This is a genomic window from Lysinibacillus sp. UBA5990, assembly GCF_002429815.1.
Taxonomy (GTDB): Bacteria; Bacillota; Bacilli; order Bacillales_A; family Planococcaceae; genus Lysinibacillus; species Lysinibacillus fusiformis.
Map to the genome: position 1 here is coordinate 115,344 of NZ_DJAY01000001.1, position 57,671 is coordinate 173,014.

The 57,671-nt window shown below is 37.2% G+C and carries 56 protein-coding genes (1 of these 56 only partly in view); 36 read left to right on the forward strand and 20 right to left on the reverse strand.

Annotated elements, in window-relative coordinates; genetic code table 11:
* Positions 1 to 516, reverse strand: the beginning of a protein-coding gene (locus B3D94_RS00505) for an MFS transporter (protein ID WP_069480222.1). Its footprint begins 738 nt before the window's first position; the window shows 516 of its 1,254 coding nt (coding positions 1-516); it begins with the start codon at positions 514 to 516; the stop codon falls past the left edge of the window.
* Between the two features lie 571 nt (positions 517 to 1,087).
* Between B3D94_RS00505 and B3D94_RS00510 the strand changes: the two genes are divergently transcribed.
* Positions 1,088 to 2,656 (forward strand): glycoside hydrolase family 10 protein, encoded by a 1,569-nt coding sequence (locus tag B3D94_RS00510; RefSeq protein ID WP_069480223.1) that lies wholly within the window; start codon positions 1,088 to 1,090, stop codon positions 2,654 to 2,656.
* Between the two features lie 51 nt (positions 2,657 to 2,707).
* Here the strand turns inward: B3D94_RS00510 and B3D94_RS00515 are convergent, their stop codons facing one another.
* A complete protein-coding gene (locus B3D94_RS00515; RefSeq protein WP_069480224.1) occupies positions 2,708 to 5,797 on the reverse strand; it encodes an efflux RND transporter permease subunit in 3,090 nt (1,029 codons plus the stop codon).
* 99 nt (positions 5,798 to 5,896) lie between these two features.
* Here B3D94_RS00515 and B3D94_RS00520 point away from each other — a divergent pair, with 99 nt between their 5' ends.
* Entirely contained in the window at positions 5,897 to 6,730 is an 834-nt protein-coding gene (locus B3D94_RS00520) for a TetR/AcrR family transcriptional regulator (protein WP_258267884.1), read from the forward strand.
* Between the two features lie 46 nt (positions 6,731 to 6,776).
* Here B3D94_RS00520 and B3D94_RS00525 read toward each other — a convergent pair whose 3' ends face one another.
* The 3 genes from B3D94_RS00525 to B3D94_RS00535 form a co-directional block, all read right to left on the reverse strand.
* Positions 6,777 to 7,580: a serine/threonine protein kinase gene (locus B3D94_RS00525; RefSeq protein WP_291753422.1), complete on the reverse strand. Its 804-nt coding sequence runs from the start codon at positions 7,578 to 7,580 to the stop codon at positions 6,777 to 6,779.
* Between the two features lie 337 nt (positions 7,581 to 7,917).
* A complete protein-coding gene (gene rnjA / locus B3D94_RS00530) occupies positions 7,918 to 9,585 on the reverse strand; it encodes a ribonuclease J1 (protein ID WP_291753424.1) in 1,668 nt (555 codons plus the stop codon).
* A 5-nt stretch (positions 9,586 to 9,590) separates the two neighbouring features.
* Positions 9,591 to 9,800 carry a DNA-dependent RNA polymerase subunit epsilon gene (locus tag B3D94_RS00535; protein WP_008174035.1) on the reverse strand — a complete coding sequence of 70 codons (210 nt, stop codon included), beginning with the start codon at positions 9,798 to 9,800 and terminating at the stop codon, positions 9,591 to 9,593.
* A gap of 433 nt (positions 9,801 to 10,233) precedes the next feature.
* Between B3D94_RS00535 and B3D94_RS00540 the strand changes: the two genes are divergently transcribed.
* Positions 10,234 to 11,004: a Cof-type HAD-IIB family hydrolase gene (locus B3D94_RS00540; protein ID WP_291753427.1), complete on the forward strand. Its 771-nt coding sequence runs from the start codon at positions 10,234 to 10,236 to the stop codon at positions 11,002 to 11,004.
* A 52-nt stretch (positions 11,005 to 11,056) separates the two neighbouring features.
* Here the strand turns inward: B3D94_RS00540 and B3D94_RS00545 are convergent, their stop codons facing one another.
* A complete protein-coding gene (locus B3D94_RS00545) occupies positions 11,057 to 11,824 on the reverse strand; it encodes a DeoR/GlpR family DNA-binding transcription regulator (RefSeq protein WP_193833595.1) in 768 nt (255 codons plus the stop codon).
* Between the two features lie 151 nt (positions 11,825 to 11,975).
* Between B3D94_RS00545 and B3D94_RS00550 the strand changes: the two genes are divergently transcribed.
* The 5 genes from B3D94_RS00550 to phnX are packed head-to-tail and all read left to right on the forward strand — an operon-like array spanning position 11,976 to position 17,242.
* On the forward strand, positions 11,976 to 12,728 hold the full coding sequence (locus B3D94_RS00550) for an ABC transporter ATP-binding protein (RefSeq protein WP_193831085.1): 753 nt from the start codon (positions 11,976 to 11,978) through the stop codon (positions 12,726 to 12,728).
* Complete coding sequence (locus B3D94_RS00555; RefSeq protein ID WP_291753431.1) at positions 12,721 to 14,352, forward strand: ABC transporter permease subunit; 1,632 nt, start codon at positions 12,721 to 12,723, stop codon at positions 14,350 to 14,352. The genes B3D94_RS00550 and B3D94_RS00555 overlap by 8 nt, the downstream gene beginning before the upstream one ends.
* Positions 14,349 to 15,335 (forward strand): extracellular solute-binding protein, encoded by a 987-nt coding sequence (locus B3D94_RS00560; protein ID WP_193831087.1) that lies wholly within the window; start codon positions 14,349 to 14,351, stop codon positions 15,333 to 15,335. The genes B3D94_RS00555 and B3D94_RS00560 overlap by 4 nt, the downstream gene beginning before the upstream one ends.
* A 13-nt stretch (positions 15,336 to 15,348) precedes the next feature.
* A complete protein-coding gene (gene phnW / locus B3D94_RS00565) occupies positions 15,349 to 16,449 on the forward strand; it encodes a 2-aminoethylphosphonate--pyruvate transaminase (RefSeq protein ID WP_291753434.1) in 1,101 nt (366 codons plus the stop codon).
* Complete coding sequence (phnX, locus tag B3D94_RS00570; RefSeq protein ID WP_083244606.1) at positions 16,439 to 17,242, forward strand: phosphonoacetaldehyde hydrolase; 804 nt, start codon at positions 16,439 to 16,441, stop codon at positions 17,240 to 17,242. The genes phnW and phnX overlap by 11 nt, the downstream gene beginning before the upstream one ends.
* A 65-nt stretch (positions 17,243 to 17,307) precedes the next feature.
* Here the strand turns inward: phnX and def are convergent, their stop codons facing one another.
* Entirely contained in the window at positions 17,308 to 17,865 is a 558-nt protein-coding gene (gene def / locus B3D94_RS00575) for a peptide deformylase (RefSeq protein ID WP_193831090.1), read from the reverse strand.
* A gap of 394 nt (positions 17,866 to 18,259) precedes the next feature.
* On the opposite strand from def, the gene pdhA reads away from it, so the two are divergent.
* The 5 genes from pdhA to B3D94_RS00600 all read left to right on the forward strand — a co-directional run bounded on the left by pdhA (position 18,260) and on the right by B3D94_RS00600 (position 24,063).
* A complete protein-coding gene (gene pdhA, locus B3D94_RS00580) occupies positions 18,260 to 19,375 on the forward strand; it encodes a pyruvate dehydrogenase (acetyl-transferring) E1 component subunit alpha (protein WP_012293093.1) in 1,116 nt (371 codons plus the stop codon).
* 3 nt (positions 19,376 to 19,378) lie between these two features.
* Positions 19,379 to 20,356, forward strand: a complete 978-nt coding sequence (locus tag B3D94_RS00585; protein ID WP_012293094.1) for an alpha-ketoacid dehydrogenase subunit beta — start codon at positions 19,379 to 19,381, stop codon at positions 20,354 to 20,356.
* 47 nt (positions 20,357 to 20,403) lie between these two features.
* The gene (locus tag B3D94_RS00590; protein ID WP_069480235.1) at positions 20,404 to 21,738 is read left to right on the forward strand and encodes a dihydrolipoamide acetyltransferase family protein; all 1,335 of its coding nucleotides are present in this window, start codon (positions 20,404 to 20,406) and stop codon (positions 21,736 to 21,738) included.
* A gap of 5 nt (positions 21,739 to 21,743) precedes the next feature.
* Positions 21,744 to 23,159, forward strand: coding sequence for a dihydrolipoyl dehydrogenase (lpdA, locus tag B3D94_RS00595; RefSeq protein WP_008174014.1), 1,416 nt, complete (start codon positions 21,744 to 21,746; stop codon positions 23,157 to 23,159).
* Positions 23,160 to 23,280: 121 nt separating this feature from the next.
* Complete coding sequence (locus tag B3D94_RS00600) at positions 23,281 to 24,063, forward strand: SDR family NAD(P)-dependent oxidoreductase (protein ID WP_069480236.1); 783 nt, start codon at positions 23,281 to 23,283, stop codon at positions 24,061 to 24,063.
* A gap of 52 nt (positions 24,064 to 24,115) precedes the next feature.
* On the opposite strand, the gene B3D94_RS00605 is transcribed toward B3D94_RS00600, so the two are convergent.
* The 5 genes from B3D94_RS00605 to B3D94_RS00625 form a co-directional block, all read right to left on the reverse strand.
* Positions 24,116 to 25,642: a tripartite tricarboxylate transporter permease gene (locus B3D94_RS00605; RefSeq protein ID WP_258267893.1), complete on the reverse strand. Its 1,527-nt coding sequence runs from the start codon at positions 25,640 to 25,642 to the stop codon at positions 24,116 to 24,118.
* 17 nt (positions 25,643 to 25,659) lie between these two features.
* Positions 25,660 to 26,136 (reverse strand): tripartite tricarboxylate transporter TctB family protein, encoded by a 477-nt coding sequence (locus tag B3D94_RS00610; protein ID WP_069480238.1) that lies wholly within the window; start codon positions 26,134 to 26,136, stop codon positions 25,660 to 25,662.
* 94 nt (positions 26,137 to 26,230) lie between these two features.
* Entirely contained in the window at positions 26,231 to 27,250 is a 1,020-nt protein-coding gene (locus B3D94_RS00615) for a tripartite tricarboxylate transporter substrate binding protein (RefSeq protein WP_291753450.1), read from the reverse strand.
* Between the two features lie 125 nt (positions 27,251 to 27,375).
* On the reverse strand, positions 27,376 to 28,065 hold the full coding sequence (locus B3D94_RS00620; RefSeq protein ID WP_291753453.1) for a response regulator: 690 nt from the start codon (positions 28,063 to 28,065) through the stop codon (positions 27,376 to 27,378).
* Positions 28,058 to 29,692 carry an ATP-binding protein gene (locus B3D94_RS00625; protein WP_291753455.1) on the reverse strand — a complete coding sequence of 545 codons (1,635 nt, stop codon included), beginning with the start codon at positions 29,690 to 29,692 and terminating at the stop codon, positions 28,058 to 28,060. Before B3D94_RS00625 ends, B3D94_RS00620 begins: the two co-directional genes overlap by 8 nt.
* A gap of 319 nt (positions 29,693 to 30,011) precedes the next feature.
* Here B3D94_RS00625 and B3D94_RS00630 point away from each other — a divergent pair, with 319 nt between their 5' ends.
* Positions 30,012 to 30,458, forward strand: a complete 447-nt coding sequence (locus B3D94_RS00630) for a CidA/LrgA family protein (protein WP_083244607.1) — start codon at positions 30,012 to 30,014, stop codon at positions 30,456 to 30,458.
* Complete coding sequence (locus tag B3D94_RS00635) at positions 30,451 to 31,128, forward strand: LrgB family protein (RefSeq protein ID WP_193831099.1); 678 nt, start codon at positions 30,451 to 30,453, stop codon at positions 31,126 to 31,128. The genes B3D94_RS00630 and B3D94_RS00635 overlap by 8 nt, the downstream gene beginning before the upstream one ends.
* A gap of 47 nt (positions 31,129 to 31,175) precedes the next feature.
* On the opposite strand, the gene B3D94_RS00640 is transcribed toward B3D94_RS00635, so the two are convergent.
* On the reverse strand, positions 31,176 to 31,772 hold the full coding sequence (locus tag B3D94_RS00640) for a class I SAM-dependent methyltransferase (RefSeq protein WP_291753461.1): 597 nt from the start codon (positions 31,770 to 31,772) through the stop codon (positions 31,176 to 31,178).
* A 145-nt stretch (positions 31,773 to 31,917) separates the two neighbouring features.
* Between B3D94_RS00640 and B3D94_RS00645 the strand changes: the two genes are divergently transcribed.
* On the forward strand, positions 31,918 to 32,244 hold the full coding sequence (locus B3D94_RS00645; RefSeq protein ID WP_291753464.1) for a helix-turn-helix transcriptional regulator: 327 nt from the start codon (positions 31,918 to 31,920) through the stop codon (positions 32,242 to 32,244).
* A 39-nt stretch (positions 32,245 to 32,283) separates the two neighbouring features.
* Here B3D94_RS00645 and B3D94_RS00650 read toward each other — a convergent pair whose 3' ends face one another.
* Entirely contained in the window at positions 32,284 to 33,753 is a 1,470-nt protein-coding gene (locus B3D94_RS00650) for an aminotransferase class I/II-fold pyridoxal phosphate-dependent enzyme (RefSeq protein ID WP_069480242.1), read from the reverse strand.
* A 144-nt stretch (positions 33,754 to 33,897) separates the two neighbouring features.
* Here B3D94_RS00650 and B3D94_RS00655 point away from each other — a divergent pair, with 144 nt between their 5' ends.
* Positions 33,898 to 34,857: an NAD(P)H-dependent flavin oxidoreductase gene (locus B3D94_RS00655; protein WP_291753467.1), complete on the forward strand. Its 960-nt coding sequence runs from the start codon at positions 33,898 to 33,900 to the stop codon at positions 34,855 to 34,857.
* Positions 34,858 to 34,877: 20 nt separating this feature from the next.
* Entirely contained in the window at positions 34,878 to 35,165 is a 288-nt protein-coding gene (locus tag B3D94_RS00660; RefSeq protein WP_025113798.1) for a UPF0223 family protein, read from the forward strand.
* A 102-nt stretch (positions 35,166 to 35,267) separates the two neighbouring features.
* On the opposite strand, the gene B3D94_RS00665 is transcribed toward B3D94_RS00660, so the two are convergent.
* A complete protein-coding gene (locus B3D94_RS00665; protein ID WP_291753471.1) occupies positions 35,268 to 35,903 on the reverse strand; it encodes a YktB family protein in 636 nt (211 codons plus the stop codon).
* Positions 35,904 to 36,028: 125 nt separating this feature from the next.
* Between B3D94_RS00665 and B3D94_RS00670 the strand changes: the two genes are divergently transcribed.
* Positions 36,029 to 36,226: a hypothetical protein gene (locus B3D94_RS00670; protein WP_008173987.1), complete on the forward strand. Its 198-nt coding sequence runs from the start codon at positions 36,029 to 36,031 to the stop codon at positions 36,224 to 36,226.
* Between the two features lie 222 nt (positions 36,227 to 36,448).
* Positions 36,449 to 37,243 carry an inositol monophosphatase family protein gene (locus B3D94_RS00675; protein ID WP_069480245.1) on the forward strand — a complete coding sequence of 265 codons (795 nt, stop codon included), beginning with the start codon at positions 36,449 to 36,451 and terminating at the stop codon, positions 37,241 to 37,243.
* A 38-nt stretch (positions 37,244 to 37,281) separates the two neighbouring features.
* On the opposite strand, the gene B3D94_RS00680 is transcribed toward B3D94_RS00675, so the two are convergent.
* Positions 37,282 to 37,467: a DUF5325 family protein gene (locus B3D94_RS00680; protein ID WP_008173985.1), complete on the reverse strand. Its 186-nt coding sequence runs from the start codon at positions 37,465 to 37,467 to the stop codon at positions 37,282 to 37,284.
* Between the two features lie 138 nt (positions 37,468 to 37,605).
* Here B3D94_RS00680 and typA point away from each other — a divergent pair, with 138 nt between their 5' ends.
* Positions 37,606 to 39,450 (forward strand): translational GTPase TypA, encoded by a 1,845-nt coding sequence (typA, locus tag B3D94_RS00685; protein ID WP_008173982.1) that lies wholly within the window; start codon positions 37,606 to 37,608, stop codon positions 39,448 to 39,450.
* Between the two features lie 32 nt (positions 39,451 to 39,482).
* Entirely contained in the window at positions 39,483 to 39,848 is a 366-nt protein-coding gene (locus B3D94_RS00690; RefSeq protein WP_069480246.1) for a YlaH-like family protein, read from the forward strand.
* A 356-nt stretch (positions 39,849 to 40,204) separates the two neighbouring features.
* On the opposite strand, the gene B3D94_RS00695 is transcribed toward B3D94_RS00690, so the two are convergent.
* Positions 40,205 to 40,576 (reverse strand): hypothetical protein, encoded by a 372-nt coding sequence (locus B3D94_RS00695; protein ID WP_069480247.1) that lies wholly within the window; start codon positions 40,574 to 40,576, stop codon positions 40,205 to 40,207.
* A 259-nt stretch (positions 40,577 to 40,835) separates the two neighbouring features.
* Here B3D94_RS00695 and B3D94_RS00700 point away from each other — a divergent pair, with 259 nt between their 5' ends.
* The 3 genes from B3D94_RS00700 to B3D94_RS00710 are packed head-to-tail and all read left to right on the forward strand — an operon-like array spanning position 40,836 to position 43,384.
* Entirely contained in the window at positions 40,836 to 41,828 is a 993-nt protein-coding gene (locus B3D94_RS00700) for an ABC transporter substrate-binding protein (RefSeq protein WP_193831105.1), read from the forward strand.
* A 1-nt stretch (position 41,829) separates the two neighbouring features.
* The gene (locus B3D94_RS00705; RefSeq protein ID WP_193831106.1) at positions 41,830 to 42,597 is read left to right on the forward strand and encodes an ABC transporter ATP-binding protein; all 768 of its coding nucleotides are present in this window, start codon (positions 41,830 to 41,832) and stop codon (positions 42,595 to 42,597) included.
* Positions 42,590 to 43,384, forward strand: a complete 795-nt coding sequence (locus B3D94_RS00710) for an ABC transporter permease (protein WP_083244610.1) — start codon at positions 42,590 to 42,592, stop codon at positions 43,382 to 43,384. The genes B3D94_RS00705 and B3D94_RS00710 overlap by 8 nt, the downstream gene beginning before the upstream one ends.
* 54 nt (positions 43,385 to 43,438) lie before the next feature.
* Here the strand turns inward: B3D94_RS00710 and B3D94_RS00715 are convergent, their stop codons facing one another.
* Together B3D94_RS00715 and B3D94_RS00720 are read right to left on the reverse strand one after the other, a co-directional pair.
* A complete protein-coding gene (locus B3D94_RS00715; protein ID WP_012293117.1) occupies positions 43,439 to 43,642 on the reverse strand; it encodes a YlaI family protein in 204 nt (67 codons plus the stop codon).
* 11 nt (positions 43,643 to 43,653) lie between these two features.
* Entirely contained in the window at positions 43,654 to 44,154 is a 501-nt protein-coding gene (locus B3D94_RS00720; RefSeq protein WP_069480250.1) for a hypothetical protein, read from the reverse strand.
* Positions 44,155 to 44,336: 182 nt separating this feature from the next.
* Here B3D94_RS00720 and B3D94_RS00725 point away from each other — a divergent pair, with 182 nt between their 5' ends.
* The 5 genes from B3D94_RS00725 to B3D94_RS00745 all read left to right on the forward strand — a co-directional run bounded on the left by B3D94_RS00725 (position 44,337) and on the right by B3D94_RS00745 (position 50,241).
* Entirely contained in the window at positions 44,337 to 44,618 is a 282-nt protein-coding gene (locus B3D94_RS00725) for a YlaN family protein (RefSeq protein ID WP_004224778.1), read from the forward strand.
* Positions 44,619 to 44,679: 61 nt separating this feature from the next.
* Positions 44,680 to 45,861, forward strand: a complete 1,182-nt coding sequence (locus B3D94_RS00730) for an FtsW/RodA/SpoVE family cell cycle protein (RefSeq protein WP_069480251.1) — start codon at positions 44,680 to 44,682, stop codon at positions 45,859 to 45,861.
* A gap of 12 nt (positions 45,862 to 45,873) precedes the next feature.
* Positions 45,874 to 49,308 carry a pyruvate carboxylase gene (pyc, locus tag B3D94_RS00735; RefSeq protein WP_291753513.1) on the forward strand — a complete coding sequence of 1,145 codons (3,435 nt, stop codon included), beginning with the start codon at positions 45,874 to 45,876 and terminating at the stop codon, positions 49,306 to 49,308.
* 131 nt (positions 49,309 to 49,439) lie between these two features.
* Positions 49,440 to 50,060: a TetR/AcrR family transcriptional regulator gene (locus B3D94_RS00740; RefSeq protein WP_291753515.1), complete on the forward strand. Its 621-nt coding sequence runs from the start codon at positions 49,440 to 49,442 to the stop codon at positions 50,058 to 50,060.
* Positions 50,053 to 50,241, forward strand: a complete 189-nt coding sequence (locus B3D94_RS00745; protein WP_069480254.1) for a hypothetical protein — start codon at positions 50,053 to 50,055, stop codon at positions 50,239 to 50,241. Before B3D94_RS00740 ends, B3D94_RS00745 begins: the two co-directional genes overlap by 8 nt.
* A gap of 48 nt (positions 50,242 to 50,289) precedes the next feature.
* On the opposite strand, the gene B3D94_RS00750 is transcribed toward B3D94_RS00745, so the two are convergent.
* A complete protein-coding gene (locus B3D94_RS00750; RefSeq protein WP_069480255.1) occupies positions 50,290 to 51,213 on the reverse strand; it encodes a COX15/CtaA family protein in 924 nt (307 codons plus the stop codon).
* Between the two features lie 336 nt (positions 51,214 to 51,549).
* Between B3D94_RS00750 and cyoE the strand changes: the two genes are divergently transcribed.
* The 6 genes from cyoE to ctaG all read left to right on the forward strand — a co-directional run bounded on the left by cyoE (position 51,550) and on the right by ctaG (position 57,656).
* Positions 51,550 to 52,467 carry a heme o synthase gene (cyoE, locus tag B3D94_RS00755; RefSeq protein ID WP_069480256.1) on the forward strand — a complete coding sequence of 306 codons (918 nt, stop codon included), beginning with the start codon at positions 51,550 to 51,552 and terminating at the stop codon, positions 52,465 to 52,467.
* Between the two features lie 100 nt (positions 52,468 to 52,567).
* Positions 52,568 to 53,656: a cytochrome c oxidase subunit II gene (gene coxB, locus B3D94_RS00760; protein ID WP_069480257.1), complete on the forward strand. Its 1,089-nt coding sequence runs from the start codon at positions 52,568 to 52,570 to the stop codon at positions 53,654 to 53,656.
* A 41-nt stretch (positions 53,657 to 53,697) separates the two neighbouring features.
* Positions 53,698 to 55,581, forward strand: a complete 1,884-nt coding sequence (gene ctaD / locus B3D94_RS00765; RefSeq protein ID WP_069480258.1) for a cytochrome c oxidase subunit I — start codon at positions 53,698 to 53,700, stop codon at positions 55,579 to 55,581.
* Complete coding sequence (locus tag B3D94_RS00770) at positions 55,581 to 56,207, forward strand: cytochrome c oxidase subunit 3 (RefSeq protein ID WP_008173951.1); 627 nt, start codon at positions 55,581 to 55,583, stop codon at positions 56,205 to 56,207. Before ctaD ends, B3D94_RS00770 begins: the two co-directional genes overlap by 1 nt.
* Complete coding sequence (locus B3D94_RS00775) at positions 56,207 to 56,551, forward strand: cytochrome C oxidase subunit IV family protein (protein ID WP_012293127.1); 345 nt, start codon at positions 56,207 to 56,209, stop codon at positions 56,549 to 56,551. Before B3D94_RS00770 ends, B3D94_RS00775 begins: the two co-directional genes overlap by 1 nt.
* A gap of 181 nt (positions 56,552 to 56,732) precedes the next feature.
* On the forward strand, positions 56,733 to 57,656 hold the full coding sequence (ctaG, locus tag B3D94_RS00780; RefSeq protein WP_008173948.1) for a cytochrome c oxidase assembly factor CtaG: 924 nt from the start codon (positions 56,733 to 56,735) through the stop codon (positions 57,654 to 57,656).
* Positions 57,657 to 57,671 lie beyond the last annotated feature (15 nt).

Below are 57,671 nucleotides of genomic sequence, written 5' to 3' on the forward strand. Positions count from 1 at the left end.
AAAGAAAATAGACTCGATTGAAGCCATCGTTAATAATGCTCCACTTGCCATAGGTGCAAGAATCATGATAAAAGCTTGAATACTACTATTTGCACCATTAACTTTCATTAAATGCTCCTCAGGCACAAACTGCGGTAAAATAGCGCCAACAGCAGGTGTTTGAATACCTGCACCAACTGCGCGTACCGCTGATATGACAAATAGTAGCCAGAGCTCATCATAGCCGATTAAAAATAAAATAGCTAAAATGAGCGTGGATAAGGCGATCATGCCATCTGCCAAGATAATAAGCCATTTTCGGTTATAGCGATCTGCCCAGACACCAGCAATAGGTGCTAAGAAGAAGGTTGGTAAAAAGCCACAAATAATCGAAATGGTCATCATGCTACCTGATTGCGTTGTAAGCGTGATATACCATGTAATGGCATATTGCACAAGAGCAGAGCCAAAAAGCGAGATCGTTTGACTACTTAAAAAAAGTATTGTATTACGTTTCCAATGTTCCAAATTCGTCATCCCTTTCTAACAGTAGTGCCTGTGTGGAAAGTAAAAAGACAACAAAAAAAGAAGGGAGTAGAAGTCCCCTCTTTTCTAGTATTCCTAAAACAGACTAGACCTAATTCCATTTTCCTTGCACAGCAGGCAAAGTGTACACATATTTAATTAGTAATGTGAAATCGTAGTCTAATCGAAGCTGTCATTTGGAATACCCTCCGTTCATTATAAGCTGTGTTGATTGTAGCATACAGTTCATGACTGGGTAAAGAAAGAATCAAACAAAAATTAGGTTGAATTTAAAAATAAGGAAAATGTAACAACAAACTAATAGAATTGGAATAATAATGTATATAGGCCCTCTATGTTTTTTGAGGGGATTAAAATTATACATATTTTAGGATTATCTAGTTCGTTTATTAAACGAGTATCATGGAAAAGAATTATTTTGTTTCATGCTTCCTGTAAATCAGTGGGAGTAATTAAGATTACATGACTACTAGAACTATTTAGTGAAGAAGTTGCTTCGGGGACGTGCATATAGAGAGAACTTATCATATACTAAAATAGAAAAATAGCAAATGGAGGAAATATGAGAAAGAAAAATAGTAAATGGAAACTTATTGCTTTAGTCGCTATGATTTTGGTGTTAGGCCTATCGACAATCCCTGCTAATACAGTGAAGGCAAGCACGACACAGCCGAAAAGAGAAATGCGGGCTGTCTGGATTTCAACGGTTCTCAATCTTGATATGAAAGCAGGTATGAATAAAGAGCAGTACACGGCTTGGGCACGCCAAACATTGGATCAATTAAAAGCCAATAAATTCAATACTGTTATTTATCAAGTAAGACCAACAAATGATGCCATGTATGCGTCTGAGCTATCCCCATGGTCGTCCTACATAACAGGGAAAAAGCAAGGTACAAATCCCGGTTACGATCCTCTTGAGATAATAATAGAGGAATCACATAAACGAGGGATGGAATTGCATGCTTGGATGAATCCTTATCGTGTAACAATGACTGGGCAAAAGCTAACTGATCTTGCTGCCGATAACGTAGCTATAACACATCCAAACTGGGTTGTTAAATATGGCAAACAATATTATTTAAATCCTGGCTTACCGGAGGTCCAAGACTATTTAGTTCAAATAGTAAGTGAGCTAGTAGCCAATTATGATGTTGATGCCGTTCATATGGATGATTATTTTTATCCATATAAAATTGCTAATGAAGTTTTCCCGGATCAAGCAGCTTACAAAAAATATGGTGCTTCCTTTAAAAAAGTAGAGGATTGGCGAAGAGATAATGTGAACAAGCTTGTAGAAAATCTTTATACAGCCATTAAAGAAACAAAGCCATATGTACAATTTGGTATTTCACCATTTGGAGTATGGCGTAATAAATCATTGGATAACACAGGGAGTGACACACGTGCTGGTGTCAATAATTACGATGATTTATATGCAGACGTCAGAACATGGATTCAAAATGGCACGATTGATTACATTACCCCACAAATTTATTGGTCCAGAACATTATCTGTTGCGAAATATGGGACATTGCTAAATTGGTGGAGCCACGAAGTACAAACATATGCAAAAACGCACCCTGTTCATCTATACATTGGACTGGCTGATTACAAAGTTGGCAATGACAGTGATGCTGCATGGAAAAATAAAATGGAATTGCCAAGTCAGATACTAGAAAACCGTTCAGAAAAGGTAGCAGCCGATGGGCAAATGCACTTCTCGTTAAGAAGTTTTCAAAATAATAAATTAGGCTATGCATCAATTGTTAGTCAACAACTATATAATTATACGGCATTGACACCAGAAACAACTTGGAATGGTGACACAGTACCGAATAAGCCGACTTATGTAGAAGTGACAAAGGAAGCGGCAGGTCGTAAGATTGAAATTATTGACGATAATGAAACTCAGCCACGTAAGTATGTTATTTATCGTTTTAAAGGGAACAAAGAAGGTTCTTACCATGACCCTCAACATATAGTTGATGTTGTTTATAATAAGGATGGCATCACTCAATTTGTGGACAAGTCAGCTCTTGCTAAGCAAAACTATACATACGGCATTACGGCTGTATCTGCTACAGGTGTGGAAAGCAAGGAAGCTTTTGTAGTGAAAGAAGATCAATAAATAACAAAACAGCTACTCAAGCGATTGAACCGCATGAGTAGCTGTTTTTAATTAATTTTCTTCCGTATCTTTACGGTTTTTCTTTAACATTTTTGAAAGCATTTCATACACAATTGGTACAACAACCAATGTTAATAGAGTGGAAGATAATAAACCACCAATTACAGTAATGGCTAAGTCTTTTGATATTAATCCACTACCACCTGAACCAAGTGCCATAGGAACCATCGCACCAATTGTTGCAATTGCTGTCATAAGAATTGGACGTAAACGTGTAGCACCAGCTTCTAGAATAGCTTCACGCATGACAAGACCATCATGTTCCATATGAATAATACGGTCAACTAATACGATGGCGTTCGTCACGACGATACCGATTAACATCAGTAGACCCATCATAACAGAAACAGAAATCGTTTGACCTGTTACGAATAAACCAACAAATGCACCGATTACGGCGAATGGAAGTGAGAATAGGATAGCGAACGGAGCTAAACCTTCACCGAACGTAACAACTAAAATGAAGTATACAATCGCTATTGCCGCTAGCATAGCAACACCCAACTTCGTGAATGTTTCTTGCATATCTGCAGCAACACCAGCAACACCTGTTGTTACACCTTTTGGTAAATCTAATTTATCAATTTTTTTATCGGCAGCAGAGGTTGCTTTTGAAATATCATCGCCGATAATCGTACCGGATACAGTTGCGAAATATTCACCCTTTGAACGAGATAGTGAGTTAAGAGTCGTACCTTCTTCAACGTCTACTAGCTCACCAATAGTCATCGTTGTGCCTAATGCTGTTTTAATTTCAGTTGCTAAAACATCATCAAGCGAAGTCGCAGCTGCTTTGGCATCACGTTGAACAATGACATCAATATCTTTTCCATCATTTTTCACCGTTGTTAAAACTTCTTGTGATGTATTTGCATTTAAAGCCATCACGATTTGAGCAGTTGTTAAACCATATTGAAGGACATTTTTCTGTTCTACTTTTAGTACATTTTCTACATATGGATCTTCATTATCAGATTTAATATCTTCTAGACCATCCACATCTTTTAAAGCACCTTCAACTTGATTTACAGCATCTCGTAGTTTATCTAAGTCATCACTGTATAGTGTGTAGCTTACTTCGTTTGAAGACATAGACATCGAAGAGAAATTCTGAGATTTCCATTCTCCTGATTGACCGATATTAAATACATAGTCTTCCACTTCTTCACGAGCTTTAGGGAAGTCTTTCATATCTGGATCAAAGATCAGGTACATTAAAGCACCGCCAGCGCCTCCGCCCATCATCATTGCCGATGGATCGACATTGTTCGCATCTGTAATGGAAACTTGTAAAATATCAACATCTTTACGTTTCATTAATTCTTTTTCTACTTTTTCAACATTAGCCGCAGTTTCATCTGCAAGCTCACCAGTTGAAGGGGTATATGTTAGGTACATAACTTTTTCTTCCTGTGATCCCATAAAGCTAAATCCTATTAAAGGAGTTAACGCTAGTGAACCGACAAGTAAGAAAATAGCAATTAGAGACGTAATAATTTTATGATTTAAAGCTTTTTCTAACACACCTTTGTACCATGTTGCTAGTTTACCAACTTCTTTATGCTGGCTTTCTTTTTTCTCACCGTATAATTTCTTACGGAATAAGAAATGAGATAATGCAGGTACAATTGTAATTGCTACTAATAATGATGCACCTAATGCAAACGTCATTGTCAGTGCAAATGGCATGAATAATTCACCAACCATACCACCTACAAAAATAAGTGGAGCAAATACAGCCACTGTCACTAATGTTGACGAAAGAATCGGTTTAAACATTTCAATTGTTGCTTCACGAATTAATGCTCGACCAGTTAATTTTTCTTGTTTTAAATGGATACGGCGATATATATTTTCAACAACTACAATCGAGTCGTCGATAACACGTCCGATGGCAACGGTAATCGCACCAAGGGTCATAATGTTTAATGTAATATCCATCCAGTTTAGCAGTAGTAATGCCATGAAAACTGAAACTGGAATCGAAACAATTGAAATAATTGTTGATTTGAAATCTCGTAAGAATAACAAGATGATTAATACAGCAATTGCACCACCAAATACTGCTTTTTCAATCATAGTAAAGACAGAATCTTCAATTGGGGCACCTTGGTCAAGAGAGATATCTACGTTTAGGCCATCTAAACGTTTTTCTTCATCTTTCATAAGGTCTTTAACTGCATTGACAACAGTTACAGTGTTAGCATCTTGACCCTTAACGATTTGAATTGCAATAGCATCTTGACCGTTTGTACGGGACACAGATTGTACTTTACCTTCTACTTCAATCTTTGCAATATCACCTAGACGAACGAATGGTGAAGGATTTGTTGCTGAAGGTGTGACTGGAATTAATAAATCTTTTAATTCATCTACGGACTTTACTTTACCGTCTACGGAAACAGCTTGTTCGCCAACAGCAAATTGATATAAACCAAGTGACAATGACATATCACTTGCTTGAATCATTTGCTTGACTGATTCCTCTGTTAAACCTAATGCGGCCATTTTTTCTTCATCATATTTAAATGATACTTGTTCAATATGCTGACCTGTGATGGTTGCAGAGGCAACACCATCAATTTTTTCAATTTTAGGAAGTAAAACATCTTCTACTGTGGAAGTAAGATCGACAATGTCTTCCTTAGAACTACTTACGGATAAAGCTACTACTGGCATCATATTCATGCTGATGGCCATAATAGTTGGCTCCTGAGCACCTTCAGGTAATTTTAAATTATCTAAAGCTGCTTCTAACTGACGCTTTTTTTCATCCATATCAATGCCATAGTCGTATTCAACTTGCACTTGTGCTACGTTGGAAGAGGATGTTGAGTAAACTGCCTTCACATCTTCTAAACTTTCTATAGATTTCTCGAATGGGATGGAAAGCTCATTCATGACTTGTTCAGGCGTTGCACCAGGATATACGCCCATGACAATTAAGTATGGGATCGAGATATCAGGTATAGATTCCATTTTCATTCTTGTACCGGAATAAATACCAGAGACAGTGATGATAATTGTTAATAACCACACTGCCAATTTGTTTTTCAATACGAAATTAACTAAACCTTTCACCTTCACACCTACCCTTTATTGACTAACTAAATTCAATTATTTATACTAATGACTAATCGGTCATTTGTCAACGAAATGCATTAGGAGAGAGTTAAAAATATGTTAAAAAAGCAATTAATTATGGAGAAAGCATTAGAATTATTTTCTGAACAAGGTTTTGAGGCTACATCAGTACAGCAAATAACAGAACGTTGTGGGATTTCTAAGGGTGCGTTTTACTTATCCTTCAAAACAAAAGATGAGCTTGTTATCTCAATGGTTGACTACTATTTACAACACTTCATTACAGATGTTGACCGTGTAGTCAGAGGGACGTATAACAAAGAAACGATGTTGGTTGAATTTTATAAAAGTATCTTCAAGGCATTCAAAGAACATTCTGCGTCTGCTAGGGTATTTTTTAACGAAAAGGTCTTTCTAACAAAAAAAGAGCTTTTTTATAAAATAACAGCGTATGAAGCAGAGATGTCTAAATCTATCATTTATATGCTGGAGCAACTGTATCAGGATAAATTACAAAAAACAAAATACGATGTTATGTATTGTATAAAAGGTTTTATGAAGAGCTATGCGGAACTGTTTATCTTTTCAGATATGCCTCTTGATTTAGAACAACTTGCGAAATCTTTAGCAGAGAAAACAGATATTATTGCACGTCATACGACGATACCATTTATTACAGAGGAACTTGTTACTTTTATTGCGAAGCCTTGCGAACAAGACATTTCACAGGAAATGTTACTGCAATTAATTGAACAAAATATTAATAATATAGAGGTTTCTATAGAAAAAGAATCATTGGAGCTGTTAAAACTCGAAATAGAAAAGCCAACATACAGTAAAGCCATCGTAAAGGGACTAATAGAAAATTTACGACTTAACCCAGCGTATCATTGGATTGCTTATGTATGTGCAAAATACTTAAATATTTAAAGTAAGATAGAATTGTTCACTTTAGAGTGGTGAACAATTCTATTTTTTATTTTTCTTTCGAATGCATGGAAGATGTTAGTAAATGGGGCATTGATCGCCACGCATCTAATGCACTACTAAAAGGGTCTTGAATCCATAATAATCGTTCGAGAAAATCCTTCGTTTCAATTGGTAAATTCAATTCTTGTTGCCAAGCGTCCTCTTTCTTTTTACTTGGTTTGAAGTCTGAATAAAGTAAGAACAATAGGAAATGGCCAACGAAATATAGATCGCTAATATGATTTTCAGCTCGCTTCGGGTTTTGTATGGAAGAAACATCGACTGCCTTTTGTAATGTTGTTGCGAGTCCAAAATCAATAATGTGTAATTGTTGATCGACTAATAAGATATTAGGTATACGCAAATCCCGATGGACAATTCCATGATTGTGTAGCAGGATAATTTGTTCTAAAAGCTGTTTTGTTATTTCAAGTGACTGAGCGACGGTAAATTTAATACCTTCTTGAAAAATAAGCTGTTCAAAGGTTTGACCGTTTATATAGTCCATTATAAAATAAGGCACATCTTGAATAGTTCCAGTCGAATGGATTTTAGGTATATTCGGCAATGATAATTGTTGTAGAATTTGAATTTCCTGCCTGAATTTATGTATCGTTTTTTGGTGATGACGATGCTTAGGACGTAGGCATTTTAAGACGAACAGACCTTTTGATGAGCAATTTTCAATTAAGTACGCACGACCATATGAGCCAAAGCCCAGAAATTTTTTAAACGTGAAATCGGGATGCTCAGCTATGAAAAGCTCTACGGCATGATCAAAGTTGTTTTCTGAAAGTCGTTTCCACCACATTAGCTACTGAAAAAACTTAAAGAGCTGAAAAAACTACGTGAGCTTTTACGAGAACTACGTTTATAATGCTTATGACCATAATAGTTATGGCGTTTAGAATATTTGCGACGACTGCTTGATGAAGAATAATGACGTTTGGATTTACCATTGAGTAAGGAATGAAGAATTTTATCTAGCATAAAAACGCTCCTTTTTGATGTTGTTATTACTATATACGCAAAAATAAAAAAAGAGGTTTCAAAAAAAGATGAAAAATAAGTAAATTTACAATTCACCTTTTTATGTCCAGCAAAAAGAAAGAAGCTATGTACATAGTACATAGCTTCTTTCCATGAGGCTAAACCTCCATAATAATCGGTAGAATCATTGGACGACGTTTTGTTTTTTCGAAGAGGTAAGGACCTAAAACGTCTGTAATTTCGTTTTTAAGCTCTGTCCATTGAGGAGTTTTGCCTTGAATGGTTTCATTCAGATGACGATTAAGCATTTTTTGTGCTTCATTGATCATCGTACCTGACTCGCGCATGTAGACAAAGCCACGGGAAATGATATCAGGACCTGAAACAATTTTTTGATTTTCCATATCGACACTTACGACTACGATAACTAGGCCTTCTTCAGAAAGAATGCGACGATCACGTAACACAATATTGCCGATATCTCCAATACCATTACCATCGATATAAACATCACCAGAAGGGATGCGACCAGCCACATGTGCCTCATTGGCACTTAATGCTAATACATCACCATTTTCCATAACAAATGTATTTTCAAGTGGTACATCGCAATCTTCCGCTAAGTGCGTATGCATTTTTAACATACGGTATTCGCCATGGATAGGCATAAAAAATTTAGGTTTCATTAAACGTAGCATCAATTTTTGTTCTTCTTGTGAGCCGTGACCAGAAGTATGGATATTGTTTAAAGCACCATGAATAACTTCTGCACCTGCACGGAACAATAAATTGATGATTTTATTGACACTCACAGTATTACCTGGAACCGGTGAAGAAGAGAAAATAACTGTATCACCAGGTTGTATTTGGATTTGACGATGCGTACCATTGGCAATACGTGATAATGCAGCCATTGGTTCACCCTGTGAGCCTGTACATAAAATCATTACTTCATTTGCTGGAAGTCGATTAATGCTTTGAGCATCAATAAATGTATCTTTTGGCGCGTTAATATAACCAAGCTCACGCCCAATTGTAATCGCATTATCCATTGAGCGACCAAAGACAGCAATTTTTCTTCCATATTTTATAGCAGCGTCTGTTGCTTGTTGTAAACGGTGAATATTTGACGCAAAAGTAGCAAAAATAATTCGGCTATCCACTTTACGGAAAATTTCATCGATACTTTTGCCGACTGTTCGCTCTGACATTGTAAAATTAGGCTTTTCAGCGTTTGTGCTATCTGATAGTAAGCAAAGTACGCCATCTCGTCCAATTTCGGCCATCTTTGTTAGATTGGCCGGTTCGCCAACAGGTGTAAAGTCGAATTTAAAGTCACCTGTGTGAACGATATTACCAGGTGGTGTTTTAACAACAATTCCATAAGCATCAGGGATACTATGAGTTGTTCTAAAGAAGCTAACAGAAGTTTTTCTAAATTTAACTACATCATCTTCTTTAATTTCGATGAGTTTAGTTGTACGTAGCAAGCCATGTTCTTCTAATTTATTACGTAATAAGCCAAGTGCGAGCTTACCACCATAGACTGGGACATTCACTTGACGTAAAAGGTAAGGAATACCGCCAATATGGTCCTCATGTCCATGTGTAATAAATAGTCCTTTGATTTTATCGACGTTACGTACTAAATACGTATAGTCAGGAATAACATAGTCAATGCCGAGTAAGTCATCTTCTGGAAATTTAATGCCAGCGTCAATTAAAATAATTTCATCTTGAAATTGAACGCCATAAGTATTTTTGCCGATTTCGCCCAGTCCGCCGAGCGCGAAAACAGCTGCTTGGTCATTTTTAACAAACTTCATGTTTGTTAAATTTCCTCCAAGATGAAGTTCGGGCTTGCTTGTTCGTACTCTAAATAGTTACCTTCAAGCAGCTGAACGAACTCGATATTGTAGTTACGGTCTTTTAACTTTTGACGTACTTCTCGTTCTGAAGCAGCTTCAAGGTATAGACTTTTAGTATTTTCGCGAACTGGAATCTCATTTGCTTTTTCTTGATAATAAACTTTGTAAATCATAGTTTGCTCTCCTTTAATTGCGTACAATTTTATTGCACCTTTGACTACTACCACACACGTGCTACAAGAAAACAACGAATTTCTTATAAGAAGAAATGTACGTTTGTAGTCCTTGTATCTCAATACGTCGGTTGTGCACTATGTTATAAAATGAATAGGAAGTAGTGAGACAGTGGTTGCGTATAGCCAAATAAATGCATTTCCTTTATATTATCACGCAGTTCCTCTAAAATAAAGAAAAGCCCTTCAAATAATGAAGGGCAAATGTTAGGCAATTGATTTTTTTCCGAGTACGCCACGAAGTTGCTTCAACAATTTTCGTTTTAGTTTCTTCAGCATGGCACATCACTCCTTAGGATCATTATAATAAAAATTATTGTCTATGTAAAGTCATTCACCTTGATGGGTAATATTTATAGAAAGGGATTATAAAATGAATAAAATATTGTTTTTTGATGTTGATGGCACTCTCTATAACAGCGAAAAAAAATTACCTGAATCTGCAAAAAGTGCTCTTTTGGAAGCACGCAGTAATGGCTATGAATTGGCGATTGCTACAGGTCGTGCGCCTTTTATGATTGAATCATTACTAGAAGAACTTGATATTAATACGTATGTGTCTTTCAATGGGCAGTATGTTGTTTACAAGGGTGAGGTTGTCTATACGAATGGTATTGAAAAAGAAGAATTAGCTAAAATTATTGCTTTTGGTGACGCACGTAATGAACCAGTAGTGTTTTTAGATGACAAACGGATGATTGCATCTGTCAGTGATCATATGATGGTAGCAGAAAGCTTGGATACACTTAGATATCCTTATCCAGAATTGGATTCATCCTATTATATGCAGAACGATGTATATCAAACACTTATATTTATGGAAGAAAAAGATGAACCTTTATATTGTGAAATGTTTCCGAATGTCCAATTTGTCCGTTGGCATCCGTATTCTTGCGATATTTTGCCAAAGGGCGGCTCGAAGGCGGTAGGAATTGAAAAAGTATTGGATAAAATGGGGATCACATTAAAGGATGCAATTGCTTTTGGAGATGGCATTAATGATATAGAAATGCTGCAAGCGGTTGGGACAGGTGTTGCGATGGGAAATGGTCATGAACGAGTGAAGGCTATTGCACATCATATTGCCGATCATGTAGACGAAGATGGTCTCGCTAAAATAATGCGCAAGCTTGCCATCATATAATAAAGAAACAACTAGTTGTCAAACTTAGCAACTAGTTGTTTTTTTTGCTAAATTACTGGTGTTCTTCAGAAGCGTTCACTAGTTTTATTTCAATACCTTTATCTGAAAAATGTTGAATCGTTTTTTTAGACAGTGCGTTGTCTGTAATAATGACATCTACTTCTTCAAGGGGGCATACTTGAATGGCTACATCCTTGTTAAATTTTGAGGAATCAGTAGCAACATAGACCGTTTGAGAGATGGAAATAATTTTTTTTCTAGTAATAGCTTCTTCTAGATTAAAGTCAGAAATCCCCTTTTCAAGAGATACCCCACTAGCGCAAATAAAAGCCTTATTAATATTTAGGTGTTCGAAGTGGAATAGGAATTCATTCGATGTCACCGATTTTTCGGAGTGACGCACTTTTCCACCGAGCAGTATAACTTCAATATTAGAGCCGATTAGATCGAAAGCTACAGGCAATGAGTTTGTCACGACTGTTAATTTTTTCTTGTCCAATAAAAATGGTGTCATTTGATATGTAGTTGTTCCACTATCGATAAAAATACATTCTCCATCTTGAATAAGAGAAGCACTTGCTTTGGCGATTGCGATTTTTTCTGTTAGCTGTTCATGTAGTCGTTGATCAATTAGTCCCTCTACAGGTTCAATATATTTAATTCCCCCATAAAACTTCTCAATTTTCTTGTCTTGCATTAGCTGTTGAATATCGCGACGAATTGTTTCCATCGAGACATTGAATTCTTTTGTTAGTGTTACTAATTTTACAACCTTATGCTGTCTTACAAATTGTAATATTTGCTGTTGTCTTTCTATCATATACATTTCATCACCTCTATTAGATATTTACTCAAAGTATGCATGACTTTGTCAACAGTTGGTCATAATTTACTCAACATTTACACAAAAACGCATTTTCCTTTACAAATGGTCACTATACTAAAGCTAAGAACTGAGAGAGGTGACCAATTTGTTAGAACTAAAAAATATCTCAAAAAGCTATAAAAATAAGCAAGTTTTAGTAGATATCAATGTAACCATCGAATCAGGTGAAATCATATCTTTATTAGGGCCGAGTGGTTGCGGCAAAACTACTTTGCTTAATATCATCTTAGGTCTTGCAGAGCAAACGGGTGGTCAGCTGATCTACAATGGGCAAGATATATCGAAGCAATCCATGCAAGAAAGAGGCTTCAATATTGTTTTTCAGGATTTTGCGCTATTCCCTCATTTAAATGCCTACGACAACATTGTATATGGGTTGAAAAATAAAAATAGTCAAATGTCAAAAGAAGAGGTACAGGAATATATAGATTTTTTAGAACTGACTCCCCATCTGCATAAAAAGATTCACGAATTATCAGGCGGCCAAAAGCAACGTGTATCTATTGCTAGAACGCTTGTTATGCAGCCCAAAATACTTTTGCTAGATGAGCCGTTAAGTGCACTTGATGGAGTCATTAAGGAATCTATCAAGGAACGTATTAAGTCAATTGCTCATGAATTTAATTTGACGACGATTATTGTGACACATGATCCAGAAGAAGCGCTAACCTTATCGGATAAAGTTTTGATCATAAATGAAGGAACGGTCGCTCAATTCGGCACACCACATGAAATCGTAGAGGCACCAAAAAATTCATTTATTGAGGACTTTATTTTAAGACAGCTTCATATAAAGCGACACAATATCTATCAATTGTTTGGAGAAACATATGCTTAAAACGAATAACATGATGAAATTAATCTTTCTGCCAATTCTATTATTTCTCCTATTCTTTTTAATTGTGCCATTGATTTATATGTTTTGGCAGTCCTTTAAAGTAGGAAATGACATTTCCATTCAACATTATATAGATGCTTTAAAAAATGTAGAAATCCGTGATGCTTTCTTCAATAGCTTTAAAGTATCTTTTGTGGCATCGGTCATTACGACTATTTTAGCTTTTTTATTGGCCTACGCTATTCATTTTACAACGATGCATCGCCATACAAAAAAGCTAGTACAGATAGGTATTACGTTGCCTATGCTATTGCCAACTATCACCTATGGCTTCGTGTTGATTTATACATTTGGTAATCAAGGAATCCTAACAAGATTAGCTGGACAACCACTTTTCACGATTTATGGATATAACGGATTGGTGATAGGCTACATCTTATACACATTGCCAGTCGCTTTTATTCTCATGCAAAACTCTATGCAATATATCGATAAACGATTTTTGCTCGTGTCTATGTTAATGCATGATCGTCCGCTCCGTCGTTTTTATCATACGGTATTCCGTCCGATGCTTGGGACGATTGGTGGTGCATTTATTTTAACATTTATTTTAAGCTTTACAGATTTCGGAATCCCCGCATCAGTGGGCGGAAATTATAGGGTGATTGCCACTGAACTTTATCAAGCTATGCTAGGTTCTATCGTGCATTTTGAGCGTGGTGCAGTTATTTCAGTGTTAATGCTTGTCCCAGCTATACTGGGCGTCGTCATGTTAACGATCTTAGAACGCTTTAATTTTCATTATAAACAGGTGGGGAAAAGTGAACTTGTTAAACATCGTTTTCGTGACGCACTGTTTACGGCCTATTCAATTGCCTCTGTTGCAGTCGTATTGATCATTTTTTCAACCATGTTTATCGTTCCATTTACGAAGGGTTATCCCTATGATTTCAGCTTTACATTTGAACATGTTCAAAATGTGTTAGCGGAGAAAGATTTAACAAAGGTTTATGTTAATTCACTTATCGTGGCAGTTTTAACAGCTGTTTTAGGTGTAATCATCACATTTATGTCTGCCCTTCTTAATGCCAGAACGCCATTGAAAGGAAGAAAAAGCTTAGATCTTGCCTCAATGATCACTAACACAGTTCCAGGAATGGTGCTTGGTCTATCGTATTTGTTTTTCTTTAATGGAAGTTCATTAAAGGGTACATTTCTCATCATTATCGCTTGTAATATTGTGCATTTCTTTACAACTCCTTATTTAATGGCCAAAAATTCATTACAAAAGATGGACCCAACCTGGGAAGTGACAGCGGAGCTATTAAAGGATTCTTGGTTAAAAACAGTCATACGTATCATCTTGCCGAATATTAGACCAACCATTTATCAAATGTTTAGCTACTATTTTTTAAATGCAATGGTCACGGTCAGTGGCGTTATTTTCCTTGTCAGCACAAAGACTATGCTTGTATCGACAAGAATAAAAGAGCTTCAGCATTTCGCAAAATATACCGATATTTTCATACTATCGATATTCATTTTATGTACAAACCTCATTGTGAAATTAGGTTGTGATTATATAACAGCATATAAAGAAAAAGTGGAGGAGATCTCAAAATGAAAAAATCAAAGGTCATGATGTTAGGGACAGTTAGTGTGGCAGCAATAATTTTAACTGCATGTGGAGGGGTAGAAGCAGATTCGAAAGATGAAGTAATTATTTATTCTAATGCAGATGATGAGGCAATTGAAGTAATGGAATCTACATTAGATGAAAAAGGCTATAAAGGAAAATATTTAATTCAATCATTCGGTACTTCAGAGTTGGGTGGAAAAATGATGGCTGAAGGAACAGATATTGAAGCGGATATCGTAACGATGGCTTCTTATTTTATAGAAAGCGCACAAACTTCGAAATCCATGTTTGCGGATATTACTTCGGATTTAAAACCTCTTGAGGGCAATGTTACATATGCATTGCCGATTTTAGGAAATGTAGGATCCATTTTTATTAATACGGATGTTTTGCAACAAAAGGGCTTGCCTGTTCCAAAAACGATAAAAGATTTGACAGACCCTGCCTTTAAGGATTTAGTTTCATTCCCAAATATAATGGATTCCTCAACCGGTTGGCTATTAGTACAAGCAATCATTAAAGAATATGGTGAGCAAGAGGGGCAAAGGGTTTTGGCAGATTTAATTAAAAATGCTGGACCTCATATTGAAAGCTCTGGGTCAGGTCCAATAAAAAAAGTGAAGACTGGTGAAGTAGCAGCTGGATTTGGTTTACGTATTCAAGCTATTGATGCCAAGAAAGAAGGATTACCAATAGAATATATTGACCCAAAAGAGGGGAACTTTACGCTAACAGAATCAGTAGCTGTTGTAGATAAAGAAGGAGATGAAACATTAGCCAAAGAAATGGCAAAGGTAATTGCAACAGAGGCTCGAAATGATTTATTAGAGCAATATCCGGTAGCACTTTATGAAGGAGAGCAGGTTAAGGCTGAGCATGTGCCAGCACACATTAAAAAGTGGGATACTACATTGACAGTGGACTTATTAGAAAAACATCAAGCTTTCTTTAAAGAAGCGCAAAAATAAGGAGCTATAGAAGATGAGCGACTATAAATTACTAACACCAGGACCATTAACAACTACTAAGACAGTCAAACAGGAAATGTTAAAAGATCGCTGTACATGGGATGACGACTATAAAAATGTGACACAAGTGATTCGGAGACAACTCTTAAATTTAGCGCAAGTCGATGAGTCTAATTTCACAGCAGTACTAATGCAAGGTAGTGGCAGTTTTGTTGTAGAGTCGGTGTTGACAACAGCTATTGGGGAAGATGATAAATTGCTAATTATAACGAATGGCGCTTATGGTGAAAGAATCGTAGAAATGGCTAAAGTGTTGAGGTTGGCACATGTCGTTTATAGTGTCCCTTATAATGAACAGCCATCATCATTAGAAGTTCGAGATTTACTTGAAAAAGATGCAAGCATTACACATGTGGCGGTTGTGCACTGTGAAACAACTACTGGTATTTTAAATCCAATTAAAGAAATTGGAGAAGTTGTTCATTCTTTCAACAAAACATTTATTGTGGATGCTATGAGTAGCTTTGGTGGTGTACCAATGGATGTATCCGACTTGCATATTGATTTTTGTATTAGTAGTGCGAATAAATGCATTCAAGGCGTTCCTGGGTTTGGGTTCGTCATTGCTAAAACAAGGGTATTAGAAAAATGCAAAGGACAAGCTCGCAGTGTAGCATTAGATTTATATAGTCAATGGGAAGTAATGAAAAAGGATGGGAAGTGGCGTTTTACTTCGCCGACACATGTAGTAGCGGCCTTTGCAAAGGCGCTAGAAGAGTTAGTGGAAGAAGGCGGAGTTAACGCACGTTACCAACGATATGCGGATAATAATCAATTACTGCGTTCTCGTTTATTAGTATTAGGGTTCGAAGCCTATATTTCTCAAGAGCTACAATCACCGATTATTACAACTTATTTGTTCCCACATCAAGAGTTTTCTTTTGAACATTTTTATCTTGAAATGAAGAAGGAAGGATTTGTCATATATCCTGGTAAGCTGACAGATGTAGATACATTCCGTATTGGTAATATTGGTGATATATATGAAAAAGATATGCAGGCCTTATGTGAAGTCATTGAAAATTACATGGTGGTGAAAAATAATGAAAATTGAAACAGTAATTTTGGATTGGGCAGGTACGGCCGTTGATTTTGGTTGCTTTGCCCCTGTAAATGTATTTTTAACGATTTTTGAAGATGCTGGTGTAACAGTAACCCTTGAAGAAGCTCGTAAACCTATGGGCATGCTGAAAATTGATCATATTCGTACGATGCTTGAAATGCCAAGGATTAATGAAGAATGGAAACGAGTTCATCATCAGCATTTTACGGAGGAAGATGTACATGTTCTATACAATCAATTTGAGTCGAAGTTAATGGAATCTTTGGCGACCTACACAAATCCTATTCAGCATGTGACAGCGACTGTACAGCAATTAAGAGAATCCGGTATTCGATTTGGTTCTACTACAGGCTACACAGATTCCATGATGGAAGTCGTAACAAAACATGCTGCTACGAAGGGCTATCAACCAGATTTTTTAGTAACTCCGACACAGGTGAGTGATAAGGGGCGACCATACCCATATATGATTTTCAGAAATATGGAGGCATTAGGAGCGAAATCAACCAAGCAAGTTGTAAAGGTCGGCGATACAACGTCAGATATAAAAGAAGCGTTGAATGCAGGTGTTTGGGCTGTGGGTGTTATTATTGGAAGTTCGGAAATGGGACTGGCTGAAGAAGAGTTCCTAGCTTTAACTGCTGAACAACAACAACAAGTCATTGAAAAAACAAAACGTATTTTTGAGAAGACTGGTGCACACTATACCATTGAAACGATGAAAGACCTACCTATATTAATTAATAAGATAAATGAAGAGCTAGCAAATGAATCGAACGAATAAAAATTGAGAGCATAGAAAAAACAAACCTCTGCATAAATGCTGAGGTTTGTTTTATTGATTTGCTTTTAGTCACGCTCATAAGGAATTGACTCTGGAATATCAGCAAATGGATTTTTCTCATTAATACGGTCATAAAACATGACACCGTTCAAATGATCTAATTCATGCTGAAAGGCGATGGCAGGCAATCCTTTAAGGCGCATTTTCTTCTCTTCGCCATCTATGGTTTTAAATTTTACTGTAATGCGTGCATGACGTGGGACGTATCCAGGGACATTACGATCAACTGAAAGACAACCTTCACCAGCAGAAAGGTATGTGTTTTCAACTGAATGGCTGACAATTTTGGGGTTTATGGCTACAAAGCTTAATTGTTCACCAGCATCATCTTGCAAATGAAGTGCAAACATACGCTGTAGACTATTCACTTGATTGGCAGCTAAGCCGATGCCGCTACGCAAATTATATTTTTCTGCCATTTCAGGATCTTGGCTGTTAATTAAGTACTGAAGCATATCCTCAGCAAGCTGTCTTGTTTCGTCAGATAAAGGGAATTTAACTTCCTCAGCTTTCGTGCGTAAAGTCGGATGACCTTCGCGGATAATATCATCCATTAAAATCATATAGTAATCTTCCTTTCATCTTTGTAGTGCTCTATTTACAAGTATACATCACGTCTAAAAACAATCACATGAAAAAAGACCTTATTTGAATATACTCAAAAAATTTTTCGAATGCTATTAGATTTTCTAGAATGGGGTATTCTACTATTGGAAAACCTGTTGGAAAACTTAACAATTACAAGGTGTAAATATGGTGTTCTAATACAGATTTTTGATATCGGTAATACAGTATAGGACAGGGATGATTAAATGTTATTTTAGAAAAAATCTTTGTTTATAGCCGTAATATATGATTGACCGACAGTATTTTATTCAGTATACTGAGTGTCAAGAATAAGTTGTACTAGTCAAAAAGGTGATTTATTTTAATACAGCTGAAAGGGAGATGTGACAAATGAGCAAGAAAAACAATAATATTTTTGATGCTAAACAAACGCTAACTGAAATCGAAGATAAGTTTGAAATGTTTCAAATTTTGAATGAAGAAGGCGAAATTATAAATAATGAGGCAGATCCTAAATTATCCGATGAAGAATTAGTTGAACTAATGACACGTATGGTTTATACACGTATTTTAGACCAACGTTCAATCTCACTGAACCGTCAAGGCCGTTTAGGTTTCTATGCACCAACGGCTGGTCAGGAAGCTTCTCAGCTTGCTTCACACTTTGCATTAGAACAAGAGGATTGGATTTTACCAGGGTATCGTGATGTTCCACAAATCGTGTGGCATGGCTTACCTTTAGATAAAGCGTTTTTATTCTCTCGTGGACATTTTATGGGGAACCAAGTTCCTGAGGGTGTAAATGTTCTAGCTCCTCAAATTATTATCGGTGCTCAATATATTCAAGCAGCAGGTGTTGCACTAGGTATTCAAAAGCGTGGGAAAAAAGCTGTTGCTGTAACATATACAGGTGATGGTGGTTCATCACAAGGGGACTTCTATGAAGGTATTAACTTTGCAGGTGCATTTAAATCTCCAGCGATCTTCATTGTACAAAATAACCAATATGCAATTTCTACACCGCGTGAACTACAAACTGCTGCAAAAACAATTGCTCAAAAAGGTGTGGCAGCAGGTTTACCAAGTATTTTAGTAGATGGAATGGATGCGCTTGCAGTTTACGTAGCAACTCGTGATGCACGTGAACGCGCTATTAATGGTGAAGGTCCAACGTTAATTGAAACAATGTGTTACCGTTATGGCCCACATACAATGGCTGGGGATGACCCAACGCGTTACCGTACTTCTGATACAGATAATGAATGGGCTCAAAAAGACCCACTTGTACGCTTCCGTAAATACCTAGAAGCAAAAGGATTATGGGATGAGAAGAAAGAAGAAGCAGTAATTGAGCGTGCGAAAGAAGAAATTAAAGAAGCCATCAAAAAAGCTGATGCTGCTCCAAAACAAAAAGTAACAGAGCTGATGGAAAACATGTATAAAGGCGAAATGCCATCTAATTTAAAAGAACAGTATGAAATCTATAAAGAGAAGGAGTCGAAATAACCTATGGCACAAATGACGATGATTCAAGCAATTACAGATGCACTTCGCACAGAATTAAAGAATGATGAAAACGTTCTTGTATTCGGGGAAGATGTAGGTGTCAACGGTGGGGTATTCCGCGCGACAGAAGGCCTACAAAAAGAATTCGGAGTTGACCGCGTTTTTGATACGCCGTTAGCAGAATCAGGTATTGGTGGCTTAGCTGTCGGTCTTTCTCTACAAGGATTCCGTCCAGTTCCTGAAATTCAATTCTTCGGCTTCGTTTACGAAGTAATGGATTCAATTAGTGGTCAATTAGCACGTATGAGCTACCGTAGTGGCGGCGTATATAACGCACCAGTAACAATTCGTTCACCATTCGGTGGTGGTGTGCATACTCCTGAGATGCACTCAGATAGCTTAGAAAGCTTAATGACTGCACAACCAGGTTTAACGGTAGTTGTACCATCAACACCTTACGATGCAAAAGGTTTACTTATTTCATCTATTCGCAACGACAACCCAGTTATTTTCTTAGAACATTTAAAACTTTACCGTTCATTCCGTGAAGAAGTACCAGAAGAAGCATACGAAATTCCACTAGGAAAAGCGGATGTAAAACGTGAAGGTAAAGATTTAACAATTGTTGCTTACGGTTTAATGGTTCATGAAAGCTTAAAGGCTGCAGAAGAACTTGAAAAAGAAGGCCATTCTGTTGAAGTAATTGATTTACGTACAATTCAACCAATTGATATCGAAACAATTATTGCATCTGTAGAAAAAACAGGTCGTGCAATCGTTGTACAGGAAGCACAAAAACAAGCAGGTATCGCGGCAAATGTAGTAGCAGAAATTACTGAGCGCGCAATTTTAAGCTTAGAAGCGCCTGTTCTGCGTGTGGCTGCACCAGATACTGTGTACCCATTCCCACAAGCTGAAGGTGTTTGGTTACCAAACTACAAAGATGTAATGGAAACAGCGAAAAAAGTTTTAACATTCTAATGAAGCTTCTAAACTTGAACATCAGTAAATAGAAAGGATGGGTACACATGGCATTTGAATTCAGATTACCGGATATTGGCGAGGGAATTCACGAAGGCGAAATCGTGAAATGGTTCGTCAAGGCTGGAGATACAGTAAAAGAAGACGATATTCTTTGTGAAGTACAAAATGATAAAGCAGTAGTAGAAATACCTTCACCAGTTGAAGGAACAGTAGAGGAAGTTTTAGTAGGAGAAGGAACAGTTGCCGTTGTAGGCGATGTTTTAATCCGATTGGATGCACCTGGCTATGAAGACTTAAAGCTAAAAGGTGATAGTCACGCTGAAGAGAAAACTGAAGCACAAGTTCAAGCAACTGCTGAATCTGGTCAGAACGTAGAGAAAGCTCCTGCTAAAGAGGAAAAAGCACCAGAGAAAGCACCTGAAAAAACTGAAACAGTTGTTGATGAAACAAAACGTGTTATTGCGATGCCTTCTGTCCGCAAATTTGCACGCGATAACGACGTAAACATCCGTGAAGTAAAAGGTTCAGGCAAAAATGGTCGTATTTTGAAAGAAGATATTACAAACTTCTTAAATGGTGAAGGTACTGTTGAGACAGAATCAGCAACTGGAGTGACAGTTGAGGAAGCGGTTCAACAAGAAACTACTTCAGCAGCACCAGTTGTTCTTGAAGGGGAATTCCCAGAAACTCGTGAGAAAATGTCTGGTATTCGAAAAGCGATTGCGAAAGCAATGGTACACTCGAAACAAACAGCTCCACATGTTACACTAATGGATGAAGTCGATGTAACAGCTCTTGTAGCGCATCGTAAAAAATTCAAAGATATCGCAGCTGAAAAAGGTGTTAAATTAACATACTTACCTTATGTGGTGAAAGCACTTATCTCAACATTACGCGAATTCCCAGAATTTAATCGCTCATTAGATGATGCAACACAAGAAATTATCCAAAAGCATTACTACAATATTGGTATTGCAGCGGATACTGAAAAAGGTTTACTTGTCCCAGTTATCAAGCATGCAGATCGCAAGTCTGTATTTGCAGTGTCAAATGAAATCAATGAGTTAGCGACTAAAGCCCGTGAAAGTAAACTTGCGCCACATGAAATGAAAGGTGCATCTATGTCTATTACGAATATTGGTTCTGCAGGAGGTCAATGGTTTACGCCAGTAATTAACCATCCTGAAGTAGCAATTCTAGGTATTGGTCGAATTTCAGAAAAACCTGTAATAAAAAATGGTGAAATTGTAGCCGCACCTGTGTTAGCATTATCATTGAGCTTTGATCATCGTATGATCGATGGAGCCACTGCGCAAAATGCTTTAAATCACTTGAAGCGTTTGTTAAGTGAGCCAGAATTATTATTAATGGAGGCGTAACAAAAATGGTAGTAGGAGATTTCCCAATCGAAACAGATACTCTTGTCATTGGTTCAGGTCCTGGAGGATATGTAGCAGCAATTCGTGCAGCTCAAACTGGCCAAAAAGTAACAATCGTTGAAAAAAATGTACTTGGTGGTGTGTGCTTAAACGTAGGTTGTATTCCATCAAAAGCATTAATTTCAGTAGGTCACCGTTTTGAGCAAGCCAAACATTCAGATGACATGGGAATCATCGCTTCTGATGTGAAATTAGACTTCTCAAAAGCACAAGCATTTAAAGACAGCGTTGTTAAAAAATTAACTGGCGGTGTTGAAGGCTTACTTAAAGGGAACAAAGTTGAAATTGTACAAGGTGAAGCTTATTTCGTTGACGCTCATTCAGTGCGTATCATCAATGGTGAATCTGCTCAAACTTACACATTTAACAATGTCATTATTGCAACAGGTTCTCGTCCAGTTGAAATTCCTACATTCAAATTCTCTGAGCGCGTACTAAATTCTACTGGTGCACTTTCTTTACAAGAAGTACCTGGTAAATTAGTAGTAATTGGTGGAGGTTACATTGGTACAGAGTTAGGATCTGCTTATGCAAACCTTGGCTCACAAGTAACAATTATTGAAGGCGGAAAAGATATTTTAGCTGGCTTCGAAAAACAAATGACTCAAATCGTGAAAAAAGGCCTTAAAAAGAAAGGCGTTGAAATCGAAGTAAACGCATCTGCAAAAGGCGTTGAAGAAACTGAAAACGGCGTAGTTGTAACTTATGAAGTTGGCGGAGAAGAGAAAAAAGTTGAAGCTGATTACGTATTAGTAACTGTAGGTCGTCGTCCAAATACTGATGAAATGGGCCTTGCTGAAATCGGTGTTGAATTCGGTGAACGCGGTCTAATCAATGTTGATAAACAATGTCGTACAAATATTTCAAATATCTATGCAATCGGTGATATTGTTGCTGGTCCTCAGCTTGCACATAAAGCTTCTTACGAAGGTAAAGTTGCTGCGGAAGCAATTGCTGGTGAAAAATCAGTTGTTGATTATCTTGCTGTACCTGCTGTATGTTTCACAGATCCAGAAATGGCGACAGTTGGTTACAACGAAGAACAAGCAAAAGCAGAAGGTATCGAATACACTGCAGCGAAATTCCCATTTGCAGCAAATGGTCGTGCTCTTGCATTAAACCAATCAGAAGGTTTCGTGAAGCTTGTTGCTCGTAAAGAAGATGGCTTATTAATCGGTGCTCAAATCGTAGGTGCTGGTGCATCTGATATGATCGCTGAAATGGGCTTAGCAATTGAAGGCGGAATGACTGCTGAAGATATCGCATTAACAATTCATGCTCACCCAACATTAGGGGAAATTACAATGGAAGCTGCTGAAGTATTACTTGGCAACCCAATTCACATTGTAGCAAAAAAATAATGTAAAACCGTTTAAACGGCTATAAAGCAAATGCTTTGTAGCCGTTTTTTGTATATTATCTATAATTTTGTTAAAGTAAATATATTGTTACGAATATTCGAAAATATTTGGGGTGATCATAATGGAACTAGGCTTAAAGGGGAAAGTAGCAATTATAACAGGATCGAGTAAAGGTATTGGCTATTATACGGCCATGCAACTCGTTAAAGAGGGTGCACAGGTTGTACTTTGTGCACGTGGAGAAAAACAGTTACAGGTGGCCGCTGGATGTATTAAAAATGAAACAGGTGTAGATGTTTTAATCGTTCCAACAGATATTACTAAGGAAAAAGATTGTAAGAATCTAATTGAGCGTACGGTCGAACATTTTGGACACGTTGATATTCTCATTAATAATGCAGGGACGGCTTCTGCAAATCCTTTTGAATCGGTAAGTAGTGAGCTTTGGCAAGCAGATTTAGATTTAAAAGTATTTGGGGCTATACATTGCTCAAAATTTGCTGCACCATATATGCGTAAGGCTGGTGGCGGTGCAATCGTTAATGTGACTGCGGTGATGGCTAAAACGCCTCCTGCAAGCTCGCTTCCTACGACTGTCAGCCGTGCTGCGGGCCTTGCCTTGACAAAGGCGATGAGCAAGGATTTAGGAAAAGATAATATCCGCGTCAATTCCGTATGTATTGGGCTTATTCGAAGTGATCAAATCGAAAAGAAATGGAAAAAGGAAGATCCTAGTTTATCGTGGGAAGACTATTCTCGTAAAGTAGGGCAAGCTATTCCACTTGGCCGTGTAGGTGATACGCAAGAAGCAGCCAACGTCATAACATTTTTAGTATCTGATGCAGCAAGTTATGTTACGGGGTCTTCATTGAATATTGATGGTGGCTCGGGTCACGCATTATAGAGATAAAATCCACTATACTTCCATTGATAGAATGTGTAGTGGATTTTATTGATTATCCTTCTTCATTAATTAGAACATTTTTACCACGCATTTTCATGAACAGCGGTATAAGTAACCAAGAAATAGCAGCTACTAAAAATAGTAATGATAATGGCTTTGCTACAAAAATAGAAAAATCGCCATTAGAAATGGTTAATGCACGGCGCATATTATTTTCAATCATCGGCCCTAGTACAAGTGCAAGTACTAAAGGTGCTACTGGATAGTCATTTTTAGCAAATAGATAACCAAGCACACCACAAGCTAATAATAAAAATAAATCAAAAGTGGCGAATTGTACTGCATACACACCAAAAATTGAAATCGCAACAATAATGGGCAATAAATATTTTTTCGGTGTTTCTATGATTTTTGCAAAAATACGAACAAGAGGCATGTTTAAGGCTAATAACATAAAGTTTCCTATAAACATACTCGCAATTAATCCCCAAGCGACTTGAGGATGCTCATCAAATAATAATGGACCTGGCTGAATATTATACATAATAAGTGCACCCATTAAAATAGCAGTTGTACCTGAACCGGGAATACCTAATGTTAGCAATGGAATCATTGCGCCTCCTGATGCAGCATTGTTCGCTGATTCAGGTCCAGCAACACCAGCAATATGGCCTTTTCCAAACTTCTCAGGTGTCTTACTGAATTTCTTTTCGGTAATATAAGAAAAGAATGAGGCAAGTGTTGCGCCTGCACCAGGTAAAACGCCAATGAAAAATCCTAGTAGTGAACCGCGAGCAATAGGGATAGCGCTTTCTTTTAAATCCTGCTTTGTTGGTAATACACGATTAATTTTTGCTAATTGACCATCTTCTTCATCTCTTTCAAGAATCGTTTTAAATACTTCCCCTAACGCGAATAAACCAACGGCAATTGTTAAAAATTCAATACCTGAGAACAGCATAGGTTGACCAAATGTAAAGCGTTCGATTCCGGATACAGCATCAATACCAACTGTACCGAGCATCAGCCCTAAGGCAGTCATAATTAAAGCTTTTGTAATAGAGCGGCCTGCAAGTCCACTTACTGCAGCAAGCCCTAGTAACATTAATGAAAAGTATTCTGCTGGTCCAAATTTAAGTGCTAATTTTGATAATGGATTCGCTAATAGTATTAGACCAAGTAATGCTATAACACCAGCACAAAATGAACCAATGGCTGCAATAGAAAGAGCACTTCCAGCACGTCCTTGCTTAGCCATTTGGTAGCCATCCAATGTTGTAACAACTGATGAGGATTCACCAGGTGTATTTAATAGAATCGAAGTTGTTGAACCACCATACATGGCTCCATAATAAACGCCTGCAAGTAAGATAATTGAGCTTGTAGCGGCGGCTTCCGTAGGTAATCCCGCTGTAATGGTTGCTGTTACTGGGATTAATAAAGCAACGCCGCTCATCGGACCTATGCCAGGAAGGACACCAACTGCTGTTCCAATTATGACACCAACAAGAGCGAATAAAAGATTTTGCCATTGAAGGGCAATAGCAAATCCATCAGCTAAAAATTGCAATGTCGACATATGTTCACTCCTTTACATTAAAAAGTTGGGAAACTAGGCAATGAACCACCTAGTAAACTTGTAAATAAATAATAGACACCAAATGAAAATCCAGCGGCAATAATAATTGAATAAATAAGCTTAGCTCGTTCCATCGTTTGGAAGCTAATACATAAAAATAAAAATGTTGTGATCACATAGCCTATTTTTTCTAGGAAGAATACATAGGCAATCGCACTACCAAAAATGAGTAAAAATTTCTTGAGCTCAGTAGATGAGGTTTTAGAAGGTGCAGTTGGTCCTCCTGTAATTCTCTCCCTTACAGCATTTTTCCATGATTCATAAAATAGTTGAAGACTTAATAAACCTAAAATAATACCTAAACCTAGTGGAAATATTTTAGGACCGACTGTAGATCCATAAGCACTATCAGAAATTTGCGTTGCTTGAAAGATAAATAAAATGCTAACAGCTAAGAGGATAATGCTAAATGTTTTATCAAATGTGTAATTCAATCGTTATACACCTCCGTTGATAATAATTTAAGGTTGCACAAGTAAATCTTATTGGATGGAAATACTTGTGCTCTTTTTCGACACAGGCTATTCTTTACTTTTGCATACCAAGAGCTGTCAATAGTTCTACGATGATTTTATTCTGATTGTCTAGGTAAGTTGTAAAATCCTCAGCATTGCGGTATTCAGCTTGCCAGCCATTACGTGACACCTCAGCTTGCCATTCTTCTGATTCAGCCATTGTTTGTAATTTTTCAGACCAGTAGGTAACCGCATCTTCACTCATATTTTTCGGACCAAAAATACCACGCCAAATAGTAAATTCTTCATCAATACCAGCCTCTTTAAATGTAGGAACTTCTGCTAGCTCACCTTCTAATCGTTCAGAGGAACTTACGGCTAATACACGTACATCTCCTGATTTAACATAAGTAGCAATAGTCGAAGCATCTGTTGCAATGACATCAGCGTTGCCGCCTAGTAACGCGGTTACAGCTTCACCACCACCATCGTAAGAAACGTATTTAATTGTTTTTAAGTCTATGCCAGTTTTATAGGCAGGAATAATTCCTACTAGATGATCCATAGAGCCCGGTGCAGAGCCACCTGCTAAAGTAACATCTTTTGGCGAATCTTTTATAGCATTTAATACATCTTCAAGCGTTTGGAATGGCGAATCCTTCTTAACAACAATTGCACCATAGTCACGCGTTAATTGTGCTAAAGGTGTAGTGTCCTTGTAGCCAAATTTGCTATTTCCTTCAGCTTTTTCATGATTAATAAGAATTGGCGGTGATTTAACCATTAACATATAATCATTGCTTGCTTCCTTTGTAGCAAATGTTGCCATGAAGGCAGCACCACCGCCACCTGGCTTGTTTTCAACTTGAATTGATTTATTAATTAAACCTGTATCATTCATTGTTTTTGCTACTGCACGAGCTGTTAAATCCCAACCACCCCCAGCCCCTGATGGAGCAACAATGGTAATATTACTTTTCGGATAATTATTTGCTTTTTTTCCTTCTGCTGTTTCTCCATTTGATGATGAACAACCAACTAAACTAGTAAATAGTAAGCCAGCTATCATAACTTTTGAAATCTTCCTCCACATAAAAATCCCCCTTAAAAATAAAATGATAGCGCTATCATTCGAGCGCTATCATAACTATAACTTATATCAGAATTGTTAAAATATTATGGTGATATTGTGGATTAACGTCATTTTGTTCATAAAGTTTATGAGAAAATAAAGTATCGCCGTTCAGGACGACCAACTGTGCCATAAGTTAGTTCGATATAGGCCTGCTTTTGTGTGACTAAAAATTCTAAATAGCGGCGAGCGGTGGAACGACTAACACCAATATTTTTTCCTAACAGTTCAGCTGTACTACCTCCTTTCATTGTACTTAAATAGTTGATGACATGATTCATCGTTGTTAAATCAATGCCTTTTGGTAATAGTAGCTGTGGATCTTCAGGGATGGATGAAGCAGCTTTTGGCCAAAGGTATTGGATTTTTTCTTGTGTAAATTTCTCATTATTTTGGAGTAGTAGATGCTTGAAACGGAATTTTTCTATACTTTCTTTTAGTTGATCAAATGTAAATGGCTTTAAAATGTAGTCTGTAATATTTTTTCGATACGCTTTTTGGACAATGTGAGCCTCTGTGGCTGCGGTAATCAAAATAATGTTACTGGTTGGGCTAAGTGTATTGATTTTATCAATTAAATCCACGCCCAGTATATCTGGTAAAAATACATCGAGTAATATTAGCTGTGGTGAAAATGATTGAAGCCAATCTAAAGCTTCTTCTCCAGTGTTTGCACACGCAATTACTGTAAATCCTTCAATTTTCTCTAAAAAACGACGATGTACGTCCGCTACACGTACATCGTCTTCAATTATTAGTACTTCAATATTAGTCATTGTTAATAATCCCCCTTTTACTAATAGATACGATAAATAGGGCACCTCCTAAATCGCCTTCCCCAAGAGCGAGTGTGCCATTTAAATCTTGGATGCTGGAAATTACTTTTCTTAACCCATAGCCTCGATGCTTCCTATCTTTGGTTGAAATATTTTCTGAAAATAATACATCTAATTTTTCTTGTGCTATGCCATTGCCAGAATCCTCGACCTCAAAAATGATTTCTTCTCCATTATCAAATATAAAAAGCCTTACAATAGGCCGTAGCTCTTTATTTCTTTCGACCTCTTCAAAAGCATTGGTTAGTAAATTACCCATAATAGAAATAATAAGACCTTTTTCGATATTTTCAGGAAAGATATCTAAATAACTATCTTCATCAAATATTAGCTGAATCTTTAATTCACGCGCACGATTAAAAAATCCGATAATTAAACCATTTAAGAATGGGTCTTTTACACGGTTTGTAATAAATTGGGTTAAAGAGGAATGTCCTTGTACCTCTTTATGAATAATTGTTAAAGCCTCATCGGATGCATTTAATTGAATAAGGCCAGAAATTGTATAAAGAATATTATTAAATTCATGTGTTTGTGCACGTAAAGCTTCTGTATATTGTTTTACTTGTGTTAATTCTATCGCCATCTGCTCAATTTCTGATTGTAGACGGAAACTTGCTACAGCACCAACAATTTTACCTTTTACCTTCATAGGAACACGGTTTACAATAATTTCATCACCGTTAACAATCATCAATTTATCAAGCTGTTTCTCACCATTCATTAATACATTAAGTAGATGTGTATTTGGAATATGTTGCTTAATATTATCACCAATAATAGAAGCAGAATCTGGTAAATTTAAGATATTGGCGGCCGCGTTGTTTAGCGTTGTAATTTCGCCTTTATCGTTGACCGTAATAATAGCTTCACGCACTGATTCTATTAAAGTATTTTTTTCTGTTAATAGATTGGCAATTTCATTGGGCTCCAAATTGAAAATTTGCTTTTTAATATTCCGGGATAAAATAATAGAGCCGATAATTCCGATGGTGAGCGCAATAATGATCGTATAAAAAATATTATCCAAGTATAAAAAATATAAGTTATCTAATTCACTCGTTAAATAGCCAATGGACACAACGCCTAAGATGGAACCATTCGTATCAAAGATAGGCGCTTTCCCACGAATAGATTGCCCCATTGAACCATCGGCAATAGAAATATAAGATTCACCGTTGATCAATGCTTTGTCATTATCATCACCAACCATGGATTTGCCAATACGGTCGGCGAGAGGGTGGGTGTAGCGAATGCCATTTTTATCACCGATTACAACATACGTAGCTTTTGCAGCATCCATAATATCATCGCTAATTTTTTGCAGACTTTCTGATGGGTTGTCAGTGTGAAAGGCTTCTATAACGTCGCCTCTACTTGCAGTTGTTTCCGCCAAGTAAAGTGCTCGGTTACCAATTTGTGTTTGCAATGCATCAGAAATCGTTACGTAAAAGAGTAAACCAGCCAAAGTGACAATAAGAAAAATTAAAAAGCTACTGTAATAAGCAAAACGAGTTTGGAGTTTCAATGTTTTAAGGATAATAGAAGATCCCACCTTATTGTGCATTATAAAAATTATTGTATTGTTTGAAAAATGAGTATCTTTTGTAATTTTTGATTATATATAAAATTTCCGAAATTTGCTAGCGAGTGATGAAATTTAAATAGATAGTGGATATTCGAAATAGGCAAAGACCGCTATTTGAATAGTCCGAGTGACAAATTACCCTAAATATCGATGAAAAAACTATATATGTATAAATGTGATTTTTGAGAAAATGGAACTTAGTTCTTTCTGATAATGATTATTATTTTTCTAAAATTACAATAGACAGAAAATTCATACAGATGTAGAATGAACGATATAGGGGGTGAAAAGTAGCGAAATGTTCAACGAAAATTCTACTGCGCTGTTGTTGCGAGTTGTTCGGATCATTGTTCAAATTGGCATACTGACCATTTTTTATTATATGGGGGTAGGAATTGTTACTTATTTACACATACCGCTTCCAGGGAGTGTCATTGGATTACTGTTATTAGTACTTTCACTCATTTTTAAAATCATTAAGGTTGAATATATTCAAGATGGTGCAAGTTTTTTAATTGGCGTTTTAACGTTGTTTTTCATACCAGCAACGGTGGGCGTTATTGATTACCCAGAACTCTTGTCGATCACTGGCTTGCTTATAATTCTAGCCGTTATTGCTAGTACATTAATCTCTATTTATGTCACAGGTTTACTGACGCAAATAATTGAGAAGAAAGAATTAAAGAAAAAAGAAGAAACGCAGTCTATTGTTGAAGAAGGAAAGGGTGAGTTAACGGTTGATTGAAGCAATTGTTGTCCTGAGCACCATCATTATGTTCATATTATTTACGAAGCTTTATCAGCGATTTCCACATCCTATTATGATTCCTTTAGTCACGACTACTGTTGTTAGTGCAGTGATTTTACTAGTATTTAATATTCCATATTCTACATATATGGTGGGTGGAGAATGGCTTCAGAAAATGCTTGGGCCAGCTGTAGTCGCACTTGCCTATCCTCTTTATAATCAACGAGCTATTATTATCAAATATAAGTATTCTATTTTATCAGGACTCTTCATCGGCATGGTGACAGGATTAGTGACCATTTTCGTGCTGTTAAAATGGATTGGTGTAAAATCTAGCTGGATGCTGACAGCCTTGCCGAAATCCTTAACAACGCCAGTTGGGATGCAGGTCAGCGAAACGATTGGAGGTATTCCGCCACTAACAGCTGTTTTTGTCATGATAGCAGGGTTTGTAGGGGCTATTATAGGCCCATTAGTTATTAAATATGGCAAAATCGACTCGGCCGTTAGTAGAGGAGTGTCAGTGGGGAGTGCCTCTCATGGTGTAGGACTTGTGAAATTAAGAGAATATGGAGAACAGGAATTATCAGTTGGTTCATTATCGATGGGCCTAACAGCTATTATTGGGGCATTTTTCTGTCCATTATTTGTGTATTTATTTTTATGAAAAATTTTCACTTTAGGAGTTGTCTCAAATGCTTTGAGACAACTCATTTATTTTTTCTCAATAATGAATTGAATGGTATGGGCTAGTCCATTGTGTAACGTTCCTTCATAGCGTATTTGTTCACCTGTAAAAAAACGGATAATTTTATGAGGCTGACACCACTGCAGGACATCTTTTGGGTCATATAAAAAATCAAGCTGCTGTGGACCACCGGACGCGTAGGGGAGCTGATAAATGGAATATAACTCCATCATAATCCGTCCGCCTTGCTTCACTGAATCGATAATCTTTTGGATGACGGCCTGCTGTTGTTGCAATGGAAAATGACCAAAAATCATAATAGCCGCATCATAATTATCCACAGGAAGCTCATCTAGTAGTAAATCGGTTAGCCTAGTTTGAACTGACACATGATGTTTCTGTGCTAATTGTTCCGTTTTCACAAGACCACTTTGTGCATAATCATAGGCAGTGACAGTATGGCCCTTTGAGGCTAAAAAAACAGCATTGCGTCCTTCCCCCTCTGCATAGGCTGCGATATTAGGGCATTCTTTCAAAGAAGATACATAATCTTTAATAAAGGCATTTGGTTGTTCACCATAAACATATTCAGATCCTAGAAAACGTTGATTCCATGTATTCATAAGTCCATTCCTCCTTTTCTCTATTGTAGATAATGTGTTTTTGTTATTCTAACTTTTAGCTTATAAAAGCAAATAATAAATTCTCGTTTCATATTTAATTGCGATCTATTATGTTATTAATAATAATAATTGGGAGGTAAATAGTATGGATGATTTAGAAAACCGTTTAAAGAAATTAAGGGAACAGCATCACTTTACTCAGGACGAAGTGGCAGAGTATTTACATATTTCACGGCAGGCTGTGTCAAAATGGGAATTAGGAAAAGGTTATCCTGATATAGATAATTTCATTAAGTTAGGTGAACTGTATCAAATTTCCTTAGATGAACTTATTACAGGGAAAGAGAAATTTTCTAAAGTAGCTACGGTTTCCGTTCCATCTAATCATAAAACAGTTGGAGATTTTTTATGGCATTATTGGTGGTTAGCTTTTCCGATTTTAGCGATACTAACCTCTGCTTTTTATAAATAATGAATAAGCTAGCTCTTCGAGGAGAGCTAGCTTTTAAGATTAAATAATAGGTTTTCGTTCTTTTATAACACGAATCGTTTTTAATGTTGTATCCTCTGGTCCTTGAACTGGTAAACCCGCCTCAATATTCATTTGAATATAATGAATATTTTCTTGAGTAATTATTTCCCCGGGAATAAAAATTGGAATTCCAGGAGGATATACCATAATAAATTCTGCACAAATGCAGTTATCTGCTTCAGCAAGTGGAACTACCTCAGTATCAGCATAAAATGCATCACGGGGTGACATAGCTAGCGCTGGAATATCTGGGACATTCACGACAGCTTCTGTGATAGCCGCTTCCGAATCAAATGCTTTTGACATACGAGTTAATGCATTTACTAAAAGATTAATTTCTTTTTTCGTATCTCCTAATGTCACTAAACATAAAATATTATAAAGGTCAGACAATTCCACTTCGATATTGGCATTATAACGTAACCATTCCTCAGCTCTATGCCCAGAAATACCCAAATCCTTAACGCTAATAAGAAGTTTTAAAGGGTCCATATCATAAGTAGCAGATGAATGTAGTTTTTCCTTGCCTGCACATTTTAAATGTGGGATTTGGTTAATTCGTTTACGTGCATCCTTTGCTAAACGTAGTGCATCGTCAATTAAATCATATCCGTGAATCGCTAATTGACGTCGAGCTGTGTCAAGGGAAGCGAGCAATGGATAAGATGTGGATGTCGTTGTTAGCATAGAAAAAACAGCTTGTACACGTTTTGCCGAAACAAGTCCTTCTCGAACATTTAAAATGGACGTTTGTGTCATAGAACCACCAAGCTTATGAACACTTGTAGCAGCCATGTCGGCACCTGCCTCCATTGCTGAATAGGGAAGATCATCATGGAATTTAATGTGTACACCATGTGCTTCATCTACTACTACAGGAATATCACGGCTATGAGTGATTTCGACAATGCGTTTTAAATCTGCTGTGAAGCCATAATAAGTTGGATTAATAACTAGCACAGCTTTTGTATCAGGATAAGCATTTAAAGCTTTTTCGACAGCCTCAGGGGATATGCCATGAGAAATCCCGTATTCACTATCGACTTCAGGATGAATAAAAATTGGAATTGCACCAGCGAAAACTATCGCCGACATAATAGATTTATGGACATTCCGCGGCACTAGAATCTTATCACCTGGACCAACGACGGTCAGAATCATCGTCATGATGGCGCCACTAGTACCTTGAACGGAAAAGAATGTATGATCAGCACCAAAAGCTTCTGCTGCAAGATTTTGCGCTTCTTTAATAGCACCCTTTGGTGAATGTAAATCGTCTAGTGGAGCAATATTAATTAAATCAATTGATAAAACGTTGTCGCCGACGAATTCTCGGAAAGCAGGGTCCATCCCTTGCCCTTTCTTATGGCCTGGAATATGGAACTGAATAGGATGTCTGTTCCGATGTTTAAGTAATACGTCGAACAATGGAGTCTCTAGTTGTGACAACGCAGGTACCACCTCACTTTAAATTATCTAAGAAAACAAATGAATTATAGCACCTAACGCCACGAAAAAATAGACTTTTCATAAAAAATAAAAGGATTTTTTAAGGATATCGAGAAATTAATACCGAATGAAAGGGGAGGTATTATGAGTTGGAATACACGGGTGACAGAGCTTTTACAAGTGAAATACCCAATTATTCAAGGTGGTTTAGCGTATTTAGCCTATGCTGATTTAGCGGCGGCTGTGTCGAATGCTGGAGGGTTAGGTCAAATCACAGCTATGAGTTTACGAAACCCTGACTTATTGCGAGCAGAGATTCATAAAGTACGAACATTAACAGATAAGCCTTTTGGCGTAAACTTTGCTATTGGTATGCATGGTACAGGATTTGAGGAAATGGTTCGCGTTGCAGTGGAAGAAGAAGTACCTGTTGTAACGATGACTGGAGGTAACCCTGCACCCATTTTTGATTTATTAGCAGGCACAGATATTAAAAAATTGGTACTTGTAGCTGCACGTAGACAAGCGCAAAAAGCTGAACAGCTTGGTGCGGATGCTGTAATGGTTGTTGGGCAAGAGGGTGGCGGACATCTTGGAAGAGATGATGTAGGTACGATGGTGCTCGTCCCACAGGTTGTTGATAGTGTAAAAATCCCAGTGATTGCTTCAGGGGGAATTGGCGATGGCCGAGGCTGGATGGCTGCCCATGCACTCGGAGCTGAAGGCATTGAAATGGGTACTCGTTTTATTGCAACAAAGGAATGTGTGGATGCTTCTGCTGCTTATAAAGAGGCACTACTAGCAAGCACCGAGGCTGATACGACGATCATAAAACGTTCTATCGGTGCACCTGCTCGTGCTTTACGTAATGAGTTTACGGCAAAAATTTTAGAGATTGAGGAAAAAGAGCCAACCTATGAAGCGTTAAAGGAATATATAAGTGGATCAGCGAATAAACGTTTTATTTATGATGGTGAACAAGAACACGGCTTTGGTTGGGCTGGACAAGTGACAGGGATGATTCATGATGTTCCAACCGTTGAGGAATTAATCAATCGAATGGTTGCAGAAGCGGAAAGTATCCGGGTAAAATGGGGGCAATAATGTAAAGGTGGTTTTGTCGAATGGAATATTCTTATCCGTTTTCAACAGATTGGTCTACAGAGGAAATTGTGGATGTTGTTCAATTCTTTGAAGGGATTGAACAAGCTCATGAAAAGGGCATCAAGCGTGAGGTCATGATGGCTAAATATCGTCGCTTTAAGGAAATTGTTCCTTCACAAGCGGAGGAAAAAACAATATTTCGTGAATTTGAAGAAGCGAGTGGCTATATTAGCTATCCTGTTGTTAAACAAACAAAAGAAGCCGCAGATGGTACAATGATAAAAATAGTCCCTAAAAAAAGTCGATAAAAAAAGTGGATGTGAGAACAACTCACATCCGCTTTTTATTTTTTTGTGTTAAAAAACGACATTTGGCATACACTACTTCAACAAATAACATGAGGTTAAAGCTTATTTTAGGTCCTTACCAACGATGACGTTGTAAAAAAGTAGTAAGCTGTTGAATGTTTGTTCCGTTAACTGGTGGAATTCACTGGCTGATAATTTGGTTGCTTGGTCTTTTGGAATATGACGACCAATTAAAAACTCACCTTTTTTTACATCTCGCAGGCGTAAAAGTAGTGCCTCAAGCTTGTTTTCTTTCGCTTCTTCAAGTGAAATGGCCTCAGGAGACATATGGTCACCTGACACAATAAAGTCACCAGGTAGCTGCTCAAATAAGGATTGGTGAGCAAGTAAACGTTCAGCCATTACATTTTTTTGAGGAGCTTCATAAATAATAGCTAAGACGATGAATAAATGTGAGTGCCATAGACCAATCTGAAAGTGAGGCAATGATTTATAACCTCTTTTATAGGGGGCGAAGGCAACCCAACTATCTTTTGGAGGGTTGACAGTTCTTCTAGCATGTTTGGCAACATGAGGGAAGAATTCTTCACCTAGCTGGCTTGAGAAATAGGCAGCAAAATCATCACCAAGCTGATGGAATTTTGGGCGTACATGATCGTTTAATGCATCCATTCTTTGTTCTAAACCGTCTATTTTAAAAACATTAAAATCTTTGTTTGTCCACTTTATTTTCGGCAATTTAATTTTGCTCCTTTCGTTTTATAAGGTTTATTTTACGCTGATTTTGGGAAAAAATCTTATAACAAGAACTTTATCGAATTTGAAAAGTTTTTGTAAAAAAATTTAAAAAAGGAAGTGTTTTTATGAAACCAATCGTAAAAATTATACGTAAAGTTGACATTGAAAAGCAATATGAACACATTTTACAATTAGAATTAGATTATGAATTAGCCTCGCTTTTTGCAGCGATGAATGAAAAAAACGATATAGAAATTGAAAAAAGTAAAAAACGTCTTGGAGAAATCCAGATGGAACTTGAAAGCTTCCACGCCTATGCGTAATCAAAATCTTATACCCATTTAAAAAATCACTTGCTGAATATTCCGACAGCAGGTGATTTTTATTGTGACAAAGGGTAAAATAGATACTATATCATAGCGTAATGAATTTCAGTATTTCTTGAAGTTCATGTTGTATATCGCAATAAAGACAATGGACAAGGTAAAATTAATAAAGAGTGAGAAAGTAAAGTCTTTTTCTTATATTCGAAGGGTGGGTTTTAATTGGATTTACAACAAATGGATGAATTTGCGAAAAGTATAATCTTTGAAGCTGGAAGACGTATTCGAAAAGCCTTTTCGTATAATTTAGTGATCGAGACAAAATCAGGTGCAAATGACCTGGTAACAAATATTGACCGAGAAACAGAGTTATTTTTTATCGACCAAATTAAAGCTTTTAATCCAGCCCACAAAATTTTAGGCGAAGAAGGCATGGGGGAAAAGGTAGAGTCATTAGATGGTGTAGTTTGGATTATTGATCCTATAGATGGCACGATGAATTTTGTCAAACAACATCGTCACTTTATGATTTCTATTGGTATTTTTATTAATGGAGTAGGTAAGTTAGGGTACATATTTGATGTCATGCGTGAGGATTTATTTTATGCGATTGAAGGCCAAGGCGCGTGGTATAACGATTCTCCTCTGCGGAAACTTCAATCTGTTACGATGGAGGAATCAGTCATTGGTATCAATGCACATTGGGTAGCTCCTAATCGACATATTCATCACGAAAAGGTCATTGAAATGGTCCGCAAAGTTCGGGGCACACGTTCCTATGGCTCAGCTTGCATGGAAATCGCATTTGTTGTTAGTGGGAAGTTGGATGCTTATGTTTCCATGCGTTTATCACCGTGGGATATAGCAGGTGGTACCATTATTGCTCAAGAAGTTGGGGCCATCGCCACAAACTTGCACGGAGAAGGCTTTGACTTCATACATCAAGATACTTTTATAATCGCCAATCCTTCCATTCATAAAGAATTATTGGAAAAATATATAGTACCTTATGAATAAAAAGGAGCCGTCTAACTACTAGACAGCTCCTTTTTTAACTACAGTAACCCTTGCATACGTAGTTTACGCTTCATTTTAAAGGCTGTCATGAAAATGACACAAGTAGCCACAATACCTGCTATTGCACCAAATACACTACTAGCCGCCACTGAATAGCCAATTGAACACATTGCTAAAACAGCTGCTAATGCATAAATAGCCATTACGAATTTTGCACGATTCATAGCCTAGCCTCCTATATAAAAAATTTATCAATCAAATATATTTTTTAGAATGATGGAAATTCTAATAAGGACATTTCTATCCTTCTTGTGCTATAATATCACAGTTAAACATTCGAAAAAAGAATATGGAGTGGAATAATGACAAACTTACGTCAAGATCTTCGCAATATCGCAATAATCGCCCACGTTGACCATGGTAAAACTACCTTAGTCGACCAATTACTAAAACAATCAGGTACATTCCGTTCAAACGAACGTGTTGAAGAACGTGCAATGGACTCTAATGATATTGAACGCGAACGTGGTATTACGATTTTAGCTAAAAATACAGCAGTAAACTATGAAGGAACACGTATCAACATCCTTGATACGCCTGGACACGCTGACTTCGGTGGTGAGGTAGAACGTATTTTAAAAATGGTAGACGGCGTTTTACTAGTTGTCGATGCGTATGAAGGTTGTATGCCTCAAACACGTTTCGTATTGAAAAAAGCTTTAGAACAACGTCTAACACCAATCGTAGTTGTAAATAAAGTAGACAAAGATTCAGCTCGTCCACTAGAAGTAGTAGATGAAGTACTTGAATTATTTATCGAGTTAGGAGCAGATGACGATCAATTAGACTTCCCTGTTGTCTATGCTTCAGGTGTAAATGGTACAGCTTCTTTGGACGCTGATCCATCTAAACAAGAAGAAAATATGAAATGTCTATTTGAAAAAGTTATTGAATCTATCCCAGCACCAGTTGATAACTCAGAAGACCCATTACAATTCCAAGTAGCTTTACTTGACTATAATGACTTCGTTGGTCGTATCGGAATAGGTCGCGTATTCCGTGGAACAATTTCTGTAGGTCAACAAGTTGCACTGATGAAGTTAGATGGTACAGTGAAAAACTTCCGTGTGACGAAAATCTTTGGTTTCTTCGGTTTAAAACGTGAAGAAGTAGAGACAGCAAAAGCTGGTGATTTAATCGCCGTTTCAGGCATGGAAGATATCAACGTAGGTGAAACAGTTTGTCCTGTTGAGCACCAAGAAGCACTTACACCATTACGTATCGATGAGCCAACTTTACAAATGACATTCTTAGTAAACAACTCTCCATTCGCTGGTCGTGAAGGGAAATGGGTTACTTCTCGTAAAGTAGAAGAGCGTTTACGTGCTCAATTACAAACGGACGTATCTTTACGTGTTGAAGATACTGATTCTCCAGACGCTTGGACAGTTTCAGGTCGTGGTGAGCTTCACCTATCAATCCTTATTGAAAATATGCGCCGCGAAGGTTTCGAATTACAAGTATCTAAACCTCAAGTAATCGTGCGTGAAATCGATGGCGTAAAATGTGAACCATTCGAACGCGTTCAAATCGATGTACCTGAAGAAAATGTTGGTTCAATTATTGAATCGATTGGTACACGTAAAGGTGAAATGCTTGATATGGTGAATAACGGCAGTGGTCAAGTTCGTTTAACGTTCTTAGTTCCAGCTCGTGGTTTGATCGGTTATACGACTGAGTTCATGTCAATGACAAAAGGTTTTGGTATTATCAACCATACGTTTGATTGCTACCAACCATTACTACCAGGTAAAATTGGTGGACGTCACCAAGGTGTACTAGTTTCTATGGAAACTGGTAAATCAACAACTTATGGTATGATGCAAATTGAAGATCGTGGTACACTGTTCTTAGAGCCAGGTACAGATATTTACGAAGGTATGATCGTTGGAGAAAATACTCGTGACGCTGATATCACTGTAAACATCACAAAAATGAAACAAAAAACAAACATTCGTTCAGCAAATAAAGACCAAACGAATGTTATTAAAAAACCGCGTATTTTATCTTTAGAAGAAGCACTTGAATACCTAGGTGATGATGAGTATTTAGAAATCACACCAGAATCTATTCGTCTGCGTAAAAAAATTCTAGATAAAAATGAACGTGAGAAAGCAGCGAAAAAATTACGTAACGCAGAACAATAATTTTCGCTGACATGAAAGGAAGAGGATGAACGATGTTGAATTGGCTGTTACTCAACTCTATTCAAGCATCTAAAATGAGAGAAGGAACAGAGGCTGAAGTATTAGAAGATTTAACAGGTATTAGCCGTTTCATTTATGAAAATGCACCGAATTATACAGTTGCAGGGTATATAGCTTTCTTCTCTGTATTTATTTTATCTGCAATAGTTTATCAACTAGGCTTTGCACGAAAATTAAATTTAAAGCAAAATATTGTTGTGTACCTCTGTTTATTTATTGGATGTATTTTTCTTACTTTCTTCGCCCTATCATTACCAATGATGGAGGGGTTAATTGTTGCAGCATTATTTTTGGGTATTTATAAAATTCGCTTGTCACGTGAGACTCGTGAGACTTAATTAACTATGAAAAGTATTTTATAGCTTTACTTAATTTAATAGCATTTTTAATTGTTTAACCTCGATTTTATAGACACTAACAAGTGGATATAATCGAGGTTTTTTTTACTCCAAGTATATTTATTTATGTATTCCGAAGTCTCTAGAAGAATAACAGTACTTAAAAATCTTTGGTTTTCCCAAGTGTTTAAAACCTTAACCCAATTTCTATATAAATTTGATAAATCGATATTTATTTCTTAAAATTTGATCAAAAGAAAAGCACCTCCAGTTGTTAGATTTATCTAACGATAGAGGTGCAATAAAGACATTTTTGATTTTATCAAAGAGGGATAAATAGTGATTTAATTGATTTTTTAATTCAATGAGATATTACCCGTTGCACTACATTTATTTACATCGCCAGCACAATATAAATTTAAAGCATGTTTTGTGTTACTTCTTGTATTAATCCAAATTCCCTTAGCTCCCCCAGGTGGAATATTTGCAGGTGTATCCATTTCTGCCACATTGTTTGGACCAACAACATACCACGCAATAGGTACTGAACCAGTATTTCTAAGTAATACATAAACCCTAGAAGAAGCATTAATATAATTTGATTGTGCAAAACCACTTGATCCTAAAAAAACTGATTCAGAGGTTGATGCAGAGGCATTTTCAGCATTATATCCATAAATGGTAAAAATAAGTACTAAAGGTGCTAGAAATCTAAGTATTTTTTTCAATTGAGTTCTCTCCATTCTAATTAACTTAAAATATATAAATAGAATATAGTAAATATAATAAAAAACAAAAATGTGTATTTATCCCTCTATAAATAATTATATCATATTTTGTAAATAATTACTAAATAATTTCTTTTGTTAATATTCTTAATTAATGTAAATGCAAAAGTAAATTGAGGGATTTTCTTTGAATTCACCCTTTTAGTCAATGTAACATACGCTATTTAATGTAAATAGGATCTAGGAGGAGAGAAAAAATATGAATCGTTTAAAATCTGCATTTATATTTAGTCTTGTCAGTCTTTTATGTATATTACTTGTTGGATGTGGAGATAAAGTGATGTCGAAAGTCAAAGTTGGAGAAGTAACTCGTTCGATTTTTTATGCGCCTCAATATGTAGCACTTGAAAAAGGATTCTTCGAGGATGAAGGCCTTTCTGTAGAGCTACAAACGATAGCTGGTGGCGATAAAACCATGACGGCATTGCTGTCAGATGGCATTGATATTGCTTTAGTTGGGTCGGAAACTTCGATCTACGTCACATTACAAGGGGCGAATGATCCAATTCAGAATTTTGCTCAGTTAACTCAAACTGACGGTACTTTTTTAGTCGCAAGGGAAAAAATGGGTAATTTTTCATGGGATCAATTGAAGGGTTCTACATTTTTAGGTCAGCGTAAAGGTGGAATGCCGCAAATGGCAGGGGAATTTGTGTTGAAGAAGCACGGCATTGACCCTGTTCATGATTTAACCCTTATTCAAAATATTGATTTTGCAAATATAGCCACTGCCTTTGCTTCAGGTACTGGTGATTATGTACAGTTATTTGAACCAACAGCTAGCGTATTTGAAAAAGAGGGGAAAGGCTATATTGTGGCATCTTTCGGTACAGAGTCTGGTAATTTGCCTTACACGTCCTTTATGGCGAAAAGCAGTTATTTAAAGGATGATGAGAAGACAGTTCAAGCCTTTACAAATGCCTTACAACGGGCACAAGATTTTGTACAGAATGAAAGTGCCGCAGAAGTGGCAAAAATTATTCAACCTTATTTTGAAAATGTAGATGTTGCAGTTATTGAAACAGTAATCGAGCGTTATAAAGCACAAGGCTCCTATGCATCAGACCCTATTCTCGATGAGGGAGAGTGGGATAACTTGCAAACAATTATGGAGGAAGCAGGTGAACTTCCTCAACGCGTGGAGTATGAAAAACTTGTGAACACAACCTTTGCTAAAAAGGCTGCTGAGTAATATGGAATTTTTACAGCTAGAAAATATTCACCATAGTTATTTTTCAAGCATAAAGGCAAAGGAAGTATTACGTGATATTAGCTTGGCCATTCGTGAAGGAGAATTCGTGTCGTTTATCGGGCCTAGTGGCTGTGGGAAAACGACCTTATTATCAATAATCGCTGGTTTGTTTCCACCAACTGAAGGCAAGGTCTATATAGATGGTGATGAACTATCAGCACATAATCAATCAAGCATTGGCTATATGCTTCAGCAGGACTACTTATTTCCATGGAAAACCATTGAAGAAAACGTCACGATTGGTTTGAAAATTATGGAGCGGAGCAATAATTCACATAAAGTAACGGCCAATGCTCTTTTGCAAGAAGTAGGATTACCCCATGTGGGAAACAACTATCCACGAGAATTATCAGGAGGTATGAGACAACGTGTGGCACTTGCTCGTACTTTAGCAGTAAATCCTAAAATTTTATTGTTAGATGAACCATTTTCGGCTCTTGATTATCAATCGAAATTAAAGCTTGAGGATTTAGTTGTAGAAACATTAAAGACCTATAGAAAGACAGCAGTTCTTGTGACGCATGATATTGGAGAAGCAATAGCTATGAGTGAGCGTGTCTTTTTATTTTCAGCCAATCCAGGGACATTGCATAAAGTGTTTGAAATACCTGAGGCACTTCGTGAATTATCACCGTTTGATGTAAGACAGCATCCTACCTATGCAGATGTATTCCAAATCATTTGGAAGGAGCTGGAGAGCCTTGGATAACACATTATTTAAACAATATCAGCAAATGTTAAAAAAAGAAAAACGCTTTGTACGGCTATATCAGCTTATTATTCTGCTTCTGTTCTTTGGAGGATGGGAGCTGCTTTCTAGATTAGAATGGATCGACCGTTTAATTTTTAGTTCACCAACGCAAGTTTGGCATACATTTATCGAAAAAGTTATTGATGGAACTTTAACTTTGCATGTTGGTGTGACATTAATGGAAACGGTGATTGGCTTTATTGCTGGGACTTTACTAGGGACGTTCATAGCTATCCTATTGTGGTGGTCACCATTTCTGTCGAAGGTACTGGACCCTTATTTAGTTATTTTAAATGCGATGCCAAAAGTTGCTTTAGGACCTATTCTTATTGTTGCGCTAGGGCCAGGTTATTTTTCCATCATTGCGATGGGAGCTTTAATTTCTATCATTATTACGACTATCGTGGTATATACGGCTTTTAAAGGTGTCGATCCGAATTATAGTAAGGTTTTACAAACATTTGGTGCTACTAGGTGGCAAATCTTTCGGGAAGTCATCTTACCAGCATCTTTTCCGACCATAATTTCAACCTTGAAGGTGAATGTAGGATTATCGTGGGTTGGGGTTATTGTAGGTGAGTTTTTAGTTGCCTCGAAAGGTCTTGGCTATTTAATTATCTATGGCTTCCAAGTGTTTAATTTTAATCTTGTGCTCATGTCCTTGCTCATCATTGCATTTTTTGCAACAATCATGTATCAGGTGGTTGAGTTGATAGAAAAGTCGGTTATTAAAAATAACGGCTAATATAGAAAAGAGGTGTCTCCCGATGGAGGCACCTCTTTTTTGGTTCATCAAACATTAAAATTCTTTATCCATTTGTGGTGAAGTTCTATAAAAACGGAAATTCCCTGTTTCTAATCGTGCAACCGTGTTTTCTTTAATACGATCATGGCAATTGTCACACATATAAGTATGGATTGGACGATTACGTAATTTTTTGGCTAAAGGTAAATTATCGTCTATATTTTGAATCGTATCGCAAATTACGCATTTAACGCGCATTGCATTCCCCCCTATTCAGCGCGAATGGCTATTACGTTTTTAATAGGATTGTCAATATTTGAACCATCTCTCATTAATACGTGGATGGGACCATCTTCTAAGAGTGGCTTGCCGTCTTGACTATATTTTAAAATAAGTGTAGATGCTTCTTCAATAGAAAAAGGATATTCTTGACCATTCTCACATTCAAAGATAATTTTTGTTGCTTCAGGTTTAATTTCAGCATTTTTCAAGAAATGGCCTAATTCGATACCAAATGTCCCTGTTTCCATTCCTTTACGGTCAAACTTACGCTCTGATTTTAATGTAGGTGGGAATGTAGCTCCCTCCATAATCTCACGAGACCAGTGAGCACCAACCTCACGCATATATTTGATGTCTGAATCTTCCTTAACATCTTGTGTCGTGAAATATGTTTTTAAATCTAATTTACGATCATCGAAAATCCAAACAGTGGGATCTAATGTTAATTGATATGTTACTGCGCCCTTGATAGGAATTATTGTTTCCATGATAGAAATCCTCCTCAAATCTTGTATATCCATGACATAGTATAACGCTAATGCCTAAAAATAATAAAGAAATAAAATTTGAATTCGGTATTTTCCAATGAAGACACTTGCAATTTTAACGACTAGAAGATAAACTTTATTAAGATAGAATCGAAGAAATATCAGATAATGGGGGCGTCCTCATGGATACGAAATCACAAACTTCTTTTCAAGAAAAGGCTTTGGAGCTTTTAGTTGCTGATGCAGATAAGATTGCTCGCCTTATTCGAGTACAAATGGATCATTTAACAATGCCACAATGCCCTTTATATGAGGAAGTATTAGATACACAAATGTTCGGCCTGTCTCGTGAAATTGATTTTGCTGTGAAGCTAGGTCTGATTGAACGTGAAAAAGGCAAGGAAATTCTCGATTCACTCGAGAAAGAACTTTCTGTACTGCACGATGCGTATACAGACAAATAAAAAGAAAAACTCAAACGCTTTTTTGCGCTTTGAGTTTTTTTACTAGAACGAGGTTTTTCAGATGAAACAATACTTAAAACGATATGCACAAAATTTTGATTACCCTTTATTTTTTACTGTCCTATTATTGAGCTTATTTGGATTAATCATGATTTATAGTTCAAGTATGATGGTCGCTATTGCAAGAGAAGGAGAAGCACCTGATTATTTTTATCGAAAGCAAATCACCAATTTAATAGTGGCCTTTTTAGGCTTTATTGTTGCAGCATTTTTCCCGTATAAGCATTACGCGAATAAGAATATTATGATGATGCTAACCATCGTATTAGCTGTTCTATTTACTTGGCTAAAGATAGCAGGGCATGGTGCAGAAGATGTAGGGTCACAAAGTTGGATACATGTGCCTGGTTTAGGAAACTTTCAGCCATCTGAATATGCAAAACTATTTATAATTTTATATTTTGCAGCTGCATTTTATCGCAAATCACAAAAATATACATTTGAAAAACTTCAACCGACAGAAATTTTTTATCCGATTTTTCTGTGGATCCTAGTAGTTGCTGGTGTTGCTTTCGAAACAGATTTAGGGGCAGTAATTATTTTATGTGGAATTGCCGTATCTGTCGTTGCTTCTAGTGGCATTCCTTTTAAAACGTTTTGGAAATTTTTTGGTGTATTGGCGGCATTCGGTGCAGCAATTCTTGGTATACTTTTGTTATTCAAGGGAGAACTATTAACGGAGAACCGAAAAGGGCGGATTTTATCTTATTTAAATCCGTTCGAATATGAGAATGGTAGTGGTCATCAAGTGGCCAATAGTTATTATGCAATTGGCGGAGGCGGCTTAGAAGGAAGAGGGCTTGGTCAATCCATTCAAAAATTAGGATATTTACCTGAACCGCAAACAGATTTTATTATGGCTATAATTATGGAGGAATTAGGCATATGGGGAGTTATAATCGTCCTGACTGGTTTAGGGTTTATTGTATATAAAGGCTTTTCTATTGCATTGCGAACGAAGGATCCAATGGCACGCATGATTGCGGCTGGTATTGCAAGCTGGATAGGCTGGCAATCGTTTATCAATCTTGGGGGTGTAACCGGGTTAATCCCGTTAACCGGTGTAACGTTACCTTTTATAAGCTATGGCGGTACATCTATAATCATCCTATCTTTAGCGATGGGAATATTAATCAATGTTTCTATGTTTGAAAAGGTAGAGAGGAAAAAAACAGAATCATAAAGGGGGATACCTATGGAATCAATCAACAAAATCCTTGTAGCCAATCGAGGAGAAATTGCAATTCGTATTTTCCGTGCTTGTACGGAGCTGAATATCCAAACTGTTGCTATCTATTCAAGAGAAGATAGTGGTGCTTTTCATCGCTTTAAAGCCGATGAAGCTTATTTAGTGGGAGCGGGCAAGAAACCAATTGATGCCTACTTAGATATTGAAGGTATTATTGCCATCGCAAAAGATGCAGATGTTGATGCGATTCATCCGGGGTATGGTTTTTTATCAGAAAACGTGGAGTTTGCACGTCGCTGTGAAGAAGAGGGTATTATCTTTATTGGACCAACTTCTCAGCATTTAGATATGTTTGGGGATAAGGTTAAAGCACGTTCGCAAGCGATTGCGGCTGACATTCCTGTTATTCCGGGTACAGATGGCCCTGTAGCCAATTTAGCAGAGGTAGAGGCGTTTGCTAGTACATTTGGCTATCCAGTTATGATTAAGGCAGCGCTCGGCGGTGGTGGTCGTGGCATGCGTCTAGTACATGCAGCTGAGGAGCTTGCATCTGCTTATGAACGCGCAAAATCAGAAGCAAAAGCTGCTTTTGGCTCTGATGAGGTGTATGTAGAAAAGGCCATTATTAAACCTAAGCATATTGAAGTGCAAATTATTGGTGACCAGCAAGGCAATATTGTGCATTTATATGAACGTGATTGTTCAATCCAACGTCGTCACCAAAAGGTAGTTGAGATTGCTCCTTCTCATTCGATTTCCGAAGAGTTAAGAAATCGTATTTGTGCTGCTGCTGTGAAAATAATGAAGAATGTCTCGTACATAAATGCAGGGACAGTGGAATTTTTAGTCGCAGGGAACGATTTTTATTTCATCGAGGTAAACCCTCGCATTCAAGTAGAACATACGATTACAGAAATGATTACAGGTGTAGATATTGTCCATACCCAAATTAAGGTAGCAGCAGGTTATGCTCTGTTTAACGAAGAAATTCATATGCCAAAGCAAGAAGATATGCCAATGATTGGCTATGCGATTCAGGCACGTGTAACAACAGAGGACCCTGCCAACGACTTTATGCCTGATACAGGAAAGTTAATGGTTTACCGCTCTAGTGGTGGCTTTGGAGTCCGTTTAGATGCCGGCAATGGTTTCCAAGGTGCTGTTGTCACACCGTACTACGATTCCTTACTCGTAAAAATCTCTACATCTGGCATGAACTTTAAAGAAGCCGCTGCGAAAATGGACCGAAATTTAAAAGAATTCCGTATTCGCGGCGTCAAAACGAATATTCCGTTTTTAAATAATGTTGTGACACATGAGAAATTTTTATCTGGTGCTTTTGATACAAGCTTTATTGACACTACACCAGAGCTGTTCCATTTCCCAGTACGTCAGGACCGAGGAACAAAGCTATTAAGCTATATCGGTAATGTGACGTTAAACGGATTCCCTGGTGTGGAAAAGCAATCAAAGCCCATTTTTGTTCAACCGAATATTCCTAAAATAGACCGTTTAATTGTGCCACCAGCTGGTACGAAACAAATTCTAGATACCCAGGGTGCAGACGGCTTAGTGCAATGGATTTTAGCACAAGATGATGTGCTATTAACAGATACTACTTTCCGAGATGCTCACCAATCACTTCTCGCTACTCGTGTACGTTCGCATGATATGTATCAAATTGCAGATGCAACAGCTCGTATGATGCATCAGTTATTCTCTTTGGAAATGTGGGGCGGTGCAACGTTTGATGTGGCGTATCGTTTCCTAAAGGAGGACCCATGGGAGCGTTTAGCAAAACTACGTGAGCAAGTGCCAAATGTGTTATTCCAAATGCTTTTACGTGGGGCTAATGCTGTCGGTTACACGAACTATCCTGATAATTTAATCCGTGAATTTATCGCAGAATCAGCTGCATCAGGTATTGATGTATTCCGTATTTTCGATAGCTTGAACTGGATTAAGGGAATGGAAGTAGCTATAGATGCAGCCCGTCAATCAGGGAAAATTGCGGAAGCGGCAATCTGCTATACAGGCGACATTCTGGATGATACTCGTGCGAAATATTCTGTGCAATATTACAAAGACATGGCCAAAGAACTTGAGGCATCTGGTGCGCATATTCTAGCTATTAAAGATATGGCTGGTTTATTGAAGCCTGAAGCAGCGTATCGTTTAATTTCCGAGTTAAAAGAGACGACAAGTCTGCCAATCCACTTGCATACCCATGACACTAGTGGTAATGGTATTTACTTATATGCGAAAGCCATCGAGGCAGGTGTTGATATCATTGATACAGCATTAGGGTCCATGGCGGGTCTCACATCTCAACCAAGTGCGAATTCACTTTACTATGCCATGAAGGGTAGTAAACGTGAGTTACGTGCAGACATCAACGCATTGGAAAGATTGTCTTATTATTGGGAAGATGTGCGTAAATACTATAAGGATTTCGAAAGTGGCATGATCAGCCCACATTCGGAAATTTATGTACATGAAATGCCTGGTGGACAATATAGTAACCTACAACAACAAGCAAAAGCAGTAGGCCTTGGCGATCGCTGGGAAGAAGTCAAACGGATGTATTCCCGTGTGAACCTATTATTTGGCGACATTGTAAAAGTAACACCTTCCTCGAAGGTAGTAGGGGATATGGCACTCTTTATGGTGCAAAATGATTTAGATGAAAACACTGTATTAACAAGAGGCCAAACGATTGATTTCCCAGACTCTGTTATTGAATTATTCCAAGGCTATCTAGGACAGCCACACGGTGGATTCCCTGAGGCATTGCAACAAGTAGTGCTAAAAGACCGTAAAGCTATTACGGTTCGACCTGGTGAGTTATTAGAGCCTATTCAGTTTGAACAACTGGAGGCAGTGCTAGAGGAAAAATTAAATCGTCCAGTGTCGAAAAAGGACGTATTGGCATATGCCCTTTATCCAAAAGTTTTTGAAGAGTATGCGAAAACAGCAGAATCCTTTGGCAATATTTCAGTTCTCGATACGCCGACATTCCTTTATGGCTTAAAGCTTGGCGAAATCATTGAAGTCGAAATAGAAAAAGGAAAAACGCTCATTATTAAACTGGTATCTATCGGCGAACCGCAACACAATGGAACGCGTGTCTTGTACTTTGAGCTAAATGGTCAATCCCGTGAATTGGTCATTCAAGATATGACCGTGGAGGTAGATGGCAATCTATCATTAAAGGCAGATCCAAGTAATCCAAATCAAATTGGTGCTACAATGCCTGGTACTGTATTGAAGGTCGTTGTGTCCAAAGGAAGCCCTGTTAAACGTGGTGATCATCTATTGATCACAGAGGCAATGAAAATGGAAACAACTGTTCAAGCACCAAAGGATGGTATTATAAAAGAGGTTTATGCTAGTGCAGGGGATGCTATTTCAACAGGTGATTTGCTGATTGAAATTGAATAACTGATAGTGAAAAAGAGGTATGTAGATGCATTTTGAACATCTACATACCTTTTTATTGTGGAAATAAGAAAAATTGTATAAAATTTGATTAACTAATCAAAAAAATGTTCGAGTAATTAAATGGAGAGTTTATGAAAACTAATAAAAGTACCTTTATACAGGAAGCAAGGAAACATCAAATTATTGATGCGACTATAAGGACTTTAAGTGATATTGGCTATGTGAAGTCGAGTTTAGCCCAAATTGCAAAACGTGCTTCTATCAGCACAGCTTTAATTTCGTATCATTTCGCAGATCGACAAGATTTAATTGAACAAAGTCTGCAAGCATTGATTGATCAATCAGCTACATATATTTTGACGAAAACGTATGCTGCGGATGAACCTGCTTCACAATTAGCTAATTTTATTGAGGCGAGTATTGCTTATCAAGCAACACACCCAGAAGAAAATATAGCGCTTCTAGAAATTATTTTTAATGCTCGTACTGCTGATGAGATTCCTTTTTATAAATTGCCAGATGATGGAGAAGATCCTTTATTAAAAGCCTTGAGCAACATATTATCTAAGGGAAAGGAACAAGGGAAATTTACTATCACTTCTGTCCATGTAATGGCAAAGATTATTCAAGGAGCTATTGGGGAGTACATGTTAATTGGGGGACCACTTTCTATAGAAGTAGAACAATATAGTGCAGAGGTCATCAACATCATCTGGACAGCCATGAAAGTAGAGGGAATTAACAATGCTTAAAGCTTTATTTAATTGGATGTTTGTCATTGGCTTAATACTATTAGGCGGCCGTCTTGTAACGGTAATTTGTCGATATTTTGACATTCCATTTACAACATTCTTTAAAGATTACGCCCTAGTATCTATGATTATTTTAATAGTAGGAATTATAGGAACTGAATCTATGAAGAAACAACGATAAGCATAAAAAAGATTCGTTACAAAGATGTAACGAATCTTTTTTATTAGACTATTTCATTTTTTCATTGAAGTTACTACGAGCAACGAGCATGATCATGTAACATAATAGACCGAACAATAGAGAAATTAATAATGAATGCATTAAAGCGACTGTTAAGTTCAGCTTCGTTAGGACTACTAACATACCAGCGATCACTTGTAAAAATACTATAGTAAAAGCAATAATCCAACCATAGTAAACCACTCGTTGGTTTTTATATTCTTTCACAGCGTGCCAAGTTATGTATGCAATCCAAATGAAAATAATAAGAACAGCTAAACGATGTCCCATTTGCACCCATTCGTACATGTTATTTGGTGATGCTAACGGTGTTTCGTTGTAGCAAAATGGCCAGTCTGGACAAATTAAGCTAGAATCGGTATGTCGAACTAACGCGCCAGTATAAACGACCAAATAAGAATAAATTGTGACAGCAATTGTATGCCAACGTAACTTTTTACCAATAAATACTTTATCGGCATCAAATTTCCGATCGACTTCAAATACAATCATAGAGAGAAGCAGAACCGCAGCAAAGGAAATAAGAGAAATACCAAAATGAAGTGCTAAGATGAAGTCACCTTGCCCCCATAATACTTGAGCAGCTCCAATAAGAGCTTGCGCAATTAAGAAAAACATTGCTAAGAAACCTAAAAGCTTTACTTCACGAATATGTCCGAGCTTACGCCATGTCCAAACTGTTAACACAAGAATTGAAATAGATACGACTCCAGTAACAAGACGATGTGAGAATTCAATAAGGACTTCCGGTGTAATCTCCTTTGGAATAAGAGATCCATTACAATCTGGCCAGTTTCGACCACAGCCTAAGCCACTATCTGTTTTCGTAACGAGAGCCCCACCTAGTAATATAAGGAGCATCCCTAGCGTAGCGGCAACAGCAAACCACTTCAAATATCTGTTGTGTTGCATAAAATGAGTCACCTACTTTATCTATCAACATTACAAGAAAGTAATGTTTCTGCTACTAGATAATATCGAAAATACGTTTAAAAAACAACTTGTAAAGGGAAGGGAGTACTAGATGTCGATTCCATTTCACAAATTGTTCATAATTTCGTGCTTTAACCTTCACAATTCATTTTAGAAAATGTTTTACTATAGATATGTTGTTTTTAATTATATTTCTAGACAAAACTAATTTTTACAACTTCATCTAAATTTCACTTAATGTCTAGAAATCAATCGCAAATTTCGCTATAGTTATTGTTAGCGGAATATGCTTACAAAAATGAAAGGAGAGGTAGTATGTCAAACGGTCGTACACTGGCGGCTACTAGAAATACTGGTCCAGAAACAACATCAGTTGTAAAAGATTTCTTAGCACTAATAAAAATTGGCATTGTAAACTCGAATCTTGTCACAACGTTTACAGGGATGTGGCTGGCTTTTCAATTTACTAGTAGACACTTCTTGCAAGAGCTGGATGTCATCTTATTCACCATGCTGGGTGCGGCATTAATCATTGGTGGCTCAGGTGCAATGAATAACTTTATTGATCAAGATATAGATCCGATCATGAAAAGAACGAAGGCAAGACCAACAGTGACTGGCAGATTCAAGCCAAATTTTGTATTGACCATTGCCCTCTCATTTTTAATTGTAGGTGAAATTTTGTTATTAGCGGCATCGTTTGCAGCCGGCATGTGGGGACTTGCAGGAATATTTGCTTATGTCGTTCTGTATTCAATGTGGTCAAAGAGAAAGCATGTTAGTAACACGGTTGTAGGAAGCATTTCAGGGGCTATTCCTCCTATTATTGGATTTTCAGCAGTTGAGCCTGCTTTAGGTCCAGGAGCACTTGCCTTATTCCTAATTATGTTTGCATGGCAACCACCACATTTCTACGCGCTTGCTATGAAACGTACGGAGGAATATCGTGCAGCTAAAATACCAATGCTACCTGTTGTAAAGGGATTTAAACGTACAAAGTACTCAATGTTATTCTGGATTCTTTTATTATTACCGTTACCTTTCCTTTTACCGGAGCTTGGAATTGGCTTTTTAACTCTTGCTACTACATTGAACTTGGGTTGGTTAATACTAGCTCTGAAAGGCTTTACAGCAAAAGATGATATGAAATGGGCAAATAGAATGTTTATTTATTCATTGAATCATATGACCATACTATTTGTATCCATCATAATATTTGCGGTGTTTAGCTAAATTTAGGAATTCTTTCTTTTTCTAAAGAATTCATATAGACAGAACTAATGTCCTATGTACACATGAAAATACAACAAAGAAAGAGGGGTTTAATTAAGCTATGATGAAAGGGCTTAAAAAATGGCGTCTTTTTTCACTTCTAGCAGTGATGATGGTTTTCCTTTCAGGTTGTGGTGAAGAGTATCTTTCTACACTAAAACCATCTGGAGAAGTAGGTAAACAACAATTAAACTTATTACTGTTAACTACTGTAATTATGACGCTAGTAGTGGTAATAGTATCCGTTATTTATTTACTTGCATTCCTGAAATACCGTCGTTCACGCGTTGGTGAAAACGTTATCCCTAAGCAAGTAGAGGGTAGTCATACGTTAGAAGTGATTTGGACAGTTATACCAATTATTTTATTATTAATTATTGCTGTACCAGTTGTTACAACTACTTATAAATTTGCAGATGTTGCTGCAATGGATGAGGTAGATGAGGAGGGGAATAAAACTGCCCTAACAATCAATGTAACAGCCAAATTATACTGGTGGGAGTTCGAATATCCTAACCAAGGTATTATAACGGCTCAAGAGCTAGTAGTACCAACAGGTGAAAAGGTTTACTTTAATTTAAAAGCTGCCGATGTTAAGCACTCATTCTGGATTCCTGCTGTAGGCGGTAAAATGGATACAAACGTCGAAAACTTAAACAAATTCTACTTAGTATTTGATAAAGAATCGAAAGATCTAAAAGATGGCGTATTTTATGGTAAATGTGCTGAATTATGTGGACCATCACATGCTTTAATGGACTTTAAAGTAAAAGCTTTAAGCCCAGATGCATTTGACGCTTGGGTTGATGCAATGAAAGCAACTGAAGGACAAACAGCTGACAAAGCTTCAACAGATCTTGGCGAAGCAACTTTTGCTAACAGCTGCTTAGGCTGTCATGCTATCTCTGGTTCAGGAGCAGGCGGTACTCCAGGTCCAAACTTAACTACGTTTGGTGACCGTAACCGCGTTGCTGGTTTCTTAGAACACAATGAAGAAAACTTAAAAGCTTGGATTAAAAACCCTGAGGAATTTAAACCAGGTAACTTAATGATGAATGCTGAGGGTACTGCACCTATATACGGCGATTTATCTGACGAAGAAATTGAAGCTCTTGCAACTTATATCATGGGCTTATCAGTTGAAAAATAATTTCCGTTCTATGTAACAAATTTTTGAGGGAGGTAAAAGTTGTGAGCTCATACACACAGAAAAAGGGCTTTGGAGCAACTGTCTGGGATTACATTACTACTGTTGACCATAAAAAGTTAGCAGTCATGTATTTATTAGCCGGTACATTGTTCTTCGCTATCGCTGGTTTTGAAGCGTTATTAATGCGTATTCAGTTAATGAAACCAAATAACGATTTCGTGTCAGCTGGTTTTTTCAATGAATTATTAACAATGCACGGAACAACAATGTTATTCCTAGCTGCTACTCCATTACTATTCGCATTTATGAACATGCTTGTACCATTACAAATTGGTGCACGTGACGTTGCATTCCCGTTCCTTAACTCATTAGGGTTCTGGTTATTCTTCCTAGGTGCAGTATTCCTTCACCTGTCATTCTTTATGGGTGGCGCTCCTGATGCGGGCTGGACTTCTTATGCATCATTATCTTTATATTCTCCAGGGCATGGTATTGACTTCTATGTTCTTGGTTTACAAATTTCAGGGGCAGGTACTTTAATTTCGGGTCTTAACTTCATCGTTACGATTATCACGATGCGTGCTCCTGGTATGACATTCATGCGTATGCCATTATTCACATGGACAGCTCTTGTATCAAGTGCATTAATTTTATTCGCATTCCCTCCATTAACAATTGGTTTATTAATGATGTTATTTGACCGTATGTTCGGTGGTAACTTCTTTGACCATACAATGGGTGGTAACACAGTTATTTGGGAACACTTATTCTGGATCTTCGGACACCCAGAAGTTTATATCTTAGTATTACCTGCGTTCGGATTATTCTCTGAGATTATCCCAGCGTTCTCTCGTAAACGTTTATTCGGATATTCTTCAATGGTATTCGCAACAATTTTAATCGGTTTCTTAGGGTTCATGGTTTGGGCCCACCACATGTTTACAGTTGGTCTTGGACCAACAGCAAACGCTATCTTCGCTGTTGCAACAATGGCAATTGCCGTTCCAACAGGTATGAAGGTATTTAACTGGATCCTAACAATTTGGGGCGGATCTATTAAAGTTACAACGCCAATGCTTTATGCACTTGGTTTCATCCCGTCATTTGTTGCGGGTGGTGTTACAGGGGTTATGCAAGCATCTGCACCTCTTGACTACCAATTACATGATTCTTACTTTATCGTAGCTCACTTCCACTACGTAATCGTTGGTGGTATCGTTACTGCATTATTTGGTTCAGCACATTTCTACTGGCCAATTTTCTTCAACCGTATGTTAAACGAAACGCTTGGTAAAATTACTTTCTGGGTATTCTTTATCGGATTCCATTTAACGTTCTTCGTTCAACACTTCCTTGGTTTAATGGGTATGCCACGTCGTGTATTCACTTACATGGAAGGTCAAGGTTGGGATCAATTCAACTATATCTCTACAATCGGTGCATTAATGATGGGTGTAGGGGTTATCTTAATGGTAATCAACTGCTTAATGTCTATCAAAGGCAAACCAGCAGGTCGCGATCCATGGGGCGATGGACGTACATTAGAATGGTCAATTCCACAACCAATTCCATTCTACAACTTCCGTCAAACACCTCTTGTTCGTGGTTTAGATCCATGGTGGATTGAAAAACAAGAAGGTAACAAAGAAGTTACATTTGCTGAGCCACTAGGCGATATTCATATGCCAAATAACTCAGCGATTCCATTCGTTATTTCATTAGGTATGTTTATTGCAGCATTTGGTGCACTTTATAATCCTGATGCAGATAAACCTTGGTCAATCTATATTTTAATTGCTGGTCTTGCAATTACATTTGGTGCAATGATTGTCCGTTCTGTTAAAGATGATCACGGCTTCCATTTACACAAAGAAGAAATTCTTGAAATTGAAGAACAACTTTATGGCAAAGGGGGAAATAAATAATGGATTTCAATACTAAATTTACTCCTCATACTTGGCCAGATCATCCTGAACAAGCAACGCTGGAAGGTAAAAACAAAGTCGTTGGTTTCTGGATTTTCCTTGCCTGTGAAGTTGTACTTTTCGCAAGTTTATTCGCTACTTATTTAGCGCTTAAGAACAAAGGGCCAGCTGGCATGGAGTTCACAACTCAAGGGTTATTTGAATTACCATTAGCATTTGCTATGACGATGTTACTTTTAACATCTTCGCTAACATCTGTTTATGCAATTTACCATATGCGTAACTTTAACTTTAAAGGGATGCAAACTTGGTTAGCAATTACTTTAGCTTTAGGTCTTGGTTTCTTAGCTCTTGAAATTTATGAGTTCCAACACTATGTGCATCTTGGTTTTACATTTAACCAATCTGCATTCGCAACTGCATTCTATTCTTTAGTTGGTACACATGGTTTCCACGTAACTTTAGGACTTGTATGGATCGCAACTTTAATGATTCGTAATGCTAAACGTGGTTTAAACTTGTACAATGCACCTAAATTCTTCGTAGCTGCTTTATATTGGCACTTTATCGACGTTGTTTGGGTATTCATCTTTACAGTAGTTTACTTGATGGGAGTGATCGGATAATGTCTTCACACGATACACCTATAGTTGCTAAATCACAGGCACAATATGAGTATGATCGTCATCATAATGCCGTTCATATGCGTAAACAAGTACTCAACTTTGCGATTATGATTTTCTTTACTTTTATCGCATTCGCAGTAGTTGCAGCAGATTTTTCTAAATACTTAATTATGCCATTCGTTTTATTATTAGCGGGTGTTCAAGTTGTACTTCAACTGTATTCTTTCATGCACTTAGAAGACAAAAAAACACACTTCGGTGGAGTTATTGGATTCTTCATGTGGATGGGGATTTTAATTGCATTTACATTCTTCTTAGCATTCTTAACAATTATTTGGTGGTAATCACCAAAAAAGCACGTTCGTCATTTTGTACGAACGTGCTTTTTGTATTTTAAATTTTAGTGATGGTTGCAAAAAGAAGCAAACACTGGCAAACTTAACATTTGTTCACCTTTCGTTCATTGCAGTATAGCTGTAAGCGTTTTATAATAGGAGTACTGAAGTTTAAAGGAGTGCGTTCTATATGCCACTTAGTATATTTGGTTTCCAAGCGTTATGGAGCCCATATTTAATAGGGGTTCTTGTTTTTATAACAATCGTCTATTTTTTAGTCACAGTAAAGTGGCGTCAGGATTTTAAAGAAAGCGAACCTTTAAAAAAGGGACAAGCAATTTATTTTGTATTAGCGATGATTACCATTTATATTATTAAAGGGTCTCCAGTTGATTTAATGGCTCATATTATGTTTACGATGCATATGGTTCAAATGGCTATTTTATTATTGCTTGTACCGATTTTCTTAATTAAAGGAATACCTTGGTGGGTTTGGAAGGTTGCGATTGAAGCACCAGTTGTTAGAACTATATTTAAAGTACTAACATTACCAGTAGTTGCAGTGTTTGTGTTTATTGGTCTATTTTCCTTCTATCACTTACCGGATGTATTGGATTATATTAAATTAAATGAAACACTACATGGTACCTATACATTTGTCTTATTTCTATCAGCGGTTTTCATGTACTGGCCTTTAATTCAAAATATGCCAGGTAAAGATCAAATGAAGCCCTTGCATAAATTAGGCTATATTATTGCCAATGCCGTTTTAATAACTCCTGCCTGTGGATTGATCATTTTTGCACCTAATGCTATGTATGAAACGTATACGAATGGTGATGCTTGGTTAAAGGCAATGGAGCTTTGTGTTCCGGCCTCTACGTTGTCGGGACTATCATTATCAGGACCTGAGTTATTTACGGATATGAAACCTGTTGCTGATCAGCAATTAGGTGGCGTCCTAATGAAAATCATTCAAGAGCTGATTTTTGGTATCTTATTAGGTGCCATCTTTACAAAATGGTATCGTGCTGAACAAAAAGATCCAGATAAAATTACTGCTGATGCATTAGCTGCCCATCAAAAAAAATGGGAGAGTCAACAGCAACATTAATTAAAAATAGAAATT

Excerpts from the sequence above, each read along its gene's own strand:
- B3D94_RS00510 (WP_069480223.1), top strand. The coding sequence starts at position 1,088 with ATGAGAAAGAAAAATAGTAAATGGAAACTTATTGCTTTAGTCGCTATG.
- B3D94_RS00520 (WP_258267884.1), top strand. The coding sequence starts at position 5,897 with ATGTTAAAAAAGCAATTAATTATGGAGAAAGCATTAGAATTATTTTCT.
- B3D94_RS00525 (WP_291753422.1), bottom strand. The coding sequence starts at position 7,580 with ATGTGGTGGAAACGACTTTCAGAAAACAACTTTGATCATGCCGTAGAG.
- rnjA (WP_291753424.1), bottom strand. The coding sequence starts at position 9,585 with ATGAAGTTTGTTAAAAATGACCAAGCAGCTGTTTTCGCGCTCGGCGGA.
- B3D94_RS00535 (WP_008174035.1), bottom strand. The coding sequence starts at position 9,800 with ATGATTTACAAAGTTTATTATCAAGAAAAAGCAAATGAGATTCCAGTT.
- B3D94_RS00540 (WP_291753427.1), top strand. The coding sequence starts at position 10,234 with ATGAATAAAATATTGTTTTTTGATGTTGATGGCACTCTCTATAACAGC.
- B3D94_RS00545 (WP_193833595.1), bottom strand. The coding sequence starts at position 11,824 with ATGATAGAAAGACAACAGCAAATATTACAATTTGTAAGACAGCATAAG.
- B3D94_RS00555 (WP_291753431.1), top strand. The coding sequence starts at position 12,721 with ATGCTTAAAACGAATAACATGATGAAATTAATCTTTCTGCCAATTCTA.
- B3D94_RS00560 (WP_193831087.1), top strand. The coding sequence starts at position 14,349 with ATGAAAAAATCAAAGGTCATGATGTTAGGGACAGTTAGTGTGGCAGCA.
- phnW (WP_291753434.1), top strand. The coding sequence starts at position 15,349 with ATGAGCGACTATAAATTACTAACACCAGGACCATTAACAACTACTAAG.
- phnX (WP_083244606.1), top strand. The coding sequence starts at position 16,439 with ATGAAAATTGAAACAGTAATTTTGGATTGGGCAGGTACGGCCGTTGAT.
- def (WP_193831090.1), bottom strand. The coding sequence starts at position 17,865 with ATGATTTTAATGGATGATATTATCCGCGAAGGTCATCCGACTTTACGC.
- pdhA (WP_012293093.1), top strand. The coding sequence starts at position 18,260 with ATGAGCAAGAAAAACAATAATATTTTTGATGCTAAACAAACGCTAACT.
- B3D94_RS00585 (WP_012293094.1), top strand. The coding sequence starts at position 19,379 with ATGGCACAAATGACGATGATTCAAGCAATTACAGATGCACTTCGCACA.
- B3D94_RS00590 (WP_069480235.1), top strand. The coding sequence starts at position 20,404 with ATGGCATTTGAATTCAGATTACCGGATATTGGCGAGGGAATTCACGAA.
- lpdA (WP_008174014.1), top strand. The coding sequence starts at position 21,744 with ATGGTAGTAGGAGATTTCCCAATCGAAACAGATACTCTTGTCATTGGT.
- B3D94_RS00600 (WP_069480236.1), top strand. The coding sequence starts at position 23,281 with ATGGAACTAGGCTTAAAGGGGAAAGTAGCAATTATAACAGGATCGAGT.
- B3D94_RS00605 (WP_258267893.1), bottom strand. The coding sequence starts at position 25,642 with ATGTCGACATTGCAATTTTTAGCTGATGGATTTGCTATTGCCCTTCAA.
- B3D94_RS00615 (WP_291753450.1), bottom strand. The coding sequence starts at position 27,250 with ATGTGGAGGAAGATTTCAAAAGTTATGATAGCTGGCTTACTATTTACT.
- B3D94_RS00620 (WP_291753453.1), bottom strand. The coding sequence starts at position 28,065 with ATGACTAATATTGAAGTACTAATAATTGAAGACGATGTACGTGTAGCG.
- B3D94_RS00625 (WP_291753455.1), bottom strand. The coding sequence starts at position 29,692 with ATGCACAATAAGGTGGGATCTTCTATTATCCTTAAAACATTGAAACTC.
- B3D94_RS00630 (WP_083244607.1), top strand. The coding sequence starts at position 30,012 with ATGTTCAACGAAAATTCTACTGCGCTGTTGTTGCGAGTTGTTCGGATC.
- B3D94_RS00640 (WP_291753461.1), bottom strand. The coding sequence starts at position 31,772 with ATGAATACATGGAATCAACGTTTTCTAGGATCTGAATATGTTTATGGT.
- B3D94_RS00645 (WP_291753464.1), top strand. The coding sequence starts at position 31,918 with ATGGATGATTTAGAAAACCGTTTAAAGAAATTAAGGGAACAGCATCAC.
- B3D94_RS00655 (WP_291753467.1), top strand. The coding sequence starts at position 33,898 with ATGAGTTGGAATACACGGGTGACAGAGCTTTTACAAGTGAAATACCCA.
- B3D94_RS00660 (WP_025113798.1), top strand. The coding sequence starts at position 34,878 with ATGGAATATTCTTATCCGTTTTCAACAGATTGGTCTACAGAGGAAATT.
- B3D94_RS00670 (WP_008173987.1), top strand. The coding sequence starts at position 36,029 with ATGAAACCAATCGTAAAAATTATACGTAAAGTTGACATTGAAAAGCAA.
- B3D94_RS00680 (WP_008173985.1), bottom strand. The coding sequence starts at position 37,467 with ATGAATCGTGCAAAATTCGTAATGGCTATTTATGCATTAGCAGCTGTT.
- typA (WP_008173982.1), top strand. The coding sequence starts at position 37,606 with ATGACAAACTTACGTCAAGATCTTCGCAATATCGCAATAATCGCCCAC.
- B3D94_RS00690 (WP_069480246.1), top strand. The coding sequence starts at position 39,483 with ATGTTGAATTGGCTGTTACTCAACTCTATTCAAGCATCTAAAATGAGA.
- B3D94_RS00700 (WP_193831105.1), top strand. The coding sequence starts at position 40,836 with ATGAATCGTTTAAAATCTGCATTTATATTTAGTCTTGTCAGTCTTTTA.
- B3D94_RS00705 (WP_193831106.1), top strand. The coding sequence starts at position 41,830 with ATGGAATTTTTACAGCTAGAAAATATTCACCATAGTTATTTTTCAAGC.
- B3D94_RS00715 (WP_012293117.1), bottom strand. The coding sequence starts at position 43,642 with ATGCGCGTTAAATGCGTAATTTGCGATACGATTCAAAATATAGACGAT.
- B3D94_RS00720 (WP_069480250.1), bottom strand. The coding sequence starts at position 44,154 with ATGGAAACAATAATTCCTATCAAGGGCGCAGTAACATATCAATTAACA.
- B3D94_RS00725 (WP_004224778.1), top strand. The coding sequence starts at position 44,337 with ATGGATACGAAATCACAAACTTCTTTTCAAGAAAAGGCTTTGGAGCTT.
- B3D94_RS00730 (WP_069480251.1), top strand. The coding sequence starts at position 44,680 with ATGAAACAATACTTAAAACGATATGCACAAAATTTTGATTACCCTTTA.
- pyc (WP_291753513.1), top strand. The coding sequence starts at position 45,874 with ATGGAATCAATCAACAAAATCCTTGTAGCCAATCGAGGAGAAATTGCA.
- B3D94_RS00740 (WP_291753515.1), top strand. The coding sequence starts at position 49,440 with ATGAAAACTAATAAAAGTACCTTTATACAGGAAGCAAGGAAACATCAA.
- B3D94_RS00745 (WP_069480254.1), top strand. The coding sequence starts at position 50,053 with ATGCTTAAAGCTTTATTTAATTGGATGTTTGTCATTGGCTTAATACTA.
- B3D94_RS00750 (WP_069480255.1), bottom strand. The coding sequence starts at position 51,213 with ATGCAACACAACAGATATTTGAAGTGGTTTGCTGTTGCCGCTACGCTA.
- cyoE (WP_069480256.1), top strand. The coding sequence starts at position 51,550 with ATGTCAAACGGTCGTACACTGGCGGCTACTAGAAATACTGGTCCAGAA.
- coxB (WP_069480257.1), top strand. The coding sequence starts at position 52,568 with ATGATGAAAGGGCTTAAAAAATGGCGTCTTTTTTCACTTCTAGCAGTG.
- B3D94_RS00770 (WP_008173951.1), top strand. The coding sequence starts at position 55,581 with ATGGATTTCAATACTAAATTTACTCCTCATACTTGGCCAGATCATCCT.
- B3D94_RS00775 (WP_012293127.1), top strand. The coding sequence starts at position 56,207 with ATGTCTTCACACGATACACCTATAGTTGCTAAATCACAGGCACAATAT.
- ctaG (WP_008173948.1), top strand. The coding sequence starts at position 56,733 with ATGCCACTTAGTATATTTGGTTTCCAAGCGTTATGGAGCCCATATTTA.